This is a genomic window from Corynebacterium sp. LK28, assembly GCF_014335105.1.
Classification (GTDB): Bacteria; Actinomycetota; Actinomycetes; order Mycobacteriales; family Mycobacteriaceae; genus Corynebacterium; species Corynebacterium macclintockiae.
The window spans coordinates 55,396-96,054 of sequence record NZ_PDGZ01000011.1 but is presented as its reverse complement, the minus strand read 5'-3'; the positions used below and the strand labels follow the sequence as shown (position 1 = coordinate 96,054).

Here is a 40,659-nt window from a genome sequence, read left to right as displayed (position 1 = left end):
CACACCCCCGAGGTACGTTCCGCCCGATCTTCGCAAGATTGTCCGACGCAAGTTGATAATGATCGCTCGATCAACTGAATTAAATGACCTACGCATCCCTCCCTCAAACCGCCTCGAACAACTTAAGGGCAACCTTGAGGGCTATTACTCAATACGTGTGAATGCGCAATGGCGCATCATTTTCCGCTGGAACCAGAAAGGAGCTGTTGATGTTGACTTCATCGACTACCACTAACACCGCCTCATCGCTAGATACGGTGCCTGTGCCGCACCCGGGCGAAATCCTGTTCGCAGAGTTCCTACAACCACTTGGGATTACCCAGTATCGACTCGCCAAGGAAATCCGGACGACCGATTCGCAAATATCCAAACTGGTGCGCGGCTCCATTGGCGTAAGCGCCGATATGGCTCTACGCTTATCTGCTTTCTTTGGGAACTCTGCAGAGTTCTGGCTTGGACTGCAGGAAGAGTATGACCTGTGGCATGCGCGCCAAACCACCGATATTAGCCACATCACCGCATGGCATAAGTAGCCCCCAAACCCCACTTAGGTGCACGTATACAGGCGGGGCAATAACCTTTTCGCCGTAGGCGATGACACAATAAAGAAGCACCCCTCTTCCAGCACAAGCTAAAAGAAGGGCGCTATTTGTAGCGGGGGCAGGATTCGAACCTACGACCTCTGGGTTATGAGCCCAGCGAGCTACCGAGCTGCTCCACCCCGCGACGAGTGCTGTACGCTATCGCGTCAGCGACTCCCCTACTGTAACGCAGAGCCCGGATAAAGTGAAATCGCCTGGTCGCAGACGATTTCACCGGTGGTTAACGCTCGGATTGCAGGTCCTGGACTGCCTTATCCAGTTCGTCCAGTGCCTTGCCGAACTCCTCAAAGCTGCCGGACTCACGGGTCTTCTTCACTTTGTCCATCGCATCGCGCACGCGCTGCTCCGGGGTCGTATCGGTGCCCTTGTCATCGGACTTGCCGGCAGCACCCTTCCCATCCGAGCTCTGCTCGTCCTTGGACTTATTCTTGTCCTTGTCGCTCTCGTCCTTACCCTTGCCGTCGCCCTGGTCTTTACCCTTGTTCTTGTTCGGATCAACCACGGAACCATCAATCTCCCGAATGTCGGTGGTGGAGGACGTGTTAATACCCACCTGGCTCAGCGCCTCGGCAATGGTCGGGGCGTAGCCCACCTGGCCGTTGTAGCTCACCAGCACACGCAAAAGCTTCGGGAAGGCCGAATCCTGGCCACTGCGCTGCGAGTACACCGGCTCTACATACAGGATCTGCCCATCACCCACCGGCAACGTCAGCAGGTTGCCATTCGTCAGGTCGTTCGTGCCCTTCAGCAGGGTGCGCTCGCGGGCGATCTCGTCAGAGGACATCATCGTGTCCTGCGCTTGGTTCGGGCCCAGAGTCTGCGTACCCGTCGGCAGCACGCGCACGCTGATCTTGCCGTAGTTATCCGGGTCGGAGCTCACGGACATGTGTGCGGCCAGGAACTCACGGCGCAGACCACGGAACGGGGTGATCAGCTGGAAAGAAGGCTTGTTGGTCTTCGGGTCAGCCGCCACCACGTAGTACGGAGGCTGTGCGTTATCCTGGCGATCCTGCGGTGCAGTCGGGTCGGTCGGCACCGACCAGAAGGAGTCGTTCTGGAAGAACACGCCCGGGTCGGAGACGTGGTACTTAGCGATCAGCTCGCGCTGCACCTTGAACATGTCCTCCGGGTAGCGCAGGTGGTCCTCCAGCTCCTTGCTGATCTCGGCGCGCGGCTTCACCACACCCGGGAACGCGCCCCGCCACGCCTTCAGCACCGGATCCGATTCGTCGAAAGCGTACAGATCCACGCTGCCGTCGTACGCGTCGACCACGGCCTTCACGGAATTGCGAATGTAGCCAACTTCATTGTCGACGACCTGGGACTCACTAACGCCGTCGGGGTTGATGGCGTCCGCAGTAGAATCAGTGAGCCCAATCCGCTCGGAGTAGGGCAGGCTATTCAACGTCGTGTAGCCGTCAACGACCCACTTCACACGGCCATCAATGACGATCGGGTAGGTCTTGGAATCCGTGGTCAGCCACGGCGCAACCTTATGCACACGCTCGCGGGGGTCGCGCTCATAAAGGATCTTCGACCCCTCGCCGATGCGATCCGTCAGCAGCATATTCATCGACTCAAAGTGCGCCGAGAACATCAGTCGGTTGAAGTAGTTCGATACGTCCACTCCACCGGTACCGGTGTAGGTGTAGTTAGATGCGTCGGTATCGTACTCCAGCGGCTCGCCCTCGGTGTTGCCGACGATCGCATAGTCAGAGTTGTTCTGTTTCGACGATGCAATGACCGGGCCGAAGTAAATGCGCGGCTGCTTAATATCCAGCTTCAGCTCGCCGCCCTGCTTACCCGACTCCATCGACTGCAGATCCGCCACAGTGTAGACCGGGTAGCCACCGCGAGCCGATCCCACATCACGGGCGACCTCGTCGACCTTGCGGGCGGGCGCAGCCACGAAACCATTGCCGTGGGTGTACACGGTGTGGCGGTTGATCCAGTCCTTCTGGTTACCGTCCAGGGTGTTCGGGTTCAGCTCACGGGCAGCAACCACAAAATCGCGCATCTGGCCATCGACTTTGTAGCGGTCGATCGCCAGCTCGTCGGGGAAGCCATAGAAGTTACGCAGCTGCTGTTGCTGGGTAAACGTCGGGGTCAGTACTTCCGGGTCCAGCAGGCGCACGTTGGACAGGGTGGCAGAATCGTCAGCCACGGCCTTCTTCTGTTCCTTCGACGCCGCATCGCCGGAAGAACCCCAGTCGCGGTCGTAGGTAACCTTGTCGTCCCCGATACCGTAGGCGTAGCGGGTCGCCTCGATGTTGCGGGCGATGTACTCGCGTTCCTTCTCCGCACGGTTCGGGTTGACGGAGAACTGCTCCAGCATTGCGGGCCAGATCAACCCCACGGTCAGCGAGGAACCCACCATCAGCGCCACCGCCAAGGCCGGAATGCGCAGGTCGCGCAGCACAATGGTGACAAAGAACATCGCTGCGACGAACAGGGAGATCACCAACAGCACGATCTGCGCCGGCAGCACCGCATTCACATCAGTGTAGGAAGCGCCGGTGAAGGTATCGTGCGAACGGGTCAGCAGCCCATAGCGGTCGAACCAATACCCCACTGCCTTCAGCAGCATCCACACGCCCGCGATCACGGCCAGCTGGCGGCGTGCACTCGTGGAGATCGAGGCCTTCTCCCCCACTCGCGGGTTACCCGTAGTGATGGATCCCAGCAGGTAGTGGCCAACGCCGTTGATCACAAAAGCCAAGATCAGCAGCACACTGAACGTAGAAACCAGCATCTGCAGGAACGGCAGGTTAAAGGCATAAAAGCCCAGATCCTTGCCGAACTGCGGGTCGCGCACACCGAAGTTCGAACCGTTCAGGAACATCAATACAGAGCGCCAATTCGACTGCACGATCATGCCGGTGATCACTCCGACGAACAGCGGAATCCCCAGCAGGAATGGCCGCATGTTGCGGCGAATCATCGGCCGGTACTCCGCCAATGGCGAGGATGTGCCCAGCGAGTCGATCTCATCCGGCCGCGCGCGGTAAGCCAGGAAGGCCGCCAGCCAAGACAGCAGCGCACCGAAGGCGCCGAAGATGGCGAACAGTGCCACGCGGGTGACGATCACATTCACGAACACGCCCTGGTAATCCACGCTGCGGAACCACGCGAAGTCGGTATAAGTACTCACCACCACCGGGATAACGAAAATAGCGGCGGCGATAACCGCCACTGCAATACCAAGGATTTTCGAGCGCCTGCTCGGCCCCTGGCTGGATGGGAACTTCTGCTTCGGTCGCCCCGAAGGCGGTGGCGTTGGCGTGCTCAAGGCTTAATTACTCTCCTGCTTATCGCGCCTGTCTGTATCGCTAATACGCGAGGTTTCCACCAGAATACGTACAATTCCTTAAGCGTCATAACAAAACAATGCACGATCAAATCAGCAGTGATTTAAGAAAGGCTTTCGCATGACCTTCCCCGACCCTTCTGCGTCCGTCGATCTGCAGGACGAGCGCGTGCTCAATGCCGCGCTACGCGAGGCTGTGGATTTCGTACAGGCGGAGGGTTGGGACCAGCCCGCCACCTTGTTTGCCCTGGTACCTGCCGCTCTGGTTGCGGATGCCGCGCCACAGGCATTCGATGACGATGCGCCCGCCAATCCCCTCGCCCTCGTGGTGCAGGAGGACATTCCGGAGGACATCCGCCCGGGCAGCGAGGAGCTCGGCCAGTTCCTCGCCACCATCCGCTGGCCCGCCCCCGTCGTAGGTGCGATCCTGGCCCAGGAGATCACCTTCTCCAACGCCGCCCCCGGTGCGGACCCTACCCCGCGCCAGGCTCGCTTGTTTAGCGGACTTCTTTGTGACGCCGACCTCTCCGGCCCCGAACGCTCCCTTATCCAGCTACGCCCCAGCGAGGAGGAGCTTGCAGAAGATCCTTTCGGCCAGGACAAGGTGCAGCTGCTCGGCGGGGACGATATCGCCCCCGGCGTGATTCACACGCTGCGCGCAACCTTCGAAGCCGACGAATAGCTGCTACTTGCAGGTATCGGCCTGCTTGCCCTCGTTGTAATCCTTGAGGTCCTTAATCGCATCATCGAGAGTGTCGACCTTCAACAGGGTGATTCCCTCCGGAGGCTCATGCACTGCCTCCGCGCAGTTCTTCGCTGGTACGAGGAACACCTCTGCACCAGCTTCCTTGGCGGCGGCGATCTTGTGAGTGATGCCACCAATGGGGCCGACCTTGCCTGAGGCGTCTATAGTTCCGGTACCGGCGACGAACTTCCCACCTGTGAGTTCCTCGGGCGAGAGCTTGTCGACCACCGCCAAAGAGAACATCAAACCGGCGGATGGGCCGCCGATGTCGGTGAGGTTGTACTCCACCTTGATGTCGCCACCCGGCTGGGCAACGGTGGTCACGCCGAGGAACGCGGTGCCCTGCGGATGGTCGCCACGTAGCTCCTTCGGCAGTTCGCCGAGCTTGACCTTGATGTCTTTTTCCTTGCCCTGGCGCTTGACGGTGATGGTGACCTCATCGCCCGCCTTATTGTCCTTAACCTTGTCCGATAGCTCGCTGGGCAGCGTAACCTTCTCCCCATCGACCTTCGTGACGATGTCGTTGACCTCGATCTTTCCCTGTGCTGGGGAATCCTCGGATACCTCCAGAACCATGGTCTCCAGAGGCTTGCGTAGGTAGTTCATCGCCGAGATTGTGGCGTTGGATTCAGAGCTGGCGAAGGCGGCGGCGTTCTGGCGCTGCACCTCCTCCGAGGACTTGCCGGAGGGGAATACGTGCTCTAGGGGAACTAGCGTGTCGTCAGTGGTCACCCAGCGCTTAAAGGCCTGCGCGAGAGTCATATTGGTGCGCACCGATACGGTGGTCATGTTGAGGTTGCCACTGGTCGGGTGAGTCTTCGCGCCGGTGATGTCGACTACCTCTCGGCCATCGACCTGGCCCAAGGTGTTGAACGTCGGCCCGCTGCCTTCAGCGGCATAGGGAACGGTGAGATCGATGTTGGTGCCGGGAATGGACGGCAGCCCGAGGAGGGAAAACACCGCCACCACGGGGACAGCACCCACGACGATGGTGCGATTACGCCTGTTCCAAAAATTCACCCGCCCAACTTTACATGTATTTCCCCATGATTTAGCTAAGCGCGCCCTGTGGAGCGGTCTGGCGCCTGTTCGCTCTCAGCACACGAAAATACGCGCCGATATGCCCCTTCGAGGTCGTTTTCGCACTGCAACAGTCGGTACGGTGGGGTACATGAGTAAATTCGGCTTTGGCTTCCACGGCCCGGACGATTCCGACGACGACCGCGACAAAGATAACCACGACAACCAGTTCGGTTTCTTCTTCGGCGGCCCCCTGGGCGGCAACGCCGGTGGCAAGGGTGGCGCAGGCAACATGGGGGCCGGCAACCTGGGCGACATTCTGAACCAGTTCGGCTCCATGCTTTCCGGCTTCGGAACCGATATGAACAGCCCCGACGGTAAGGGGCCGGTCAACTACGCGATGGCCAAGCGCACGGCGCGCCAACGCATCGCCGCCACCAAGAAGGACACCCGTCCGCGCCACAGCGATTCACAGGCAGTGGCCGACTCGGTGCGTCTGGCGGAGCTGTGGTTGGACGAAGCCACCATCCTGCCCGCCGGCGCGTCCGGCTCCGTGGCCTTCGGCCCCGCGCAGTGGTTGGACGAGACTTTCGACACGTGGAAGCGGGTAGTTACTCCCCTGGCTGACAAGCTCGGCGACGCTGCCCTCGGCGGGGTGCCGGAGGAAATGCGCAGCCAGCTAGGCCCGCTGGCGGGAATGATGAAGCAGATCAACGCCATGAACTTCGGCGTGCAGCTCGGCAACACTCTGGGTGAGATGGCCAGCGACGTCGTGCTTTCTACCCAATGGGGCGTACCACTTGCGCAAGGCGAGACCGCTGCCATCGCCACCGAGCACCTGGACGCGATGGCCAAAAAGCTGGGCTGCGAACCCCGCGAAGCACTGATCTACCTGGCCGCGCGCGAGGCAGCGCACCTGCGCCTGTTCAAGCACGTCCCGTGGCTGGTGGAGCGCCTGATTCTGGATGTCGAGGAGTTCGCCGCCGGCCTGTCGCTGGATTACTCCGCCATGGAAGAAGCCACCAGCGACTTCACCCCGGAATCGCTGAACGACCCGGCGAAGATGCAGGAGATGATGGAGCGCATGCAGGGGCAGGATTTCTCCCCGCAAGTCGTTTCCTCCAACACCCACGCCCGCGAACGCCTGGAAACCAGCCTGTCGCTGATCGAGGGTTGGGTGGATTACGTCACCGGCGTGGCCCTGGATTCCCGCATCCCCGCCGCGGCCATGATCAACGCCGCCTGGTCGGAGTTCCGCAACAACGGCTCCCCCGCCATGGATGCGCTGACTAAGGCTCTGGGCATCAGCTTCACTGCTCCGAAGGCAAACGAGGCAGTCGAGCTGTGGCGCAAGCTGGATGATGCGGTAGGCGTCACTAAGCGCGACAGCGTATGGGACCACCCCGATTTCCTTCCGGTTGCCTCCGACCTGGACAACCCGGCGGCCTTCATCAGCAACGTGGCATTCGACGAGGACGAGATGGAGGGCTTCAACCCCATCAGCGAAATCGAGAAGCTGGAGCGGGAGCTCAACGAGAAGCGCGACGAGAACGGCCAGAGCGACACCGACGGCCAGAGCGACGAGAAGTAGCTAGCCGCGCATCCCCCAGCGTTTGAAGGCTTCCAGGTAGCCCTGCGCCTTCTCCAGGTGCGGGGTGTGCGCCTCCCAGCGGCGGAACTCCGGGCCGTGGTTCGGCACGAACGTGTGGATCAGCTCGTGGATAATCACCGCATCCAGCACATATCCCGGCACATCCTGCAGCTGGTGGGCGATCCGGATGCGCTTCGACTGCACCGAGCAACTACCCCAACGCGTGTTCATGTTCGTGACGAACTTGATCTCTTTTACCGTCGCGCGGCCGCCGAGGTACTTGTTGTTGAGCTGCGCCGCGCGCTCGACGAGCTCGTTGTTGCCTATCGTATGACGCCGACTGCTCAGCGCCTTACCCACCAGCTCCATGCTGATTCTGCGTAGCTCGGCCTCCCCAATGATGGCCGGCGCCATGATCAGGAAGCCATCGCCTTCCTCCCGCACCGCGACCGTCTTTTTCCGCCGGGCGGACAATCGAATGCTCACGGGCGGGATCGCAGCGTCAGTAGCTTCCCTGCCCTGAGCCAGCTGCCGCGCTAGCTCCGCCTGCACATCGCTGGCCACCTGCTGAGGGTCGATAACGCTATGCCGACGCAGGGAGGGAGCCACAGGAACATCCTTTCCACCAGCGAGGACGGTGCAGCGCTGCTAGGGTAAGAGGCGACGAGGCGCGCATGGGGAGCGCGACTCTTTCTTGGGGGAACTTCATTCATGCTAGAGCTTAATCTGCCATCCAACACAGCGATCCTGGCCAGGCCGACAATCGGCCTGCAATTCGGGGTGCTACCGCACGAATCGATGATCCTGCCGCTACCGAAGAACGTGAACCCGGGCCAGGTAGCGCACGTGTTCGCACTGGCGCGCGGCGGGATCGGGTTCGAGGAGCTGCACCAAAAGATGGGCTACTGCGGGCTGGAACCCGAAGATGCGCGGCAGATGCTCTCCGAGATGCTGCAGGCGAAAATCCTGCGGCCGTCCCAGTCGGACGTGGACTTCCACGTGCTGGCCTCCGGCGTGGCCAGCGAGCGGCTAGAGCCCGTGCTAGAGGCTCTTGGTTTGAGCTTCCGCATCGTCACCGCCCCCAGCGAGGCTCGGCGATCGCTGATGGCCCTGCCCGGCGCGGTATTCCCGACCCCGGACGTGCAACACGCACTGATGGTCAACCGGGTAGCCCACTACCCTGCTGGCATCGTGGACGGCCGATCGGTGCTGGGCCCACTGGTCGTCCCTGGCATAACACCCTGCCTGGCCTGCACCGATAGCTACTACGGGCAGATCGACGACGGGTGGAAAGGAGTGCGCTTGCAGGCGACAGGTAGACCCGGAAGTACGGAAAGGCACCTGATCCAGGCAGCCTCCACACAGTTCGCGATGATGCTTAACGAACACGTCCTGCCTTGGTGGCGCGCGCAACGCGAGTATCGGCAGGAACGAAAGATGGCGCGGCTTAGGCAGGAAGCGCTGCCGACTCCACCGGATATCCCGGAGGTCCTCACCCAACGGCGGCTAGTGGACTTTGCCACCGGTGCCGTGCACACCCACCCCATCCCCTTCGACGACAACTGCCTGTCCTGCCGGGCGGTGCGGGTTTAGCTGTGCACAAGACCAACTGTGCACGGGATCAACTGTGCACGGGATCAACTAGGCGTAGTTGCTGACGATCGCCAGAACGTCCTCACCAAACTCCTTCACCTTGACCGGACCAATGCCCGGCACGGCCACCAACTGGTCAGACGTGGTGGGCAGCTGCTCGGCGATGGCTCGCAACGTGGCGTCACTAAAAATGACATACGCCGGCACCGCCTTGTCCTTGGCCAGAGCGCTGCGCCACTGCCGCAGCTCCGTCAGCAGAAGGTGATCCGTCTCGGGGGCGTGCTCCCCGCAGCGGCCGAGGATTTTTAGCTCCGGGCTGCCGAGCCTGGATCCGCAGACCACGCAGGCGTTCTTCGGTGCGCCCAGCCTGTCCCGCGAACCGGAGGCGCCGGTACCGGAACGACGCTGCGCGGCGGCCGCTTCCTCCTGCGGGACCAAACCGTCGAGGAAGCGCGTGCGGCGACGGTTTGACTTGGAGCCCTCCTGGCGAGCCAGCGACCAACTGAGGTGCAGGTGTTCCCGGGCGCGGGTGATGCCGACGTAGAACAGCCGGCGTTCCTCCTCGATCGCCTCTTCCGAGCCCGCTCCTTTGAGGGCATGGCGGATCGGCAAGGTGCCCTCGTTGAGGCCAACCAGGAATACAGCGTCCCATTCCAGCCCCTTGGCAGCGTGAATGCTGGCCAGGGTGACTCCCTGAAACTTCGGCGGGTTCTTCGCACTCATGCGTTCCTTCAGCAACGCGACTACGCCCTGCATGCTTAAAGGTTCGGCCGCGGTGGTGGTGATGTCCTTGACCAGCTGGAAGAGGGCCTGCAGGGACTGCCAGCGGGCGCGCTCCTGGGTACCGGAGGGTTCGGTGGACGTCAGGCCGACGGGGACGAGCGCGGCGCGGACGGCATCCGGCACATCCTCCGGGTCCGGGTCGTACCTCTTCGCCGCGGCGGTGATGGCGTTCATTCCCTCCCGGATTTCCGCGCGCTTGAAGAAGCCCTCGCCGCCTTTGACCTGGTAGCCAATGCCGGCCTGTTCGAGCTCGTATTCGTAGTTCGCGGACTGGGAGTTGATGCGGTAGAGGATCGCGATGTTCGCGGGTTCCACGCCCTTGCGGATAAGCGTCTGGATTTCCTTGACTACCGCCACAGCCTCGGCGGGCTCGTCGGGGTACTCATGGAACTGCGGGAGCGGACCTGCGGGGCGCTGGCCCTCCAGCTTCAGCCGTGTGCCAGCGACGCGTCCTTTCGCCTTGCCGATCACATTGTTAGCCAGGTCCACGACCTGCGGGGTGGAACGGTAGTCCCGGTGCAGGCGGACGGTGGTGGACTCCGGGTACTTGGTGGTGAAGTCCAGCAGATACTCCGGCGTGGCGCCGTTGAAGCTGTAGATCGTCTGGTTCGCGTCGCCCACAACGGTCAGATCATCGCGGTCGCCTACCCACGCGTCCAACACGCGCTGCTGGAGGGGCGTAACGTCCTGGTACTCGTCGACCACGAAGGTGCGGTAGCGCGAACGAAACTCGTCGGCGATGCCGGTGTTGGACTCGATGGCTGCGGCCATATGCAGCAGCAGATCGTCGAAGTCCAGCAGCATTCCCTCCGGCGTGGCCTTGAGGTTCTCGTAGCCCTGAAAGACCTTGACGAAGGTTTGCGGGGCGACTGGGCAATCACGGCGGCGCGGTTCCACGAAGTCCGGGTAGTCTTCCGCGCTGATCAAAGAGGATTTCGCCCATTCGATTTCCCCGATGAGGTCCGCCAGCATCGGGGTGCTGACCTCCACTCCCGCGGCCCGCGCGGCGCGGGAGACGACGCGGAACTTGTTGTCCAGCAGCGTCCACGGCAGGACGCCCGCATAGGCGGGCCAAAAGTATTTCAGCTGCCGCATGGCTGCGGCGTGGAAGGTCTTGGCCTGCACCTTGGGGATGTTCATCAGCGCTAGGCGCTCACGCAGTTCCGCGGCCGCACGGGCGGTGAAGGTCACGGACAGGACGTGGTCAGGATTCACGAATCCGCCCTCGACCAGGTAGGCAATGCGGTGGGTAATGGTGCGGGTCTTGCCGGTGCCGGCGCCCGCGATGATGCTCACCGGTCCGCGCGGGGCGGAGGCCGCTCTCGCCTGTTCCGGATCCAGACCATCCAGTAGGGAGCTCACTCAGATCCCCTACTTGGTGCCGAGAATATCGTCGGCACCGGGGTTGGAGCGCACGTACAGCACGCGGTCGCCCGGTTCGATCGTCTCTGCCTCGGAGGAATCGATGCGGTACAGCTCGCCAGAGCGCACCACGCCCAGCACCACGTCTTCTAGCACGCGGGGGTTGCCGCCAACCTCTTCCTCGGTGACCAGGCGCTCGGCGATAGAGAAGCCTTCGTCCGGCGACAGCAGATCCTCCATCATCTCCGTCACTGATGGCGTAACCGTCGCCAGTCCCATCAGGCGCCCGGCCGTTTCGGAGGAGACGACCACCGAGTCTGCACCGGATTGCCGCAGCAGGTGCGAGTTATCGGATTCGCGCACACTCGCGACGATCGTTGCAGAAGGCGCGATCTCGCGCACCGACAGTGTGATCAGCACCGCTGTATCGTCCTGGTTCGGTGCGACGACCACCGCGCGGGCACGGTTCACACCGGCGAGTTTCAGCACGTCGGAGCGGGTAGCCGTACCCTGCACCGTCACCAGCCCCTGCGCGGACGCCTGATCCAGCACCTCCCTGTCCGTATCCACCACGACGATCTGCGAAGGCGATACGCCGTCGGCCAGCAGCGCCGCGATAGCGGAGCGGCCCTTGGTGCCGTAGCCGATAACGATGGTGTGGTTACGCATTTTCTTCCTCCAGCGGCGGATGACTAACGTTTTGCGGGATTCTTCGGTCAGCACTGACAGCGTCGTGCCGACCAGCAGCACCAGGAAGACCAGGCGGGCCGGGGTGATGATGAGGGTGTTGACCAGTCGCGCGTTCTGCGTCTGCGGTGACACATCGCCGTAGCCCGTCGTCGAGAGGGACACCGACGAGTAATACAGGGCGTCCACAAACGTTTCCATCCCCTCGTAGCCGTCCCTGTCGAAGTAGGCCAGGCAGGCGACGAAAAGCACCAGCAGGAAGGCGTAGAACATCCGTCGGATGATGAGCCACCAGGGGCTTTGTACCACCGAGGTCGGGATGCGGACGATGTTCAGCAGTGCGTGCGGCGGTAGCTCATCGACCTCATCGTCGGCGCGAAAACGTTCGCGCAGCCGGTCTCTCATCTACGTCCTCTCGTCACTGCTCGATGCTGCCTTGTGGCTCTTCGCCGTCGTGCTCTTGGGGTGCCTTCTTTGTGACGCCCCCAAGCATCCGCTCGAGTTGCTCTGCAGACAGTAGTGTACGCGGTTCATAGGTCTCATTTGCCGCGACATAGTGAAACACGGCGCGAACGTTGTCGGCGGGCACCTCCACGCCCAGTTTGGTGCTGAGGAGTTTCGCCCATGCCAGCCTGTAAATGGCCAGCTGCTGTTCGGCTGCGTCCAATTCCGCGCCGGTGGGTTTGCGCCCTGTTTTCCAGTCCACCACGATCCAGCCGTCGGTGGGATCGTCTCCTTCGTGGAATACGGCGTCAATACGTCCCTCAAACACGTGACCGCCGATCGTGACAGAGTAGGCACCCTCCACGCTTTCGGGTTGGCGATCGGCCCATGCGGAGTGCAGGAACGCCTCCTTCAGGGTCTCGAGGTAAGGGTCGCCGAGCGAAGCATCCGAGGCGCCCGGCAGCTCTTCCTCGTCCAACAGGGTGACCTGCTTGTAGCGTTCCTCCACCCAGTTGTGGAACGCGGTGCCGCGCTTGGCGTAGGGTTTCGGCTCGAGGGGAATGGGACGACGGGCGCGCAGGGCGAACTCTTCGGAATCCCTGCGCAGGCTCACCATCTCGGTAGCCGTGAGTCGCACCTTCAGTGGCACCAGCACCTCGGCGTTGTCCATTTCCGAATATTCCTCGAGCAGCATATCCGTCTCGAGATCCCACACCTCGGCCACGGTGGTGGGCGCGGAGGGGGTTGGGGTGTCGGCGCTGTCCGGCTCCTGCGTGCCTAGCGCCTCGATTTCCTTGCGCACCATGTCGGCGGCTTCGGCCACACCGGGGCGCTCTGTAGCGGGAGCTGGGCTGGGCCAGGGGGCGCCTGCGCCATTGTTCGCTTCAGCGACGCGCTGCTGTCGCTCTTCGCCATACTCTAAACGCCGGGAATTGACCTCGACAGTGGGAAGCAGCTTCCTCTGCTCGACTGGAAGCTCCGAGTTATTCAACATCTCATCCAACTTCGAGTAATACTGCCCCATGTCAGACCAGTGCTCTACACAATCCTTGCGGTTGTTTTCCCGCAGGTGGTCCCGCAACAGTACTAGACACAGTGAAGGATCCTGTGCGTCCTTGGCGCCGTCCTTATATGCCGCTCCACTGACATAGAGCACCCTCTGGGATCGGGTGATGGCCACGTAGAACAGCCGGTCGTTCTCCTTTGAACGAAAGCGCTTGACTTCCACATTGAATGCGTCATAGGCGTCCGCGTGCGCCTTTCTGTCCTCAACGCCTTTGAGGGACAGAATTGGGTACATTCCGGGCTTTTCCCCCGCATCCCCGCGCAGGCTGCTGGGAATGACCTGAGCGGTGGTTGTCCATGAATACTTCTTGTCTTTCCGCGGTTGCGCGTAATCGCTGAAACTGTCGCGCGTAGCATGCGGCACCGCAACGATGTCCCACTCCAGCCCCTTGGCTTTATGGACGGTGAGGATCTGCACGGTATTGTCCTTGCGCTGGACTTCTCCGGGGGTCAGTCCGTCTTCTTCGGCATGCGCCGCCTTCAGATATTCGACCAGCGCTTTCGGGGTTGCGGATCCGATGCGGGAGAAATCGCGAACGATATCCGCAAACCTATCCAGGTGGCTGGTGCCGATAGATTGATCCGGGTGGCGGTGCCAGCGCGCCAGCACCTCATGCCGCACTCCCAGCATCTTCTCGATGTCCGCGACCAAGTCCGGCAGGTTCTTGCTGAGGCTGTGGCGCCGCAGATACCCCAGCTCCCGACCGAGCAGCTCCAGCCTTTGGGCGCCTTCGGGTGACATCCCCATATCCGCGGCATCTCGGATGTCCGCGAGTGCATCAACCAGACCGACAGAAAACTCGGTGGGGTCTGGAATGGCATCTAGGATCTCCGCTATCAGTTCATCACGCACGCCGGGCGTGTGGAGAGACTCGATTTTCTCCAGTCGCTCCTGCTCCAAAACGGTTTCGTCGATGTTTTCCGCTTCCCCAGATCCGCGTTTGGCAATCTGCTCTGTGCGTCGCGTGAGCACCGCAAGGTCAGCGGCACCGATGTTCCACCTCGGGCCAGTCAGCATGCGCAGCAGTGCCACGTCATCCGTCGGGTCCACCAGCACCCGCAGTGTGGCAAAGATATCCGCAACTTCAGGAAGATCCAGCAGGCCTGGCCCGGCGGTCATGTCTGCGGGCACCCCGCGTTCGACCAGCTTGTTGTAGATAGGAACAGCGTTCGCATTCTTGGTCACCAATACCGCTGCGGAAAAAGGTCTGACCTTGGACGGGTCGTCTGCCGTTTCCAGCTTCTGCTGGTACTCCTGCCATCGTTCCTGCAGCTTGTCAGCCATCCAGTCGAGCTCCTGTTCGCGCTCATCAAAGAAAGCCACAGCGACCTCGCCGTCTTCAGCACCAGGGCGCGGGCGCAGCTCGGAAACTAGGCGTCCGGTGCTGTCGGTGCTTCGCTCCATGGACCAGGTAGAGACCTTGTTGGCCATATCCAACACGGTGGTGGGGTTGCGCCAGGAGGTCAGCAGCTGCAGCTTCTCCGCTGGGTTCCCGTTCGAATCCCGAAAGTCCTCGCGGAACTTCTCCAAGTTAGAGGCCGTCGCGCCGCGGAAAAGATAAATCGACTGCATAGGATCGCCCACCGCCATCGCGGAGAACTCACCGTCGTTCGCCTTTCCCTTACCAAACAACGAAGACAGCATGATGCGTTGGGCATGTCCAGTGTCCTGGTACTCGTCCAGCATCACCACGCGGAAACGTCGCCGTTGTTCTTCCCCGACGACCTCATGATCACGCACAAGTCCCGCAGCCTTGCTCATCTGCTGGCCGAATGTCAGCAACTCCCGCCGCTGGAGCTCTTCCCGATATTCGCGCACCAGCTGCAAAAGCTCGATGCGGTATTCCTGCGCGTCGAGGAAACTCCGGTTCTCCTTGTTGAACTCGACTCGACTTCTCGCTTTTCTTGGTAAGTCTTTGAGATTCTCTTGCGCCTCCTTACTCTCCTCCGCTACTTTTTCCGGGTCCGCCAGGTGGTTGTCCATCTCATCGGACAGAGCACACACCTCCTCGATGACCGTTCCCACAGCCCTATCTACGGATATCTTCCCCTGCGAGTTCAGCACCACATCGCGGGCCACCATCCACCGTTCGGCGTCCGTAATAAGCCTGGCCGCAGGCTCCGAAGGGATCAACAGTCCATACTCACGGACGATGTCCCCCGCGTAGGAGTCATACGTAGCCACTGCCGGCGCGATGTTCTTCAACGCCTCGCGCCGCGGATCATCGGTGGCCAGCTGATCCATGAAGGCGCTGCTCGCCAGCGTTTGCAGGCGCTGGCGGATGCGCTCCCCCAGCTCCGCGGCGGCCTTGCGGGTAAAGGTCAGCCCCAGAATCTGCTCGGGCCGGGCGAAGCCGTTGGCCACCATCCACACGGCCCGCGCCGCCATGGTTTCGGTCTTACCCGCGCCTGCTCCGGCAACAACCAGGAAGTTGCCGAACGGCCCGGCCTGGATGACCTCGGCCTGCTCGTCGGTCGGGGCGAACTTCTGCCCCATCAGCTGGGAAAGCTCCTGCGGGCTGAAAATGTGCCTGTTGTTATCCATTTAGACCACCTGCTTTCCTTCTGGCTGTGCGGGGCAAATCGATGTGAATGCGCAGTTCGTGCACTCCTCGTTGATCGTCGCCAGATACGTAGGCCCCGCTGTCACTGGAGCTATATCCATCAACATGTCGTGCGTGTCGCCCAGTTTTTCCTCTGTCAGCTCTGCCTGAGGTTTGGCAATGCGCCTTCCCTCGGTTCCGGGGTAGACTAGCGCGGCACCACCGGGCTGGTACTTTTTCCCATCGCCGCCAGGGCGCTCGGTGAGCGTAAGCAAGAATTGATACGCACTGAGCTGCGGGCTCTCTTCTGCAGCCTTTTCCGACACCGCTTTCTTGCCTGTCTTAAAGTCGATCACCTGCGTCAGCCCATCCTCCGGGTTCGTCACCAACAGGTCCGCACGCCCGCTCAGCGTCACGTCTATCCCGTCCTCGGTCTGTCCCACTTGTGCCCGCAGGGTGCGCTCGGACTCTAGGTCGAATCCTTGGTCCCTGTAGCTGGCGATGTAGTCATATAATCTCTCGACGCCACCCTCCCAGCGCTGCACAGTGTGCGTATCCTTCCACCCTGGGCCGTCGAGCACGTGCGGCAGAATCTCTTTGACCGCCAGCTGTGCCTCGCCGAGCTCCATGCCTTGCACAATCTGCTCGGCGATGGCGTGGATAAAGATGCCCACGCGCATGGGTTCGGTGGATTCGCTCACTCCGCCGTTGCTATCCAGGAAGGTTCGCAGCGCGCAGGTGTTCCAACTCTCCAGCTTGGAGGGGCTCATCCGGATCTTGCCTCCCGACAGCACCCGTTCCTCCGAGGAAGGCTGCGCCATTCCCCACCAGTCCTCCGGCGCCGCACCGTGCACACCAGCCCGCGCCATCTTGGCCAGGTTCCGCGCAGCCGCACGCCGTTCGTGGCCGGGCCGATTCTCATCGGTTACAGCATCCCGCAGCTCCGCCAGCAGGGATTCGATGGCCAGCACGCGTGGCAGCGCACCAGTTGTGGATGTGGCAGGCGGTTGGCTGGAGGCCTCCTCGATGTCACCCGTCGCTGCCAGCTCGGTGGGCTCTACCTCCATCTCGGCGATGAAGCGCGATGGCACCAGAGCCTCGTCACCAGAGTTCTGCACACTCGTCACGTGCACAAAATCCGTCGCGCGGCTGATGGCTAGCAGGAACAGTCGGCGTTCTTCTTCGATCGCATCGTTGATGCGGGAAACAGGCACGCTCGGGTCGATGTTCCGATCCAGCAAATCCACCAGCTCTAGCTGGCCGAACAATCCGCCGACGGTCGGCCCGGTAGGCCACTGGCCTTCTTGCACTCCGGCCACCACGGCAACCTTCCACTGGCGCCCTGCTGCCGCGTGGGCCGGCAAGATCTCCACCGCCCCGGCGCGCACGCCGCGCTGGTCGCGCCCACCGGTGGGCACCTGTTGGGCCCGGATGTTGTCAATGAAGCTCTTCACCTTCGCCTGCGGGTTGCGCTCTGCGAAGTCACCGACGATGTCGAACAGGCTCATAACCGCATCCAGGTCGGCATCGGCCTGTGCGCCCAGGGATCCCCCCTTCAGCGCTTGTGTGCGCAGATGCATATCCAGCTTCGTGGCCTGCCAGATCTTCCACAGCACCATCTCCACGCTCTGCTGCCCCGCCAGTGCCTTCCGCCCGGCCTCCAGCACGGTGGACACTCGCTGCAGGACCTCCTGCTCACGCGGTCCGCAGTGGCTAGTGACCCACTGATTTTCCGGGGCCTCGGGGCGATTCAGCAGCTCCGTCACGTAGTCAGCCGCCTGGAAGGGCGCACCGTTGTCGTGCTGCCGCAGCGCCTGCCCGGCCAACTGCGCGGAGCGGATGGCCAGCGCCACTGCACGGTGCACGCGGCGCACCATCACCGGATCTGCGCCACCGACACTGCCCTCCAGCAGGTCGCTCATCTCCACCACCGTCAGGTCCCGGTAGCTGGCCTCCGCCGCCAGCAGCAGCATTCGCACAAGTGGCTGCTCGGCCAGTACCACGGAGGTCGGATCCACCTTCACTGGCACGCCATAGGCCATCAGCGACCTGCGCACCCGCGCAATGCTTCCCGTGCCACGCACGATCACGGCAATGTCGTCCCACGCCACCGAATCCTCGACGTGCGCACGGCGCACTACATCTACGATCTTCAGCCGCTCTGCCGTCTCCGTCGGGGCGATCGTCACCTGCACGGAATCCGCCCTCATAGACTCCGCAACCGCCGCGCCCACGGTCTCCCCCGCACCGGCAGAGCGCAGCACCACGCGACTCGGCTGGGCACTCAGGTGCCTACGGACAGCATTAACGGACTGAGCCGCAGGGGGCGTCAAACGATAGGAAGCACTGAGCACAACCCGGTGATCCGGGTCCTGCGAGTAAGAGTCCAAGAAAGCCTCATCCGCCCCGCGGAAGTGGAACACGCACTGATCTGGGTCGCCCGCGATAAGGGTGCGCGTGCCGGGGGCGATAAAGCTCTGGATCAGCCGCGCCGAGGCCGGATCCAAGTTGTGTGCATCGTCCACCAGCAGCAACTTCACCCTCTCCCGCTGCTGCTCCACCACCTGCGCGCCTTCAGGGCATTCGAACGCGCCTAACGTGGCATGCAGCAGCTCAGAAGCGTTCAAGCTCTCCGAGCGACTCAGCCGCTGTACCTGCTGGTATTCCTCTAAGAAATGTCCCGCGCCCTCCCACATCGGCCGGTCGTGCGCCACCCCCAGCTCCCGCAGATCCGCCGCCGACAGCCCGCGCTCGGTGGCGCGCAGCAACAAGTCGCGCAACTGCTGAGCAAACCCGGCGTAGTCCAGCGCGGGAACCACGTTGTCCGGCCAGTACCGGTTGCCATCTTGTGCCGTGCCACGCAGAATCTCACGGATCTGCATGTCGTGCTCCGCACCCGTAATCAGCCGTGGCGGCTTCTTCCCTCGCAGAGCCTGCACGCTGCGGTAGAAAGCAAACGCCCATGAGTGCACCGATCGCACAAAAGTGCCGGACGCCGCGTAATCGCCTTCCCCTGCCACCCGTTCGTACAGCGAGGCACGCACGGCCGTCGCCGCCTCCTTCGACGGGGCGAAGAACATTATTTCGGACGCCGATCCCCCCTGCAGCAGGAAATCTCTAGCTGCAGCGATCAGTAGCGACGTTTTGCCGGTACCCGCCCCACCGAGAATCGCATAGGGTTTCGAATAATCAACTTTGGCGGAACCTTCTACCAGCGCGCCTGCCAGCCCATCGAAGTGCTCCGTGGCGCTGAAGGCCGAAGCTGACTCCCCTAGTCGCACTCGCGGCTGCCCGCTAGCACCAAGGCGTTTTTCCAGGTCACGGTTAATATCGCGAGTGTTCTGCGGACTCTTATCTGTGTTGTGGCGATCCATGACTCTTAGTTTGTCACGTGCCCCGGACAACCTCTTGCTTAGCCACCCACGCTTCGACGACATCGGCCACTCGACCGAGCCCCTCCCAGGATTCCGGCTGCGAGTTCGGCAGCATCGCATGGAGGAAAAGTCGGTACATCACGGCTCGCAGTGCCAACTGCGGAAAGTCCGGAAGGTGTGCCCACCTATCCAGCAGCGCGTCCGGGGCATTGCCCCAGGCCATCGTGTCCACAATCAGCAGAGCCACTGTCCACGCCGCCGGATGCCATGCCGGGTACAGATCCGTCACGATCGGGTCGGCGGTTCCATCAAAGATGGTGCACCCGGCTATGTCCCCGTGCACCAGCTGGTCGTTTTCCCTGATGGGGCCGCGCATCTCGGCCAGCACAGCGGCCTTGACCAGTGCTGCGGCTACGTCCTCGCGGGGTACGCTCTCTGGCGCCAGCACCGGCGTAACCCATTCGGCTGGATCCTCCGCGAACGCCGCCTGGTCAGCTGCGGCGTATAGGTCGTATTCGTACCACTTCTTGCCCGCCACCGGGGGCGCCAAGAACGTCGGCTTCGGTTCGCCACGCAGGGCCTCGTTCAACCGCAGCGCAGCTGCCACCATCTCATCGAAACGCGGCGACTGGTGGCCAGACATAAACGTCCGCGCACGCCAACCGGACACGCTAAAGCGGCCGTCGGAGGAGAAGATCGGGCGCGACATGGACACTCCCGCGGGCCGCACCTTCGACATGATCTTGGCGATCCACGCCGCGCGCGCCGGTTCATCGGCGCGGGAAATCACTGCCCGGTCGCAGCGCCACCCCTGGCTCCACTCCTGCTCCAACAACACCGGACGCGCCGATGGAACCTGGAAGCTGGCAAGAATATGCGCAGGTGGCGGGGAGTTGAAGTCACTGTGCGGGTCGTCGTTGATCATCTGCTCGTTTTTCTTGGCTCTGCTTGTGTCGCTTGGGTCGCTTAGGTCGCGTGGGTCGCGTGGGTTAGGAGTCTTTCGGACCGTAGGGGAAAACCCACGGGTTGGCCCGGCAGGTTTTCGAATCGTGTCCGAAGGGCTCTTCTGGGTTGATTTTATAGATCTCGGCGTTGTTCAGACTGATTGTCTGCTGCATCATCACCGGCGCCAGCCCGCCGTCGCGTGTGCACGGCTTGTGTGCCTTGTGCCCCACGCCGTGGCCGACCTCGTGGTTGATCATGTACTGCCGGTACGCGCCCAGATCCCCTTCAAAGGGGATCGCTCCACGCACCCAGCGTGCCTCGTTGAGCACCACGCGACGCTCCCCCGGATAGTTGCAGCTAGTTTCGATCCCGTAGGTATCCCCGCACGTCTTCGCCGTGGTCTCGGTCGAGGTGAGCTGGATTCTCAGATCCGGCTCCTCACCGTTCTTCAATTTCTTTTCGTCGACGTGTTGGAAGGAAAACCGCGGGTCGCCGCCCCAGGACTTCGGGTTGGATAGCGTGGCATCTACCATCGCAGCAAACGCATCGTCCCCGCCGTAGGCCGAGGCCTTCAGCGTCGTTTCCACTTCCACCACATAGGTGAACTTTTTCTTGCCCTCGCCGAAAGACTTCCCCGGCTCGCCGACGGTGCGGAACTTTCCGCTGCCTTTCGTGGTGTACTTACCGCCCGGCGGCAGCTCTCCGAGTTTCAGATCGTCGTAGCTGCCATTACCGTGTTCACCAGCGCCGTTGCTACCATTCTGCTCCGAACCATCCGCAGGTCCGGGAGCATCGCGCGTCACCGCTTTAGCGTCGCCCTTCACCCCTTCAACGCTTCCCAGACCGTTGATGAGGCTGTGCATGACCAGCAGCGTCACCACGACGAATATGGCAGTAATCAGCACAACTTGGCGGAAGGTCAGACCACCCCGCGGTTCCCCATTAACCATGCGCGCGTCGCGGGCCTCACAGGCCTCGCAAACCTCCCGCGCCGGCGGAATTGGACGCCGCTCAAAGTTGCTGCTGCCACTCATATATAAGGGCTAAAACCAACTAGCTAACGAAGCCGACGGAGTTCTTGGCCTCCGCACCGACCTCGACGTACGCAACCTGCGCACGTACCAGAACGTAGCGCGCACCCTTAGCGCCCTCGATCGTCAGAGTTTCGCTACCGCCGGAACGCAGGAAGTTCTCTACCTCTGCGACGTACTCGTCCTGAGACTTAGCCTGCTCACCCTTGGTATCGACGGCGATAGCCAGCTCGCGGGCGTTGTGTACGAATCCGACCTTGATCTGCATGGGGAATCCTTCCTTCATGTTCGCTTTATACTCACGTGCAGTATTGTGACCATCATAGACGTCGAGCAAGGAAGGCAGGTATCCATGTCCACTGGCCCCCGCCCGACCTTTAGTTCGCTCGGCGTAGCTGCGGAAATCACGGAAGCCCTGGCAGATGCCAACATCACCCACGCCTTCGCCATCCAGGAATACACCCTGCCCATCGCGCTGAAGGGCTCCGACGTTATTGGCCAGGCACGCACGGGGATGGGCAAAACCTTGGGCTTCGGCATTCCGGTTCTGGATCGGGTCTTTGATGACGCCACCGTCACCGCCCCCGACGGTACCCCGCGCGCCTTGATCGTTGTGCCCACCCGGGAATTGTGCTTGCAAGTTGCCGACGACCTCGTCCTGGCAGCCCGGCACCTGCGCGTGCCGGTGGGGACCGAGGGGGCGTCCCAAAGAAAAAACAAAAAGACCCGACCGTTGCAGGTACAGGCGGTGTACGGCGGCGTGGGCTTCGAGAAACAAACGGCGGCGCTGGACCGTGGCGTGGATATCGTCGTCGGTACGCCAGGAAGGCTGTTAGACCTGGCACGCCAGGGGCACCTGCAGCTGGCCACAGTGGAGATCGTCGTGCTGGACGAGGCTGACGAAATGCTGGATCAGGGCTTCCTGGACGATGTGCGCGACATCATGACGCAAACCAACCCCCAGCGGCAGACGATGTTGTTCTCCGCGACGATGCCGGGGCCGATTGCGGCACTGACGAGGACTTTCATGCGGCATCCAGTGTTGATTCAGGCGGACAGCGCGGCGACGGAAGCAACGCACGAGTCGACGAAGCAAGTGGTGTTTCAATCTCATAAGCTCGATCGACTCTCGGCGCTGGCCCGAATTCTGCAATCCCCCGGTCGCGGACGCAGCATCGTCTTTGCACGCACGAAGAGGCAGGCGGCGAACGTGGCCGAGGAGCTCGCCAAGCTGGGGTTCCGCGTGGGGGCTGTGCATGGGGACATGCGGCAGAAAGACCGCGAGGAATCCCTGGATGAGTTCCGCCGTAACGAAGTGGATGTGATGGTCGCGACTGACGTGGCTGCACGAGGAATCGATATCGAAGACGTCACACACGTGATCAACTACCAGGTACCGGACGACGAGCGCACCTATGTCCACCGCATCGGCCGCACCGGGCGCGCCGGAAATACTGGCACAGCAGTGAGCCTGATTGGTTGGGACGAGGTAGCGCGATGGAATGCCATCAGCGACACGCTAGGGCTGGGCCTTCAGGACCCACCACAGTGGTTTTCCTCCAGCGCAGAGTTCCTAGCAGAGTTTGATCTGCCCGCAGATGTGGTCGACAGGGTAGGCTCGGCACGCGGAGTGAAAGGTGCTGCATTGAAGGTAAAGAAATCTAGCCGGGGGCCTCGCCGATGAGCCGACGTTTCCCCTCGCCCGAACGGGCGCGTCGCAGCGACCACATGGCCGCCGCCGCACTGGTAGCCGGCGCTCTTGCCCTCGGTGGCATTACATGGCTGGGTTCCGACGCGCGCAATGTGGATCACAGGGTCGCTAACCAGCCGATCTCGGCCTCTGATAAGACTCTTGCCAAGGCCGGAGAGGACAACAACGACCAGCAAATCCCCCAGCAGCTGCACGAGTTATGGAGCGCGCAGACCGATTCACCCGACCTGGTTGTGGATCAGGGCGGCGTAGTTCTGACTGCCGATAGCAAGACAACGATGGTGCGGGGCGATAACGGCGAGGAAGTTTGGCACTACGACGCTCCGGAAAAGCTCTGCGGTGTGGCAGCGAACTGGGAAAAGACGAACCTGTTCCTGCACGGACCCAAGGGCTGCGGGCAGGTCGTGGCCCTCGACAGCAGCACAGGTGAGTATCGACACACCCGCGACATGTTGGCTTCTAACACGGTGGCCCTGTTTCAAAGCCGCGACAGCATTGGAATGCTGGCGCCTTCCCGAACCGAGCTGCTGCGCTACGACCTGGTGCGAACAGTCGAGGTCGGCGAGAAGAAGACCTCGGTGAAGCCCAACAAGCAGAAGTATCTGGAATGCACCTTTACTTCCGCGCTGACGCGCAAGGAACTGCTCGCCACGGCGCAGACATGCCCCGACAAGAACACAAAGCTGGTCCGCCTATTGAAGACCAAGCCGGAGGATTCGGACGTTCCGGAGGAGTTTCACGAATACGAGGTACCAGCTGGCAGTGAACTAGTCGGCATCAGCGTGGATCGCGCTGTGATCTACGTGCCCGGGAATGGGATCCGTGCCAAGGATGAAAAAGACAACAAGGGTTCCCGCTTCCAGATCCTGGATAAACAGGGCAAATTCAAGCAGATTCCCGCTGACCCCGCACCCCTATTGGATCCACACAAGCGCCAAAGCGAGCTCTTTAGTGCCCAAACCGCGGACTCCGCGCATGCAATGAGTTGGTTTGACGGGAAGCGCGTGGTGGCTTTTAAGCCGTCAACAATGGAGCCGAAGTTCCAGGTCGAGGGCGCTATTGGACCCGCAGCCCCAATGGGCGGCCGGCTTTTGGTCCCGATGCAAAAGGGAATCGGAGTCGTGGATTGGAGTACCGGCGCGCTGCTGCGCACGATTCCGGTGGATCGCAAGGGATACACCGGACCGGTGACGCTGAAGATGACCGGCGATGTGCTGGTGGAGAAGCGCGGAAAAACTGTGGTCGCGCTCGGGCGCGCGCCCCGTTAATCGCAGTCCTCACTAGCACCAAATTATTTCCTTGTGGCGTTCATCACATTTTGCTGAAAACTCTAGCCAAACCGGCAGAACCGTGCCAGAATCTTCCAAGTAACCGATAAGAGGCCAAGAGGTTAACAGAAAACCAACTCAGCCTAAATCGATGGCGAGAAGTCGCCGCTGCCTTCCCCTGTCGTTGGCACGCACGCCACTTCGCCACAGAAACACTTTTGCCTGAATTTACCTAGAGATTCTCTAGGTGAATTTGTCGAGCCCAACTTCGATCAAAAGTGTCCCCACAACGACGCAAGCAACACTAACGACGCACCTCGGGCTTACATTGCCCGAAAAATAGAAGGGAAACACAATAATGGATTGGCGCCACAAAGCCGTTTGTCGTGAAGAAGACCCCGAACTGTTCTTCCCCGTTGGAAACTCCGGCCCTGCCCTGGCACAGATCGCCAAGGCAAAGTTGGTCTGCAACCGCTGCCCCGTTGCTTCCCAGTGCCTGAACTGGGCCATCGAGTCCGGCCAGGATGCCGGCGTATGGGGCGGCATGGCCGAGGACGAGCGTCGCGCACTGAAGCGCCGCACCAACCGTGGCCGCACCCGCACCCGCAAGCGCATCACCGTCTAAACCCCAACATTTTGTCCAGTTAGGCGCCCCCGCTAAGCTGAACAGGTTGAAACTGTCCCTTTAAACACCAAGGAGCTGCAATGAGCAAGCGTGGCCGCAAGCGCAAGGATCGTCGCAAGAAGAAGGCTAACCACGGCAAGCGCCCGAACAGCTAAGCCGTAACAAAAAGGCCGGCAGGTGCACCGCATAAAGCGGTCACCGCCGGCCTTTTGCTTTGCTCTGGAGCTATAGGACTATTGGGCTATTGCCTACAACGCCCCAAGAACGCTATGTGCGATCAACGCATCAATGCGACGAACGTCGAGACCGCGACCGATCTTCACCTTGATCTTCCCGGCTCGGGTCCATAGCTCAATCTCAGCATTGAAATCGAGGGTTCCCGCGTTCTCTGTGGACCACATATTGATCGACGAATACGGCAGAGAATAAACCTCAACCTTCTTACCTCGTAGCCCCTGTGCGTCACGCATGATCAGGCGCTTCGTAGTGAAGATTGCGCTATCCCTGAAAGTCTTAAAAGCCACGACCGCCTGCTCGCCGGGCACAAGCAGCGCCATGACGTCCTCCGGAATCGGAACTTCTTCGACGAAAGTCCATTCCGCAATCTGTGCAGCTTCCATAGCTCTCTCCGTTCTCTCCTCAGACCGTGACGTCCCAATGTCTATCTACTAATAAATCTAGATTGCATAGGGCTGCAATGGCCGGGAAAGAACAATACTGTGACCTACTTCTCCACGACCTACTCCTCCACGCGGTAACTAATCACCCGCAGCTGCGTACAAATCCTTGCGCGCAGTTCCACCGGCGCGGGCTGGCTGCAGCAGCTCCGCAGGAGGTCTCGCACCTGCTGCTCGATCCCCAGCTGTCGCAGGCACTCCGGGCAAGCGTCGGCGTGAGCGCGCAGACGTTCGCGACTCTCCCAGTTGGCGTCACCATCGGCAACCTCGTACAGGGCGTCCAACAGTTCGTCGCAGTCTGTCCTTCGCGAATTGTCTTTGAACATGTGCTCTTATCCCTTCGCTTCCGTGAGTTTCTTCTGCGTCTTTCCTGTCTTCTGCGACTTCACTGTCGCGATCCCGTGCTCTGCCGCCACGTCCTTCAGCTTGCTGCGCAACTGCTTGCGCCCGCGGTGCAGCCTAGACATCACGGTGCCAATGGGGGTGTCCATGATCTCGGCAATCTCCTTGTAGGCCAGACCTTCGACGTCCGCGTAGTACACGACCATGCGGTAGTCCTCTCCCAGGCTCATCAGCGCATCCTGTATCCGCTTGTCGGGGATGTTCTTCAGCGCCTCCACCTCGGCGGATTCCAGCCCCACAGAGTCGTGCTTCGCCGTCTCGGCCAGCTGCCAGTCAGTCATGTCTTCGGCGCTGGATTCCGTGGGGCGCCGTTGCGCCTTGCGGTAGCTGTTGATGTACGTGTTCGTAAGGATTCGGTACATCCACGCCTTCAGGTTGGTGCCCTCCTTAAAGGAGCCAAACGCCTGGTAGGCCTTCATATACGCGTCCTGTACCAGGTCTTGCGCATCGGCCGGATTGCGCGTCATCCGCAGTGCCACCCCGTACAGCTGATCCAGCAGGGGCAGCGCGTCGGCCTCGAATCTTTGCAGCAGCTCATCAGTGCTGTCATTGCTGCGTTTCATTCGCTCACCTCTCACGATTCTTTCAATGCAATTCTATCCCCGATTCATTCCCACCAGCTCCGGGTAGTTGTTCGCCACGGAGCCGACCTTCCTGTCCGCCTTCCTGCTGTGCACTTCTGTCTTTTTATTTGGTGACGCCACCATCTCCGCCCCTTCACCCTTCAGCCACGTGCCTAGTTCGTCGCCCACCAAAATCCGCGGCATGCGGCCGTGGAGCCATTCCAGCTCTGGGAGCGCCGCCACCGTGATGATTGTTCCGTACAGTTGCCCGTCGACGGCTTTGCACAGCCCGGCGGCGTACATGGGCTGGCCGTCCGGCGCCGTGGTAAACCAGGGCTGCTTCTTTCCGTCGTCTCCGACGGTCCACTCGTACCAGCCGTCCATAGGGAAGGCACAGGGCAGGGAGCCCGCAAAGAGGGGCTTAGCGAACGCGGTTTCTCCCCGGGCGTTAAACACGTTCTTCGGCGGGTAGCCCCAGTTCGCAGGGCCGATCGCCGCCTCGCCCTTAAACTCCCGCAGGATGGGCACCTGAGTGGTCGGCGCCACGTTGTAGTTGGCGGGCCACTCCCCTTCCCCGGCACGGAGTACGCGCTTGGTCTGAAGCCTGCGGCGCGTATCGGCGGACAATTGCTCGAGCGTGCTGAACAGAACGTATCGGCCACACATACCTGCCTATTATGCCCACCCCATACTTCTTTTCCAGCAAAAAAGTGAGACAATATGGGTATGTCTGCAGGTATGTCTGAACAACTCTGGCCCGCCCCCGTCGCCACCGAGCCCGTACAGGCCACCGTGGCCATCCCCGGCTCGAAGTCGATTACGAACCGTGCGCTGATCCTCGCCGCGCTGGCGGATGCGCCCTCCACGATCACCGGTGGCCTCGTCAGCCGCGATACGGAACTGATGATGGCGGCTCTGCGCGCCATGGGTACCCAGATCCTGCTGAAAAACGACCAGATGTATGTCACCCCTGCCGAGAAGCTGCATGGCGGGCAGGTCGACTGCGGGCTGGCCGGCACCGTCATGCGTTTCGTCCCACCGATCGCGGCATTGGCCAACGGCACTGTTTCCTTCGACGGAGACGTAGAGGCTCGACGCCGTCCGATGTCCACCACCCTCGATTCCCTGCGCGCCCTAGGCGCGGAGGTAAGCACCAGCACGGAGTGCAACCCGGAGGGGCTGCCTTTCTTCGTAGAGGGTAAGGGGCAGATCCAGGGCGGCGAGATCACCATCGACGCCTCCCAGTCTTCCCAGTTCGTCAGCGGCCTGCTGCTGGCCGGTGCCAGCTTCGCCGAGGGCGTCACGGTCATCCACGAGGGCAACTCCCTTCCCAGCCAGCCACACGTCGAAATGACGGTGCAGATGCTGCGCGAGGCCGGCGTTAACGTCGAGACCTCCTTCAACCGCTGGACAGTCCACCCCGGCCCGATCCACGGTCGCCAGTGGAATGTGGAGCCAGACCTGTCGAACGCCACCCCGTTCATGGCCGCGGGCGTCCTCACGGGTGGCACTGTGCGTATCCAGAACTGGCCCGCCACCACCAACCAGCCGGGCGATCAGTTCCGCCAGATCCTGCTGGACATGGGCGCAGAGGCCGAGCTCGACGTACACCGTGGCGAACTCGTAGTCACCGGCTCCGGCCGACTCGAGGGAATCACCTGGGACATGCACGACATCGGCGAGCTCACCCCGACTGTCGCCGCCCTGGCCGCCCTCGCAGAATCCCGCAGCCACCTCTACGGCATCGCGCACCTGCGTGGACACGAGACCGACCGGCTGCAGGCCTTGGCCGACAACATCAACGCCCTGGGAGGCAATGTCGAACAGACCGCCGACGGGCTCATTATCAACCCGGCAGCTCTGGAAGGCGGCCGGTGGGAATCCTATGCCGACCACCGCATGGCCACCGCCGGCGCGATCCTGGGCCTGCGGGTAGAGGGCATCCAGGTTTCCGACGTGGATACCACCGCCAAGACACTCCCCGGCTTCCGCCGCCGCTGGGCACAGCTGTTAGGCCAGGAACGCTAGATGGCGCGGCGACACAGCAGCGCCCGCAACTGGGACGAATCCGATGTCCGGGTGCGCCCCGGCAAGGGCTCCCGCCCCCGCACCAAGGATCGCCCCAGCCACAAAAACGCCAAGCGCGGCATGGTTGTCTCCAAGGATCGCGGCCGGTGGGGCGTGGTGTTGGACGAGGACGGTACCCTGGTCACCTGCATGCGCGCCCGCGAGATGGGGCGTACCAACGTCGTCGTCGGCGACCACGTCGGCGTGGTCGGCGACACCTCCGGCAAGAAGGACACCCTGGCACGCATCGTGCGTCTCGAAGACCGCACCTCGGTGTTGCGCCGCACTGCGGACGATACCGATTCTTTTGAACGCATCGTCGTTGCCAACGCGGACTACCTGTTGATCGTCAGCGCCGTCGCCGATCCCCCACCCCGCACCGGCTTCGTGGAACGCGCCCTCATCGCGGCTTTCGTCGGCGGCCTGACCCCACTGGTGTGCCTCACCAAGTCCGACTTGGCCGACCCCAGCGCCTTCGCCGCCGAGTTCCGCGACCTGGACGTCGAGGTGCTCACCACCGGCATCGATGATCCCCTCGATGCGCTTTCCGGCTACATCACCGGCAACGTCAGCGCACTGGTGGGGCATTCGGGAGTGGGCAAGTCCACCCTCTTCAACCGCCTCATCCCCGATGCAGAGCGCGCCACCGGCGAAGTCAGCGGCGTGGGCAAGGGGCGGCACACCTCCACCCAGTCGGTAGCCCTCCAACTCCCCCAGGGTGGCTGGATCATCGACACCCCGGGCATCCGCAGCCTCGGATTGGCGCACGTCGACCCGGACAAAGTGGTGGAGGTCTTCGAGGATCTGCGCGAAGTCATCGAGGACTGCCCGCGCGGCTGCACCCACATGGGCCCGCCCGCGGACCCGGAGTGCGCACTGGATACCCTCACCGGCCCCTCCGCCCGGCGCGTCACTGCGATTCGCCGCCTATTGGAAGCCCTGCGCAGCAACAACGAGTGGGAAATGTAGCCCGATAAGCTACATCAGGTCCACCAGGAACGGCAGCTCCTTCGCGTCGTACCAGCTCATAAGGTTGTCTTCGCAGTCCCCCAGCGCGAATTCCGCATCTTCATCCCCCAGGTCAGCTGCGTCAACGCACTCGATCGCCTTCGCCGTGGCGGCCTCCGCGTCGGCGTCATCAACATGGATCGCCAACAACTGCTGCACCTTAACGACGGCCGGGTCCAGCCGCACCACAGACTCACCGTCCTCCGGCGCCAGCGTCACGGCCGAATCGTCGAACTCGGCGCTGATTACCACACGACGGTGCGGGAAGCGCTCCTCCCCGCCCGCGCTCAGTAACCGCAGCGAGGCGCGCGCGGCATCCAGGAAGGCCGTGTACGCCAGCTCTTCCTCGTCGCCACCGGTGTAGAACTCCCGCACCGCAGGGGTCAGGGCGAATCCCACTGCGGAACGCACCGGGTGCTCGCCCTGCTCCGCGAGGGTGCCAAGCATGTCAAAGGTCGCGGGAATGTACACCAACATGGTTTAGAACTCCCCCTCCAGCTCGAACACGCCGGTGATTTCCACCACCGCGCGGTCGAACTGCTGGTAGTAAATGCCGATCAGGCCCGCATCGACGGCCCCGCGGATGTTCAAAATGTTGTCGTCCACCAGCACCAGGTCCTGCTGCGGCAGGTCCAGGCGATCGGCGGTGATGCGGAAGATTTCCTCCGAGGGCTTCTCCGCGCCGACCTCGCCGGACAGGATCACGGCATCCACGTAACCGCCCTCCAGCCATGTGCGAATCGGCGCCGCGCCCGCCCCACCTGGGTCGTTAGACAGAATCGCCGTCGCGATCCCCTCTGCCCGCGCTGCGGACAGCAGCTTCCGCCACCGCCGACGATCTTCCTCGGCTCCGTCCAACACTCCGCAATAATCAACTACTAGTCCACGCATGCCCTACATTCTGCCATCTTTTCGCCCGCCGCCTCCCCACTGGGCGCCGGGTTCGCTATAGTTGGTCGCGTACGGCGCCTTCGGGGGAAAGCGCCACGATCACATCTTCTAGGGGGAACTTCTTTCGTGACCACTTCAACGCCCACCCGCCCGCTAACGGACTTCGTGTTTCTGCGCCCGCCCACCCCGGCCGTGGCGGTAAAGGAACCGTCGGCGGTCGTCGCCGATTCTTTTCTAGACGCCCACACGCCCCCACCCCAACGCATCGCTCAGATGGTCAAGTTGTGGCTGGAGGCACTGGAAGGGCGCCGACCGATCGAAAATCTGCGCCGTGCACCGTTCAGCGAACGGGTGTTGGAACAACTACGAGTTCGCCGAAGTTCGCGTCCGGTGCAGGTGGGGGCGTCGATAATAAGCCTGCACATACAGCCCAGCGCCAGCGACTGCGTACGCTTCTGCGCGTCGGTACAGATGGGCGACAGGGTGCGCGCCTTGGCAGGCACGATGTCGCAGCACACGCAAAAGCGCCGCGCGGGGCTGCATCAGATTCGCAGCTCCGCGCGGCGCGGGATCAAGATCTGGGCGATCGATAGCCTCAGTCTGATCTAGAGGCTAGCCACCCATGGTGGTCTGCGTAGCGCGGTCGACCGCCACGCCCTCGTTACCGGCAGCCGGGTCATCGACGTGCACCTGGCCGGCGTTCTTCAGCTGGTTGCGCACCAGGAACAGCTGGCGGACGGTCTCTTCCTTGATGCCGTCCTTCATGCGGTTAAACATGTCGCCGCCCTCACGCTGGTATTCCACCAGAGGATCGCGCTGCGCCATTGCGCGCAGGCCGATGCCCTCCTTGAGGTAATCCATCTCGTAGAGGTGCTCGCGCCACTTCTGATCCACGACGTTCAGCAGGGATGCGCGCTCCATGCCACGCATCTGCTCCTCGCCGGCGAGTTCGGTGACCTTGTCTTCCAGCTCGTCGTACTCGTGGTTAGCGTCCTCCAGCACGGCCTCCAGCAGCTGGGAGGAGCTCAGCTCGCCGGGGCGGCCGTAGTCGTCGCCCTCAACCAGAGACTCGTGGGTGAACGTCGGACCGTACAGGGATTCCAGGGCGTTCCACAGGGTATCCAGGTCCCAGTCCTCGACGTAGCCCTCGGCGGTGGCGCCGTCGACGTAGGCCTCGATGGTGTCCTTCAGCATGCTGCGGATCTGCGATTCCACGTCCTCGCCCTCGAGGATCTGACGGCGCTCGCTGTAGATCACCTTGCGCTGTTCATTCATGACCTCGTCGTACTTCAGAACGTTCTTGCGCATTTCGAAGTTGGCGGACTCCACCTGGGACTGTGCGCCCTTGATGGCGTTGGTGACCATCTTCGAGTCGATGGCTTCATCATCCGGGATGTTCAGGCGGGTCATCATCGCCTCCATCGTCTGGCCGACGAAGCGCACCATCAGGTCGTCGCGCATGGACAGGTAGAAACGGGTCTCGCCCGGGTCGCCCTGACGTGCAGAACGGCCGCGCAGCTGGTTGTCGATACGGCGGGACTCGTGGCGCTCCGTGCCCAGCACGTACAGGCCACCGACCTCGCGGACCTTCTCTGCCTCTTCCTTAGATTCCTTGCGGACCTTCTCAATCTCGTCGTCCCAGGCCTCTTCGTAGGCCTCCGGGGTCTCCACCGGATCCAGGCCACGCTCGCGCAGGTTGATGTCGGCGAGGATGTCCGGGTTACCACCCAGCACAATGTCGGTACCACGGCCGGCCATGTTGGTGGCGACGGTGACCGCGCCCAAGCGGCCGGCCTGTGCGACGATCTCGGCTTCCTTCTCGTGGTACTTCGCGTTCAGCACGTTGTGCTTGATGCCGCGGCGCTGCAGCAGCTTCGACAGGTACTCGGAGCGCTCCACGGAGGTCGTACCCACCAGCACCGGCTGGCCGGTCTCCACGCGCTCGGCGATGTCCTCGGCAACAGCCTCGAACTTCGCCTCCTGCGTCTTGTAGATCAGGTCGACGTGATCCTTACGCTTGTTTTCCTTGTTCGTCGGGATCGCAGCGACGTCCAGCTTGTAGGTCGACTTCAGCTCGGCGGCCTCGGTCTCCGCCGTACCAGTCATTCCGGACAGCTTGTCGTACAGGCGGAAGTAGTTCTGCAGCGTGACGGTGGCCAGCGTCTGGTTCTCGTTCTTGATCTCGACGTGTTCCTTCGCCTCGATCGCCTGGTGAATGCCTTCGTTGTAGCGGCGACCGTCCAGGATGCGGCCGGTGAATTCGTCGACGATGACGACCTCGCCGTTGCGGACGATGTAGTCCTTATCGCGGGTGAACAGCTCCTTGGCCTTGATGGAGTTGTTGAGGTAGCTCACCAGCTGCGAGTGCTCAGGTGCGTATAGGTTCTCGATGCCCAGCTGGTCCTCGACGAACTCCACGCCCTCTTCCTTGACGCCCACGGTCTTCTTCCGCTCGTCAATTTCGTAGTGGATATCGCGGGTCAGCTTCGGAGCGATTGCTGCGAAGGCGGTGAACCACTTGCTGGAACCCTCAACCGGGCCGGAAATGATCAGCGGGGTACGAGCCTCATCGATGAGGATCGAGTCGACCTCATCCACGATGGCGAAGTTGTGGCCACGCTGCACCAGGTCGTTGAGGGAGTGAGCCATGTTGTCGCGCAGGTAGTCGAAGCCGAACTCGTTGTTCGTGCCATAGGTGATGTCCGCGTAGTAGGCTTCGCGGCGCTCGGCGGGGCTCTTGCCGCTCAGGATCACGTCGGTGGACAGGCCGAGGAAGCGGTGCACACGACCCATCCACTCGGCGTCACGCTTAGCCAGGTAGTCGTTGACGGTAACGACGTGCACGCCCTTGCCGGACAGTGCATTGAGGTAGGCGGGGAGCACACAGGTCAGGGTCTTACCCTCACCGGTCTTCATTTCGGAGACGTAGCCGAAGTGCAGGCCGGCACCGCCCATGATCTGCACCTTGTAGTGCTTCTGCCCCAGCACGCGCCAGGAAGCCTCACGCGCAGTGGCGAAAGCTTCGAGCAAAATGTCGTCCAGGCTTTCGCCGTCTTCCTGGACTCGTTTCTTCAGCTCGTCGGTCTTGGCACGCAGCTCGTCATCGCTGAGTTCGGTGTATTCCTCATCGAGGGCCATCACCTGATCGGCGATCTTTGCCAGGCGCTTGACCGCACGGCCTTCGCCCATACGCAGGATTTTCGAAAGTCCTAGCACGATGATGCTGTCCTTTTCTCGGGGTCTTGAACTTATTAGCTTCGGACAATTCTACCCGCACCACCGAGTGCGGAGGCAACCGCACCCGGCAAGACATGCATCTGCGCTAGGACTTCGCCGGAAGTTTAGGCTTCCTTCTGTTCCAGGGTGATCAGACCGTAATCGAATGCGTGGCGACGGTACACCACGGACGGCTGGCCATTCTCCTCGTTAATGAACAGGAAGAAGTCGTGACCGACCAGCTCCATTTCGCTCAGCGCCTGATCAACGCTGATGGGGGCAGCCTTGTGCACCTTCTTGCGCACAACCTGGCCGGGCTTGAACTGATCCTCATAAGGATCAACGTCGTACTGGCCAGCCTGCTCGTTCTGCGGCTCCTCCTGCGGGCGGGCCTCTTCAACCAGGCTGGCTGCGGCCTCTCCCATGGACATCGGAGTGCGGTGCCCGGAGCGGGCAATCTTACGGCGGGCCTTTACCTTGCGCAGGGAGCGCTCCATGCGCCCAACAGCAACCTCCAGGGCTGCGTAGAAGGAATCTTCCTTGGCTTCCGCGCGGGCGATGTGCCCCTTGCCGGTAGCCGTAATCTGCAGGCGATCCTGCTCGTCACCACGGCGCGGGTTCGGCTCGTGCTGCAGCTCTACATGGAAAAAGGTGAGGGTGGGATCCAGGCGCTCGATTTTCGCCAGCTTGCCCTTAACACGCTCGGCGAAGTGCTCCGGCACCTCCACATTGCGGCCGGTGATTTCCACGCCTGCCTCGGGTGCGTTCACTTCCTCGTTGCCGAAGTTGGACGAATTTTTGCCCGTCGACATTGCTCAACCTCCAAAGTCAGTCACCGCCAAGACTGGGCCGGATTACCCCGCCTTTCAACGGTGATCGTTCCAGCTCCCATTCTACCTATCGAACTGTTGGGGCTAGGGCGTATCCCCCTAATTATGCTCCAGCTATCACCAGAGCCAGCTTGGCCCGTACCCCACGCGCCGATAACGCCAGCGCGAACTGCGCAGTTGTCGCCCCGGTGGTGCACACATCGTCCACAATTACGGCCTCTTCCGCCCCACGCAAGCGTGCAATCGCCGCGGTATCAAACAAGATGCTGCCCGCCACGTTCTCGCGCCGCTGGTGGCGGTCCAGCCCTACCGAGTCCACGCTTCGCTCATCCAGCCACGCCACCGGGTGAACCTCAATCCCGGAATACAACTCGGCCGCCGCATGACACATGCGCGTCACAATATCCCCGCCGCGGCGTCGAGCTGCGGACTTGCGCGTCGGGGCAGGCAGCAACACCACTCGCCCCAACCGCGGATCCGGCACCAGGCCCAATCCCGCAACATGCAAAATCCCGGCGGCCAGCACTCGCCCGGCGACGGTGATTGCTGCTGGCCGCAGACGATCCTTCGCACTCAGGATAAGCATCCGGCGCGCCCCGCCATACGTACCCGCGGCAAACACCGGCACGGTGGCCACCCGCGGCTGCCAACGCTGCCACGGCTGCAGCAGCTGCACCCCGCACTCTGCACACAGTTGCCGACCAACCACGCCCCCAGCCGGCTGCGCATTCAACTGTCCGCAGCACACGCAGTCAGCCCGCCAGACCAACCCCGCAAGCGCTTCCAGATCCCCCCTGATCCCCACAAGCAGCCAGCCTAGTCCGCAAGCACCGGTGTCGCCCGCTTTCCCTGCATGGTCGGCACTTCGCGCCAGAAGCGGGATTCCTCAGAAGCCACGTCGAACTGCATCAAGGCATTGGCATCGGTGACGTAAATCTTGTTGCCGTCCGTTGCCACCGACACCACCGGCGCGGCCAGGTTCCTACCGGTGATCTGCTGCGAATAGGAGCCATCCACTTCCACGTCCCACACCGGCGCATCGTTGGCGCGCGTGCCGACCAGCACGGAACCGTCCTCGGTCCAGTCGGCGCTGACGGCCGTGTCCCCCACCGCGCTGCCGATCTCCACCGGCGAACCCAGTCGCTTGTTGCTGCCCTCGGTGGTCTCCAGCACCGATACGTATACCCGCCCGTTGACAACCATCACCGCGCGCGTGCCATCGTGCGAAACGCGGAACACACTAATGCGTTTTTCGTCGCCTTCGATCATCTTCAGGTTTTCCGCATCGACTTCCTTCTCCCCCGCGATGCCGGTTTCCGGGTTGCGGGTGATCTGCACGATCTTCTCGCCATCAACCACCACGTAGAGCGTCGTGGCGTCCAGGCCCCAGGTCGGCCGGGTCAGGGACTTCGCCTGTACGGAGCTGACGGGCTGCTCGTCCCTCCCGCCGATGACCAGCTGGCGCTGCTCGTCCCCTCGCCCGGTCACGGCGGCGTAGACCTCGTCGCGCGGGCTCAAGGCCACAGACTCGACGTAGCGATCGGCCAGCCAACCGTCCAGCTTCTTGGCCCGTGCGCCGTCCTGCTGATAAACATCACCGCCGGAGACCGCCCGCAGTGGAACCTGTGCCTGCACGTTCGGATCGAATTCCGACAGGTCTTGGACCAGCCACTTTTGCCGCATGTCGTCGGACATCGGCGTGCCGTCCGCCAGCAGCTCGTAGGGGCCGCGAACCTCGGATCCGGCAAGGGTCCACACCACTTGCGCGGCCAGCAAGCGCCGCACGTCAGGCGATAGCCCTTGGATGCCGCTGAAGTTGACGGAGGGGTCTCCCTCGTTGTCGGCGGAAACCTGGGCGGTGGCGTCCTCAGGAAGAAGGTTCCGCACCGCCTTCTTTAAGCGCTCCTGCGGTCCGGCGACCAACAGCGAGACCAAGGAGGCAGCGGTGGACTGCTGGCCGGTGTAGATCCATCGACGATCCGGCACGAGCGCACGACCGTTGAGATCCGGGAAGTAGACGTTGCGGGCGCGGTAGGTGCTCAGGAAGTCCTGGCGATCCAGCACCACAACGTTCGGCAGGTTGCTGATGCGCCATTGGCCGTCAATGCTTTGCAGCTCGTAGTTGGTTTCAAACGCCGAGTATTGCGGGTCGAACACGCCGCCCACGCCCAGGTTGCCGACGATGTTGCCGCGGACGCGGTAGGTGATCTTGGTGTCGCTACCCTCGCCTTCCGAGGCGATGTCGATGCGGTCGAGGACCATCGTCGGCGCGTTGGACTGCCACCTGTTCTGCATCCCTGGGGTCAGGAACTTCTTCGCCGCCTGGTGGTCGCGTAGCGGGTGGGCACTGGCGGTGAAGAAGTCGCGCAGCAGCAAGTCGGCGGCTTGCCCGTCACCCGGCGTCGGGGCTTCCTGCCCGCTGGGGGCCGGCGCGTAGCTAGAGATCGCCTCGGGCCTGGAGTTATCCGGCAGCGTCGAGCACGCCGCGATCAGCCCCAGCCCCGTCACTGCGGCCAGCACCTTCATGGTCTTGTTACTCATCGTTGCCTCCTTCCTGCTCTTCGGTAGTGACGCCCTCAGCCTCAACCTCCAAAGGCAGCGGCGAGGCCTTCGCGGTCCGCCCCTGCTTCAGGGGCAGGGTCAGGCGGAAGCAGGCGCCCACACCGGGCTCTCCGGTCGCTTCGAGGCGACCACCGTGCAGGTTTGCATCCTCCTTCGCGATGGCCAAGCCCAGGCCCGTGCCACCGGTGCGGCGTTCACGGGAGGGATCGGAGCGCCAGAAACGGTTGAACACCATCTCTTCCTCACCGGGCTTGAGCCCCACGCCGTGGTCGGTGACGGCAACGGCCAGGGAGCCCTTGCCTACTGCCATCTCGACGTCGATGGGTTTGCCCTCGGAGTGATCGACAGCGTTGGCCAGGAGGTTACGCAAGATTCTTTCCACGCGGCGGGAGTCGACGGGGACAACCACCGGTTCCTCCGGCAGATCCACGTTGAACTCGGTGCCGACGTCTTCGGCGATGGCGCGCACCTGCTGCAGCGCGGAGCGCACCACACCACGCACGTCGACCTTTTCGGCCGAGAGGTTCGCCACGCCCGCATCGTGGCGGGAGATCTCCAGCAGGTCGCCGAGGAGAGTCTCGAAGCGGTCGAGCTCCTTCGTCATGAGGTGCGCGGCGCGGGCAGTGACGGGGTCGAGCTCATCTGCGTTGTCCTCGATCATGTCCGCAGCCATGCGCACGGTTGTCAGCGGGGTGCGCAGCTCGTGGGAGACGTCCGAGGTGAATTGCCTTTGCAGAGAGCCGAACTCTTCCAGGTTGCGGATCTGTGTGGACAGTTTCTCGGCCATGTCGTTGAAGCTAATGGCCAGCTTCGCAACTTCGTCCTGTCCGTCGACCACCATGCGCTCCCGTAGGTGGCCGGCGGCGAAGCGCTCCGCGATACGCGAGGCGGAGCGCACCGGGCCGATGAGCTGCTGGGAGAACACCCACGCGATAACCAGCAGCAGGACGATCAGGACGATCCCGCCGGCCACCAGAAGGCCTCGCATGAGGCTCAGCGTGGCTTCCTCGGCAGACAGCGGCATCAACAGATAAAGCTCCAGCCCAGGGATATCGGAGTTCACCGGGCTGCCGATGATTAGCGCCTTGTAGCTGCCGTTGTCGCCGTCCACGCGGGCGTATTGGTAGGCCACCTGCCCTTGGCGCACGAAGTCGCGCAGGCCATCGGGGATGGTGATGTCGGTCGGGATCTGCGTGTCCGCATCGCTGGCATCAGAGGCGATGAGGACGGAGTTATACACCGGTGCACTTGTCTCGTCCACGCCCGCAGAGCGATTCGAAAGTACAGCCCGGGCTGAGCTTAGGCGCACCGAAATCGGGTTGGAGGAGTCCGTCGCACCGATCTGCTCTTCCACCGCAGCACGCGCCCGATCCATGCCTTCGATGGCCTCGGAGTACTTGGTGTTCAGCAGCTGCTGGCCAAGGAAGCTGGTCAGGATGAAGCCGATAAGCAGAATCGCCACCGAGCTAGAGGCCAGCACACTGCCAATCACGCGTGTCTGAATCGACTCGCGCCACCGTAGCCAGAGTGTGTTCTTCGCCCGGCGCCAGGTCTCTTTCGGTCGCCAGAAGAAGTCGCGCAGCACTGACCAGAATGTAGCCCCCTCCTCGAGGGTTTCCTTCCGCCGTCTCAGCTGGGCTGCAACCTCTGCCGCCCTGGACTTGCGGTCCTTCTTACGCGTGCCGTCCTGCCGTTGTTCCTGATCCACGGGCGCCTATTCGCCGGTTTTGTAACCGATTCCGCGGACGGTTTGGATGATCTTCGGGTCGTCCGGATCGACCTCCACCTTCGAGCGCAGTCGCTGGATGTGTACGTTCACTAGGCGGGTATCGCTGGACTTGCGGTAGCCCCAGACCTGCTCCAGCAGCTCTTCGCGGGAGAACACCTGGCGCGGACGGGAGGCGAGGGTGACCAGCAGGTCGAACTCGATGGGGGTCAGCGAGATCTCCTGGCCATCGCGGATCACCTGGTGGCCAGGCACGTCGATGTGTAGATCCGCGATGTCGATGGACTCCACCGTCTGGGCTTCCTCCGGGGTGCGGCGCAGGCGGGCGCGCACGCGCGCCACTAGCTCCTTCGGTTTGAAGGGCTTGTGTACATAGTCATCCGCGCCGGATTCCAGCCCCAGCACCACGTCCACCGTGTCGGTACGCGCCGTCAGCATGACGATCGGCACTGTGGAGTGCTCGCGCACCGCCTTGCACACGTCGATGCCATTCATGCCGGGGAGCATCACGTCCAGCAGAATCAGGTCGGGGTTGCACTCTTGTGCGGCCTTTACTGCCTCTACTCCATCGCCCACGACGACGGTGCGGAACCCTTCGCCCTGCAGGACGATCGTGAGCATTTCCGCGATTGCCGGGTCGTCATCGACCACCAGAATTGTCGTTTCCACGGTGTTATCCTCTCATTTCTTCCAGCAGGTCCGCGACCTTTGCCGCGCGTCCTTCACAGTCGTCTCCGGTGCTGTCGACCACCACCCAGGGACTGAGCCATTCCCGCTGCGCGAGATCCCGGTAAGCACGGACGGTGCGCTCCTGCAGGTTCCCGTCCCGCTCGTAGGCGTCCCGCGCGCGCGACTGATCCTGTGCCTCCCGCGACTGGGCGCGCTGCCCGGCCACGTCGGCCTCCACGTCCACCAGGATCTGCAGGTCGGGCGCTGGAATCCCTAGCTTGTCCTGTTCCAGGCGGGTGACCCACTCGCCGACTTCTGCCACGTCTCCGCCCACCCGCGCCGCGGAGTAGGCCACGTTCGATGCGGTGTAGCGGTCGATCAGGATCACGTAGCCGTCGGCATCAAAGTCCGCCAGCTCTGCCCCGATCTCAGCGCGATCCAGCGCAAACAGGGCGGCCATGCCGTGCACGGAATCAATCAGGTCGCCCAGGTTTTCGTGCAGTGCCTCGCGCGCCAGCATGGCGGAGTGCGATTCCTCATAGCGCGGGAAAGCCACCCGAGCCACGGGCACTTCACGCGCCACCAGTTCCTTTTCCACGGCAGTAACCAGGGTGTTCTTCCCGGCGCCGTCTACTCCTTCGAAGCTAATGATCATGTTCTAGTAGCGGTAGTGCTCCGGCTTGAACGGGCCGGCAACGTCCACGCCGATGTACTCGGCCTGTTCCTTCGTCAGCGTCGTCAGTTTGCCACCCAGCGCCTCAACGTGGATGCGCGCAACCATCTCGTCCAGAATCTTCGGCAGGCGGTACACCTCGTTGCCATACTGGTCGGACTTCGTGAATAGCTCGATCTGCGCAATCGTCTGATCTGCGAAGGAGTTGGACATCACAAACGACGGGTGGCCGGTGGCGTTGCCCAGGTTCAGCAGGCGGCCCTCACTCAGCACAACGATAGATACCGGGTCGCCGTGTGCGCCTGGGAAGGTGAACTCGTCGACTTGCGGCTTGATGGTCACGCGGCTGACGTCTTCGCGGTGCAGCAGGCTGGCCATGTCGATCTCGTTGTCAAAGTGGCCGATGTTGCCCAGTACCGCGTGGGTCTTCATCATCTGCATGTGCTCAAACGTGATGATTCCGAGGTTCCCCGTCGCAGTGATGACGATGTCGGCGTCACTAATAAAGTCCTCTACCTGCACAACCTCGAATCCGTCCATCAGCGCCTGCAGGGCGTTGATCGGGTCGACCTCGGTGACCTTCACGATCGCGCCCTGTCCCGCCAGCGCTTCGGCGCAGCCCTTGCCGACGTCGCCGTAGCCGCACAGCAGCACCGACTTGCCGCCGATCAGCATGTCG

At 62.3% G+C, this 40,659-nt stretch carries 36 protein-coding genes and 1 tRNA gene (1 of these 37 only partly in view); 12 read left to right on the top strand and 25 right to left on the bottom strand.

What is annotated here, in order from left to right; translation table 11 throughout:
• Together CRD15_RS06155 and CRD15_RS06150 are read left to right on the top strand one after the other, a co-directional pair.
• The coding region (locus tag CRD15_RS06155; protein ID WP_187402160.1) for a type II toxin-antitoxin system RelE/ParE family toxin at nt 1–235 on the top strand (235 nt) is incomplete at its 5' end.
• Nucleotides 210–533: a HigA family addiction module antitoxin gene (locus CRD15_RS06150; protein ID WP_043014658.1), complete on the top strand. Its 324-nt coding sequence runs from the start codon at nt 210–212 to the stop codon at nt 531–533. The genes CRD15_RS06155 and CRD15_RS06150, both read left to right, overlap by 26 nt.
• Nucleotides 534–652: 119 nt before the next feature.
• On the opposite strand, the gene CRD15_RS06145 is transcribed toward CRD15_RS06150, so the two are convergent.
• Nucleotides 653–726: transfer RNA gene (locus CRD15_RS06145), tRNA-Met, on the bottom strand.
• Between the two features lie 96 nt (nt 727–822).
• Nucleotides 823–3,891, bottom strand: coding sequence for a UPF0182 family protein (locus tag CRD15_RS06140; protein WP_187402159.1), 3,069 nt, complete (start codon nt 3,889–3,891; stop codon nt 823–825).
• 139 nt (nt 3,892–4,030) lie between these two features.
• On the opposite strand from CRD15_RS06140, the gene CRD15_RS06135 reads away from it, so the two are divergent.
• Nucleotides 4,031–4,591: a PPA1309 family protein gene (locus CRD15_RS06135; protein WP_034979503.1), complete on the top strand. Its 561-nt coding sequence runs from the start codon at nt 4,031–4,033 to the stop codon at nt 4,589–4,591.
• Between the two features lie 3 nt (nt 4,592–4,594).
• Here CRD15_RS06135 and CRD15_RS06130 read toward each other — a convergent pair whose 3' ends face one another.
• Nucleotides 4,595–5,674 carry a PDZ domain-containing protein gene (locus CRD15_RS06130; protein ID WP_034971285.1) on the bottom strand — a complete coding sequence of 360 codons (1,080 nt, stop codon included), beginning with the start codon at nt 5,672–5,674 and terminating at the stop codon, nt 4,595–4,597.
• Between the two features lie 151 nt (nt 5,675–5,825).
• Between CRD15_RS06130 and CRD15_RS06125 the strand changes: the two genes are divergently transcribed.
• The gene (locus CRD15_RS06125; RefSeq protein ID WP_034972324.1) at nt 5,826–7,265 is read left to right on the top strand and encodes a zinc-dependent metalloprotease; all 1,440 of its coding nucleotides are present in this window, start codon (nt 5,826–5,828) and stop codon (nt 7,263–7,265) included.
• Here CRD15_RS06125 and CRD15_RS06120 read toward each other — a convergent pair whose 3' ends face one another.
• Nucleotides 7,266–7,874 (bottom strand): M48 family metallopeptidase, encoded by a 609-nt coding sequence (locus CRD15_RS06120; RefSeq protein ID WP_034991924.1) that lies wholly within the window; start codon nt 7,872–7,874, stop codon nt 7,266–7,268.
• Nucleotides 7,875–7,976: 102 nt separating this feature from the next.
• Between CRD15_RS06120 and CRD15_RS06115 the strand changes: the two genes are divergently transcribed.
• The gene (locus CRD15_RS06115; RefSeq protein WP_070552044.1) at nt 7,977–8,858 is read left to right on the top strand and encodes a hypothetical protein; all 882 of its coding nucleotides are present in this window, start codon (nt 7,977–7,979) and stop codon (nt 8,856–8,858) included.
• Between the two features lie 48 nt (nt 8,859–8,906).
• Here the strand turns inward: CRD15_RS06115 and CRD15_RS06110 are convergent, their stop codons facing one another.
• The 7 genes from CRD15_RS06110 to CRD15_RS06080 form a co-directional block, all read right to left on the bottom strand.
• On the bottom strand, nt 8,907–11,003 hold the full coding sequence (locus CRD15_RS06110; RefSeq protein WP_187402158.1) for an ATP-dependent DNA helicase UvrD2: 2,097 nt from the start codon (nt 11,001–11,003) through the stop codon (nt 8,907–8,909).
• A 9-nt stretch (nt 11,004–11,012) separates the two neighbouring features.
• Complete coding sequence (locus CRD15_RS06105) at nt 11,013–12,095, bottom strand: TrkA family potassium uptake protein (protein ID WP_034971280.1); 1,083 nt, start codon at nt 12,093–12,095, stop codon at nt 11,013–11,015.
• 13 nt (nt 12,096–12,108) lie between these two features.
• Nucleotides 12,109–15,744 carry a UvrD-helicase domain-containing protein gene (locus CRD15_RS06100; protein ID WP_187402157.1) on the bottom strand — a complete coding sequence of 1,212 codons (3,636 nt, stop codon included), beginning with the start codon at nt 15,742–15,744 and terminating at the stop codon, nt 12,109–12,111.
• On the bottom strand, nt 15,745–19,116 hold the full coding sequence (locus CRD15_RS06095; RefSeq protein WP_187402156.1) for an ATP-dependent DNA helicase: 3,372 nt from the start codon (nt 19,114–19,116) through the stop codon (nt 15,745–15,747). It abuts the gene before it with no gap.
• Between the two features lie 13 nt (nt 19,117–19,129).
• Nucleotides 19,130–20,041 (bottom strand): TIGR02569 family protein, encoded by a 912-nt coding sequence (locus tag CRD15_RS06090; RefSeq protein WP_051873805.1) that lies wholly within the window; start codon nt 20,039–20,041, stop codon nt 19,130–19,132.
• 64 nt (nt 20,042–20,105) lie between these two features.
• Nucleotides 20,106–21,011, bottom strand: coding sequence for a DUF3152 domain-containing protein (locus CRD15_RS06085; RefSeq protein ID WP_255463765.1), 906 nt, complete (start codon nt 21,009–21,011; stop codon nt 20,106–20,108).
• 103 nt (nt 21,012–21,114) lie between these two features.
• Entirely contained in the window at nt 21,115–21,378 is a 264-nt protein-coding gene (locus CRD15_RS06080) for a DUF3107 domain-containing protein (protein ID WP_230580176.1), read from the bottom strand.
• Between the two features lie 66 nt (nt 21,379–21,444).
• On the opposite strand from CRD15_RS06080, the gene CRD15_RS06075 reads away from it, so the two are divergent.
• The 4 genes from CRD15_RS06075 (at nt 21,445) to CRD15_RS10215 (ending at nt 24,851) form a co-directional block, all read left to right on the top strand.
• Nucleotides 21,445–22,776 carry a DEAD/DEAH box helicase gene (locus CRD15_RS06075; protein ID WP_034971276.1) on the top strand — a complete coding sequence of 444 codons (1,332 nt, stop codon included), beginning with the start codon at nt 21,445–21,447 and terminating at the stop codon, nt 22,774–22,776.
• The gene (locus CRD15_RS06070) at nt 22,773–24,071 is read left to right on the top strand and encodes a PQQ-binding-like beta-propeller repeat protein (protein WP_187402154.1); all 1,299 of its coding nucleotides are present in this window, start codon (nt 22,773–22,775) and stop codon (nt 24,069–24,071) included. Before CRD15_RS06075 ends, CRD15_RS06070 begins: the two co-directional genes overlap by 4 nt.
• Before the next feature lie 358 nt (nt 24,072–24,429).
• Entirely contained in the window at nt 24,430–24,696 is a 267-nt protein-coding gene (locus tag CRD15_RS06065) for a WhiB family transcriptional regulator (protein ID WP_005293852.1), read from the top strand.
• Nucleotides 24,697–24,776: 80 nt separating this feature from the next.
• Nucleotides 24,777–24,851, top strand: a complete 75-nt coding sequence (locus tag CRD15_RS10215; protein ID WP_011274008.1) for a 50S ribosomal protein bL37 — start codon at nt 24,777–24,779, stop codon at nt 24,849–24,851.
• A gap of 93 nt (nt 24,852–24,944) precedes the next feature.
• On the opposite strand, the gene CRD15_RS06060 is transcribed toward CRD15_RS10215, so the two are convergent.
• The 4 genes from CRD15_RS06060 to CRD15_RS06045 all read right to left on the bottom strand — a co-directional run bounded on the left by CRD15_RS06060 (nt 24,945) and on the right by CRD15_RS06045 (nt 27,004).
• Nucleotides 24,945–25,316 (bottom strand): PH domain-containing protein, encoded by a 372-nt coding sequence (locus CRD15_RS06060; RefSeq protein WP_034971274.1) that lies wholly within the window; start codon nt 25,314–25,316, stop codon nt 24,945–24,947.
• A 119-nt stretch (nt 25,317–25,435) separates the two neighbouring features.
• Complete coding sequence (rsrA, locus tag CRD15_RS06055) at nt 25,436–25,699, bottom strand: mycothiol system anti-sigma-R factor (RefSeq protein ID WP_034971273.1); 264 nt, start codon at nt 25,697–25,699, stop codon at nt 25,436–25,438.
• Between the two features lie 6 nt (nt 25,700–25,705).
• Nucleotides 25,706–26,338, bottom strand: coding sequence for a sigma-70 family RNA polymerase sigma factor (locus CRD15_RS06050; RefSeq protein ID WP_034971272.1), 633 nt, complete (start codon nt 26,336–26,338; stop codon nt 25,706–25,708).
• A 33-nt stretch (nt 26,339–26,371) separates the two neighbouring features.
• Nucleotides 26,372–27,004: an SOS response-associated peptidase gene (locus tag CRD15_RS06045; protein ID WP_187402153.1), complete on the bottom strand. Its 633-nt coding sequence runs from the start codon at nt 27,002–27,004 to the stop codon at nt 26,372–26,374.
• 72 nt (nt 27,005–27,076) lie between these two features.
• Between CRD15_RS06045 and aroA the strand changes: the two genes are divergently transcribed.
• Together aroA and rsgA are read left to right on the top strand one after the other, a co-directional pair.
• A complete protein-coding gene (gene aroA, locus CRD15_RS06040) occupies nt 27,077–28,366 on the top strand; it encodes a 3-phosphoshikimate 1-carboxyvinyltransferase (RefSeq protein ID WP_187402152.1) in 1,290 nt (429 codons plus the stop codon).
• The gene (gene rsgA / locus CRD15_RS06035) at nt 28,367–29,374 is read left to right on the top strand and encodes a ribosome small subunit-dependent GTPase A (protein ID WP_187402151.1); all 1,008 of its coding nucleotides are present in this window, start codon (nt 28,367–28,369) and stop codon (nt 29,372–29,374) included.
• A gap of 9 nt (nt 29,375–29,383) precedes the next feature.
• On the opposite strand, the gene CRD15_RS06030 is transcribed toward rsgA, so the two are convergent.
• The gene (locus CRD15_RS06030; protein WP_034971269.1) at nt 29,384–29,890 is read right to left on the bottom strand and encodes a hypothetical protein; all 507 of its coding nucleotides are present in this window, start codon (nt 29,888–29,890) and stop codon (nt 29,384–29,386) included.
• 3 nt (nt 29,891–29,893) lie between these two features.
• Nucleotides 29,894–30,304 (bottom strand): HAD family hydrolase, encoded by a 411-nt coding sequence (locus CRD15_RS06025; protein ID WP_034971268.1) that lies wholly within the window; start codon nt 30,302–30,304, stop codon nt 29,894–29,896.
• Nucleotides 30,305–30,430: 126 nt separating this feature from the next.
• On the opposite strand from CRD15_RS06025, the gene CRD15_RS06020 reads away from it, so the two are divergent.
• Nucleotides 30,431–30,913 (top strand): Rv3235 family protein, encoded by a 483-nt coding sequence (locus CRD15_RS06020; protein ID WP_187402150.1) that lies wholly within the window; start codon nt 30,431–30,433, stop codon nt 30,911–30,913.
• A 3-nt stretch (nt 30,914–30,916) separates the two neighbouring features.
• Here CRD15_RS06020 and secA read toward each other — a convergent pair whose 3' ends face one another.
• From secA to ahcY, 8 genes are all read right to left on the bottom strand, one after another.
• Nucleotides 30,917–33,520: a preprotein translocase subunit SecA gene (gene secA, locus CRD15_RS06015; RefSeq protein ID WP_034971266.1), complete on the bottom strand. Its 2,604-nt coding sequence runs from the start codon at nt 33,518–33,520 to the stop codon at nt 30,917–30,919.
• 125 nt (nt 33,521–33,645) lie between these two features.
• The gene (gene hpf, locus CRD15_RS06010; RefSeq protein WP_034971265.1) at nt 33,646–34,332 is read right to left on the bottom strand and encodes a ribosome hibernation-promoting factor, HPF/YfiA family; all 687 of its coding nucleotides are present in this window, start codon (nt 34,330–34,332) and stop codon (nt 33,646–33,648) included.
• Nucleotides 34,333–34,453: 121 nt separating this feature from the next.
• Complete coding sequence (locus tag CRD15_RS06005) at nt 34,454–35,059, bottom strand: ComF family protein (protein ID WP_230580177.1); 606 nt, start codon at nt 35,057–35,059, stop codon at nt 34,454–34,456.
• Between the two features lie 107 nt (nt 35,060–35,166).
• Nucleotides 35,167–36,891: an MtrAB system accessory lipoprotein LpqB gene (lpqB, locus tag CRD15_RS06000; protein ID WP_187402149.1), complete on the bottom strand. Its 1,725-nt coding sequence runs from the start codon at nt 36,889–36,891 to the stop codon at nt 35,167–35,169.
• Nucleotides 36,884–38,494 carry an MtrAB system histidine kinase MtrB gene (gene mtrB, locus CRD15_RS05995; RefSeq protein ID WP_222866468.1) on the bottom strand — a complete coding sequence of 537 codons (1,611 nt, stop codon included), beginning with the start codon at nt 38,492–38,494 and terminating at the stop codon, nt 36,884–36,886. The genes lpqB and mtrB overlap by 8 nt, the downstream gene beginning before the upstream one ends.
• Nucleotides 38,495–38,626: 132 nt before the next feature.
• Nucleotides 38,627–39,307 carry an MtrAB system response regulator MtrA gene (gene mtrA / locus CRD15_RS05990; protein WP_034972343.1) on the bottom strand — a complete coding sequence of 227 codons (681 nt, stop codon included), beginning with the start codon at nt 39,305–39,307 and terminating at the stop codon, nt 38,627–38,629.
• Nucleotides 39,308–39,311: 4 nt separating this feature from the next.
• Complete coding sequence (locus CRD15_RS05985) at nt 39,312–39,962, bottom strand: dTMP kinase (RefSeq protein ID WP_034971260.1); 651 nt, start codon at nt 39,960–39,962, stop codon at nt 39,312–39,314.
• 3 nt (nt 39,963–39,965) lie between these two features.
• Nucleotides 39,966–40,659, bottom strand: partial view of an adenosylhomocysteinase gene (gene ahcY / locus CRD15_RS05980; protein ID WP_035006897.1) — the 3' portion only. It continues 746 nt past the right edge of the window; 694 of the gene's 1,440 nt are visible here — the last part of the coding sequence; its start codon lies beyond the right edge, outside the window — the gene reads right to left on this strand; it ends in the stop codon at nt 39,966–39,968.

Coding starts and splice junctions, on each gene's coding strand:
- CRD15_RS06150 (WP_043014658.1), top strand. CDS start 210: ATGTTGACTTCATCGACTACCACTAACACCGCCTCATCGCTAGATACG.
- CRD15_RS06080 (WP_230580176.1), bottom strand. CDS start 21,378: ATGAAGGAAGGATTCCCCATGCAGATCAAGGTCGGATTCGTACACAAC.
- rsgA (WP_187402151.1), top strand. CDS start 28,367: ATGGCGCGGCGACACAGCAGCGCCCGCAACTGGGACGAATCCGATGTC.
- CRD15_RS06105 (WP_034971280.1), bottom strand. CDS start 12,095: ATGAGAGACCGGCTGCGCGAACGTTTTCGCGCCGACGATGAGGTCGAT.
- aroA (WP_187402152.1), top strand. CDS start 27,077: ATGTCTGAACAACTCTGGCCCGCCCCCGTCGCCACCGAGCCCGTACAG.
- CRD15_RS06115 (WP_070552044.1), top strand. CDS start 7,977: ATGCTAGAGCTTAATCTGCCATCCAACACAGCGATCCTGGCCAGGCCG.
- CRD15_RS06050 (WP_034971272.1), bottom strand. CDS start 26,338: ATGAAACGCAGCAATGACAGCACTGATGAGCTGCTGCAAAGATTCGAG.
- CRD15_RS06090 (WP_051873805.1), bottom strand. CDS start 20,041: ATGATCAACGACGACCCGCACAGTGACTTCAACTCCCCGCCACCTGCG.
- CRD15_RS06065 (WP_005293852.1), top strand. CDS start 24,430: ATGGATTGGCGCCACAAAGCCGTTTGTCGTGAAGAAGACCCCGAACTG.
- CRD15_RS06095 (WP_187402156.1), bottom strand. CDS start 19,116: ATGGATCGCCACAACACAGATAAGAGTCCGCAGAACACTCGCGATATT.
- CRD15_RS06045 (WP_187402153.1), bottom strand. CDS start 27,004: ATGTGTGGCCGATACGTTCTGTTCAGCACGCTCGAGCAATTGTCCGCC.
- CRD15_RS06060 (WP_034971274.1), bottom strand. CDS start 25,316: ATGGAAGCTGCACAGATTGCGGAATGGACTTTCGTCGAAGAAGTTCCG.
- CRD15_RS06025 (WP_034971268.1), bottom strand. CDS start 30,304: ATGCGTGGACTAGTAGTTGATTATTGCGGAGTGTTGGACGGAGCCGAG.
- CRD15_RS06070 (WP_187402154.1), top strand. CDS start 22,773: ATGAGCCGACGTTTCCCCTCGCCCGAACGGGCGCGTCGCAGCGACCAC.
- CRD15_RS06085 (WP_255463765.1), bottom strand. CDS start 21,011: ATGGTTAATGGGGAACCGCGGGGTGGTCTGACCTTCCGCCAAGTTGTG.
- CRD15_RS06030 (WP_034971269.1), bottom strand. CDS start 29,890: ATGTTGGTGTACATTCCCGCGACCTTTGACATGCTTGGCACCCTCGCG.
- CRD15_RS05985 (WP_034971260.1), bottom strand. CDS start 39,962: ATGATCATTAGCTTCGAAGGAGTAGACGGCGCCGGGAAGAACACCCTG.
- CRD15_RS06075 (WP_034971276.1), top strand. CDS start 21,445: ATGTCCACTGGCCCCCGCCCGACCTTTAGTTCGCTCGGCGTAGCTGCG.
- CRD15_RS06100 (WP_187402157.1), bottom strand. CDS start 15,744: ATGGATAACAACAGGCACATTTTCAGCCCGCAGGAGCTTTCCCAGCTG.
- hpf (WP_034971265.1), bottom strand. CDS start 34,332: ATGTCGACGGGCAAAAATTCGTCCAACTTCGGCAACGAGGAAGTGAAC.
- CRD15_RS06135 (WP_034979503.1), top strand. CDS start 4,031: ATGACCTTCCCCGACCCTTCTGCGTCCGTCGATCTGCAGGACGAGCGC.
- rsrA (WP_034971273.1), bottom strand. CDS start 25,699: ATGTTCAAAGACAATTCGCGAAGGACAGACTGCGACGAACTGTTGGAC.
- CRD15_RS06125 (WP_034972324.1), top strand. CDS start 5,826: ATGAGTAAATTCGGCTTTGGCTTCCACGGCCCGGACGATTCCGACGAC.
- lpqB (WP_187402149.1), bottom strand. CDS start 36,891: ATGAGTAACAAGACCATGAAGGTGCTGGCCGCAGTGACGGGGCTGGGG.